The sequence below is a fragment of the Xenorhabdus griffiniae genome (assembly GCF_037265215.1).
GTDB lineage: Bacteria > Pseudomonadota > Gammaproteobacteria > Enterobacterales > Enterobacteriaceae > Xenorhabdus > Xenorhabdus griffiniae.
On record NZ_CP147737.1, the window covers coordinates 2,039,043 to 2,096,713 of the forward strand.

Genomic DNA, 57,671 nt, shown 5'->3' on the forward strand with positions numbered 1-57,671 from the left:
CCGCGCCAGTCGCTGACGGATACGGGCGACAAGCTGGACGGCAAGCAGAGAATGCCCGCCCAGCTCAAAGAAATGATCATGGCGGCCAACCCGTTCCAGCCCCAGCAAGTCCTGCCAGATTTTAGCCAGTGCAGTTTCTATGTCACCGACTGGCGCTTCATAGCGGCGCGTTGCCACGGCCGACGCATCCGGTGCAGGCAGGGCCTGACGGTTAAGTTTGCCATTGGGTGTGAGTGGGAAAGTTTCCAGTATCACAAAAGCACTGGGTAACATATAGTCGGCCAGGTGTCGGGCGAGTTGCTGACGCAGTTCAGCCGGCTTCAGTTTAGCGCCCGCCAGCGGCCGCAGATAGGCCACCAGCCGTTTCTCGCCAGGCTCATCTTCGCGGGCAATCACCACGGCTTCGCGCACCCCGTGACACTGCATCAGCTGTGTTTCGATTTCCCCCAGTTCAATACGGAACCCCCGCAGTTTGACCTGAAAATCATTGCGGCCGAGGTATTCGATATTGCCATCAGGCCGCCAGCGGCCGAGGTCGCCGGTTTTGTACATGCGGTCATTGGGATTTGGGGAAAACGGGTCAACAAGGAAACGTTCAGCGGTCAGTTCCGGCCGGTTTCGATACCCACGGGCCACCCCAGCGCCGGCGATATAGATTTCTCCGGTCACGCCCAAAGGTACGGGCTGGCCGCTGCCATCAAGGATATAAATACGGTTGTTGGCAATCGGGCGACCGATGGGGGGCAGTGTTGGCCATGGTGCCATTGCCTTATCCAATGAATATGCCGTGACAACGTGGCTTTCTGTCGGGCCATAGTGATTATGTAACCGGCAATCAGCCCGTTGCAGGAAACGCGCAATGGCCGGTGTAATACGCAATTGCTCGCCGGCGGTGATGATATGTGCCAGACAGGAAAAATCCTCTTCACTGTCACTGGCGGCTTCAGCCAGATGCTGGAGCGCAATATAGGGCAGAAAAACGCGGCCAATCTGTTGTTGCTGAATCAGCCGGAGAAGCTGTTGCGGCGCCCGCCGTTGGGTTTCATTAACCAGAACCAGACAGCCGCCTTCACTCAGGGTGGTAAAGATTTCTTGAAAAGCGACATCAAATCCCAGCGCGGCAAATTGCAGGGTTTTGCCCGTGCCGGCGGGATGTGAGTGCCATTGCAGTAAGTTTGACAAAGCGGCCAGCGGCATTTCTACGCCCTTGGGTAATCCGGTGGAGCCAGACGTGTAGATAACATAGGCCAGATGGTGGGGTGTCAGCCCCATATTCTGCGTGTCAGGATTGTTAGTTGGTTGTTCTGCGAGAGACATTGCCGGCGCATCAAGCAGCAGGGTGAGATAACCGGTGTCTGTACTGTTCAGGGTGTTAGCTAACGTGCTCTGGGTCAGCAGGACCACAGGCGCCGCATCGTTGAGCATATAGGTTAGCCGTTCAGTCGGGTAGGCCGGATCGAGCGGGACATAGGCGCCGCCAGCTTTAAGAATAGCCAGTAAGCCGACCACCATATCCAGACTGCGCTCGACACAAATCGCCACGCGCTTGTCTGGACGGACGCCTCGCGCAATCAAATAGTGGGCTAGCTGATTAGCGCGCCGGTTCAGTTCGCCATAACTCATCGTTTGTTCTTCAAATACCACGGCAGGCGCATTGGGTTGTTGCGCGGCCAGTGCTTCAAATGGGGAATGGATTAAGGTCTCTGGCGGGAAATCCATCTGTGTGGCATTGAAATCTGCCAGCAATTGTTGCTCTTCTGGCGGTAATAGAGGTAAGCGTCGGATCGGGGTTTGCGGGGACGTCAGGGCGGCTTCAATTAACACCATAAGACGGGAGTGAAGTGCTGTCACTTCAGCACGACTCAGATAATTGGGGGAAAAATTAAACTCAAGTGTGACCGGTTTCTGGGCATCTGCACTGTTAGCAAATGCATATTGGTGCACAGCGATAACAAGCGGGAACGGTGCACCACGTTGTATTTGGCAGTATTTGAGTGTGGCGTCGGGTATATCGGCATTCACATCTATCCACTCAAATGACAGCATGATATCGAATAACTGGGTACGTCCGGTCTGCTGTTGGATTTGTATAAGCCGATTGATTTCTGCGACTGGCAAACGCTGACGTTTGTAGCAACGACGCAATTCCGTTGCAGTTTTGTCCATCACATCAAGAAAAGTATCATGGGGCGAAACCGTGATACCGACAGGGATCACCGACGAAAACATTCCTACCGTGCGTTTTTGTTTGTTGTTCTTACGGTTATGTACGGGAATACCAATAACAATATCTTCATCTTCGGGATGGTTTGTCAGCGAGTAAGCCGTGCGTGAAAAATAGCAGGCCAGCGCGGCATACATAAAATGCAGGACAGATAATCCGTGTGCAGCGACAGTTTCTTCGATTCGCTGGAAGAGCGTTTTATCCAGTGGACAAATTAGCGGTTCGGCATGTTCGTTATCTGTTGTTTTCTCTAAATTTGAAGGTTGAATTAAAGCAGGCGGTAAGTTTTTATAATGCTCTGACCAGAATTGCTGGTCTTGTCGATAGCGCGGTGAGTTTAAATAGGCATGATCCTCATTAATAAAGTCAAGATAAGAGGGCGCCGTTTCAGTAAATTCTTCTTCCCTGCTTAACCTGGTATACGTGTTGGCTATTTCTTCGGGAATAAGCCCTAACGTGTTCCCATCCCCGATGAGATGATGACAGCAGAAATGCCAGTACCAGCGATGATCACTCACCCGTAACAGGGCAAAACGCCAGAGTTCACTGTTTAAATCGAACGGCCGCATGAAGGCAGTACGGATATATTGTTTAGCCTGCTCTTCGGCGTTGTCATGATCTGAGAAATCGTGGATTGTCACGGATACAGGCAAGGTATCGGTGAGCACTTGCAGCGGTAATTCCTGCGTTTTAATGAGTCGTAAACGCAATGCATCATGACGATAAACAACGGTTTCAACAGCGCGTACTAACAGCGCGTCATCCAACTTTCCTTCAACCAGAATCACTGAACCTAAGTTATAGCAGGTGCTATGAGGACGGAAGAATTGGTCGAGCCAGACAACTTGCTGGGGAGAACTGAGTGGGAATTTGTAAGAGGGAGATGCAGAAGCATTCTCTAATGAAAGTTGGTTCTCGTTGTTAATATTATTGCATGACATAGGCATTGCTTAACTCCTGCTCGCAAGACTGGTTAGCTTGGTTGATGAATTAAAAATGATTTGTGTGGCATTACTCCACACTGGAGATGAAGAACTAACTCTTTATGAGCAGGTACTTTATTTTTTAAATTTCAGTTATAAAAGGGACTTAGACCATCTATTTTTGATAGTGGTTTTTAAAAATTCTGATGGTGTACTTGTGTGGAGCGTTTTTGGGCGGGGCTTAACAGAACACTCATGGCGCTCTGGGAAGCTATCACATACTGGCTCTTAAGAATTAAGTTCTTAAAAACCGCTATATAATGTTTTGTTCTTACATAATCTATGGCGGGCATTTCTGACATATACCAATCGTCTTTCAAGATGCGTCTTACTATCTCCGCGTAGCGGGGAGATATAAACAATCACAAGCTGCAACTTGAAGTTGGATTGGCATAAATATCTCTTCGTTAGAAGGAGGATTAACTGGCACGGGAACACTGTGGGAGCAGGAGATTTTAGCAGTTCAGGAAATTAGGATTAAGCTTTCAACGGATAGAACGCTTAAGTTTTATTGATAATGAAGTCAAAGAGGGATGTTTCAGAAACCGGCTCGGCTTTATCCATACCGGCAACTGAAAATATTCTGACATCCCGTCACTCTGCTAACTCAAGCCAGAGGCCGTCTTCGTTGTCGCAGAGGAAGGGATTCAGGGAAGATTTTACGCTGTAGGCACAACGTTTACTGCTGCTGGGCCTTTAGCACCGTTCTCGATGGAGAACTCGACCTTCTGGCCTTCGAACAGAGTGCGGTAGTCGTTACTTTGAATAGCGGAGAAGTGTACGAAGACGTCTTTGCTGCCATCGGCAGGGGAGATAAAACCAAAACCTTTATCCGCATTAAACCATTTTACTAAACCAGTCATTTTATTAGACATGTGATATTTCCTTTGATTGAGCCTTGTTAGGTGAATATGGCTTGTTTTACAGAAACTACTTAGCGCTTAATGGAGAAACTCAAAAAGAAGGGGATATCTGGGATAACGCCTGAGGATGAGAACTGCTTTAATAAACTGCTTTGTATGAGGTCTGTCTTTCAAACCGACCTGACTATTAACGCATGATCCCGAATATTAAGCAAGTTATATTTTTGCTACTTGGTCACTAAAATTGCGGGGAAGTGGGATACGATACTGTTGAAAATCACCGCCTGTAGGCGGTGATTAGAGCTTATAACAATTCAAATGCTCGCTTAATTATCTCATCGGAATAAGGCTGTTGGCCGTTTTCCATTTGAATGATAGCCTTAACCAGTCGGCTCATTGTGGCGACGTTTTCTACATCTACCACCGCACTGCTGGCTATGCCAACTGATTTACATACATAAGCGATATAACTCTCAGTATTATTTTCATTCGGTGGCGCCCAGCGGGAAATAAACTGGCGAATAGTATTGTCCCCGTACCTGCGTTCGTAGTTACGCAGAATTTTTAGCATTGCCCGTATGCCATATTCTGGCGCCACAAATTGGCAAAATGATTTGTCTGTCTGAATATCACGCAAACCTTGCCATTTGTCTCCATGACGGATGTTGCCGGGGTTATGGTTACGAATCCCTCTTGTCATTGTGATCTCCTAAACGTTTATTGATGGCACGAATGGCAAACTCTCGTATTTTCTCTACGCCAATAAAACCAACGGCACCGCCGAGGGCTGGTGAAATACTGTTTGGAATACCAAATAGTTCCAGTCCACTGGAAAATCCCCACGACAGCGCTCCACACAGGAGCGGTTCGACCCAGCGATTTTTCCGCTCCACACCGTCATAAATAAGCCGGCCGTAACAGATCATGACGGCCAAAATAGAACCAGAAATTTGCGGCCAAGCGTTTCTTAGACCGTTTAACAAATCGGCCCATAAATCAGGATGTTCTTTCATTATTGTTCCCATAATTTAGTGATGGGCACCATTAGCCCTGCTTAATGATGTCCCGTACCTTTCCATAGTAACGTTGGTAAAGAAAATCCACATGGTTACGCTATTGTGCTCTGGCTCTTACTAAACCCATAAACGCCAAATCTTAGAGATATACCCATCTCACTTTAAGATGCACATTGTTTCTCCCCGCGAAGCGGGGAGAAACAATGAGTTATGTTGTCTTATAATGAGCAACTTGAGAGGTAATGCGTATAAACAAAAAACAAAGAAATTGCACAAATGCAAATAGACACTATATTAAGTAATGTGATTTTTAATAACAAAACTATATATTAACAAATAATTAACTTGTAAAATTATATTGTTGGTAGTTTTTCCTGTGGCTTATTTAGCATCGTTAAATTTTCCTGATCGTATCAATTATTCGATGGTCATTGCCAAGTAACTCTGAATTTATCCTGTCAGTTCAAGTAGAGATAGAGTAAGGAATAATGTCATGAAAGTATTGATAGCAGAAAATGAAGTGGGTACACGATATCATAGTCACTATGTGGAAAATGCTGTGCACAGATTGGCTGATAAATTAATTGAAAAAGACATTGATGTTGTTATTGCTGAATCCTTTGATGATAGCTATACAATAATTGCAGCCAATGAACCGTTCGATTGTTTAATGATAAGTTGTGCGCTCATAGATGATGATTTATATCTGCAAATACAGAAACTACTCAATAAATTATTTGAGCGACAGGAAAATGTTCCGGTCTTTTTGTTGAGTGATCGGGAAAAAGCGGTATTTTTGCTAAATCATGAATTACTGGAACAGTTAACTGAATTTGCCTGGATATTGGAAGATTCTGCGGATTTTATTGCGGGCCGTGCCATTGCCGCCATGCAGCGTTATCGCCAACAATTATTTCCTCCTTTAATGTCAGCGTTAATGAAATATAGCCAAACTTATGAATATTCCTGGGCGGCACCTGGACATCAAGGGGGAGTCGGCTTTAATAAAACACCGGTTGGCCGCTTTTATCATGACTATTATGGGGAAAATCTTTTCCGTACCGATATGGGAATTGAACGCGCCTCGTTGGGTTCGTTATTAGATCATTCTGGTGCATTTGGTGAAAGTGAAAGAAATGCGGCCAGAGTATTTGGCGCAGAACATTCTTATTCTGTCGTGGTGGGAACGTCAGGCTCTAACCGCACGATTATGCAGGCTTGTATGACTGAAGATGATGTGGTCATCATCGATCGGAATTGCCATAAATCCATTGAGCAGGGGCTGATACTGACCGGCGCTAAACCGGTTTATATGCTGCCGAGCCGTAACCGCTATGGCATCATCGGGCCTATTTATCCACAAGAAATGCAGGCCAAAACATTACAGAAAAAACTGAAACAAAATCCACTGACTCAGGATATAGCGAGTCAGAAACCCGTTTATAGCGTAGTGACAAACTGTACTTATGATGGTGTCTGTTATAACGCCAAACATGTACAGGCGTTATTGGATAAAAGCGTCGATAGAATCCATTTTGATGAAGCATGGTATGGTTATGCGCGGTTTAACCCGATTTATCATGATCATTTTGCCATGCGCGGCGATCCGAAAGACCACTCAGGGCCGACAGTCTTTGCTACCCATTCATCTCATAAGTTGTTGAATGCGCTCTCCCAGGCTTCTTTTATCCATGTACGGGACGGACGCAATCCGGTGGATTTTTCAAGGTTTAATCAAGCTTACATGATGCATGCAACCACCTCTCCTCTGTATGCGATTTGCGCTTCAAACGACATTGCGGTTGCAATGATGGATGGCAATAGCGGTTACTCATTGACTCAGGAAGTCATTGAGGAAGCCGTTGATTTTCGTCAGGCATTAGCGCGTTTAAATCGAGATTTCAATAAGAAGGGGGACTGGTTCTTTAAGCCCTGGAATCAGGAAAAAGTGACCGATCCTGCCACCGGGAAGAAAATGGCTTTTGAGGATGCGCCCAAGGAATTACTGGCGAAAGAACAAAGTTGCTGGGCCATGCGTCCGGGGGACAGTTGGCACGGATTTGAAGATTTACCGGATAACTGGAGTATGCTTGATCCGATTAAAGTCAGCATATTGGCCCCAGGCATGGGAGAAAACGGTAAGTTGAAAAAACAGGGCGTGCCAGCCGCATTAGTCACCGCATGGTTAAGCCAGCACGGTATCGTACCGACCCGTACTACGGATTTCCAAATTATGTTCCTGTTTTCAATGGGGATCACCAAAGGAAAATGGGGGACATTGCTTAACACCTTGTTGTCTTTCAAACACCACTATGATGCCAATACACCCTTGAATAAGGTTTTGCCAGATTTGGTAGATCAGTACCCAGAAGTGTATGAGCAATTAGGATTGAAAGAGTTAGGCGATAAAATGTTCGATTATTTGCGGCAGAATAATCCGGGTGAAAAACTAAATCGGGCATATGCTGGTCTGCCTAAAATGGAAATGACGCCGCGAGCTGCTTACCAGGCCATCGTGACCAATAATGTGGAAATGGTGGCATTGGATGATTTACCCCATCGCATTGCGGCGAACTCTATCATCCCATATCCACCGGGTATTCCCATGCTGCTTTCAGGCGAAAACTTTGGTGATAAAACCAGTCCCCAAATTGGATATTTACACGCATTACAAAAGTGGGATCACGAATTTCCGGGTTTTGAGCATGAAACGGAAGGCACAGAGATTATCAACGGCATTTATCACGTCATGTGTATAAAAAAGTGAAAACGGGAAGATAAATTATGGCTATTGTTTCAGAGGCAAATGTTTCAGAGGCAAAAAAAGTCGGATTGATCCCCGTTACTCTGATGGTTGCGGGTAACATCATGGGATCGGGCGTTTTTCTTTTGCCTGCCAGCCTGGCATCAACAGGCGGTATTGCGATCCTTGGTTGGCTGGTGACTATCATTGGTGCTGTGGGGTTATCAATCGTCTATGCGAAAGTCTCCTCACTGGATGATAGTCCGGGGGGATCTTATGCTTATGCACGACGGGCTTTTGGTCCTTTTTTAGGCTATCAGACCAATATTTTATATTGGCTGGCATGTTGGATCGGCAATATCGCTATGGTTGTGATTGGCGTTGGTTACCTGAGCTATTTTTTCCCCATCCTGAAAGATCCCATTATTTTAACCATCACTTGTACAGTCATACTGTGGATATTTGTCATTTTGAACATTATCGGGCCGCATGTTATTACCCGAGTGCAAGCGGTAGCGACAACCTTAGCATTGATTCCGATTGTAGCAACCGCCGTATTGGGTTGGTTCTGGTTCAACGGTAAGACCTATATGGATGCGTGGAACGTCAGTGGCTTGAATACCTTTGGCGCGATTCAGAGTATCTTAAACGTTACATTATGGTCTTTTATTGGCGTTGAGAGTGCTTCTGTTGCGGCTGGTGTGGTTAAAAATCCCAAGCGTAACGTGCCGATCGCGACTATCGGTGGTGTGCTGATTGCGGCTGTCTGTTATGTGCTGTCCAGCAGCGTGATTATGGGCATGATCCCTAACGCGGCATTGAAAATCTCATCTTCACCTTTTGGTGATGCTGCCCGATTGGCATTGGGAGATACCGCGGGAGCTGTAGTTGCCTTTTGTGCAGCGGCAGGCTGTTTGGGATCATTGGGTGGCTGGACATTGCTTGCAGGGCAAACAGCCAAAGCTGCCGCAGATGATGGGTTATTTCCTTCAATCTTTGCCAAAGTGAACAAAGCAGGAACGCCAGTTGCGGGTTTATTGATATTGGGTGTTTTAATGACGATTTTCCAGCTCAGCAGTATTTCGCCAAATGCAGCGAGAGAATTTGGGTTGGTTTCTTCCGTCTCCGTGATTTTTACCTTGATCCCTTACCTGTATACTTGTGCAGCTTTGCTGTTAATTGGTCATGGTCATCTTGGGCAAGAAAAAACGCGATATATCATTATTACGTTTATTGCCTTTATTTATTGCATCTGGGCAGTTTTGGGAACCGGAGCAAAAGAAGTGGTATGGACGCTAGTTGTCATGATGGTCATAACAGCAATGTATACCTTTAACTACAACACGAAACATCCTGTTCCTTTTCCGTTAGATAAAAAAGATTAACTTCGATTTTGGGTGTCACATATTTTGGTGCTGTTATTTCAGCACCTTTTTTTATGCTGATTTTCTTAACCAATAAGGTTTGTGAGATAAATCATCATTGGATGTAACAAGCCATTCTCTAATGATCCAAAAATCAAGAATAATAGAAAAACAAACAGATGTTGGTTTAATTTTGTGTTTTATGGATCTGATTGTTTTTACAGTTATTATCACAATATAAAACATTATAAGTTCGACTAATTGGCATAAAATATTTTCTTTTGATAAACTTTTACTATTAATATAGTGATTTTTGTCACACTTATCGTGAGTAAACGCTTTTTCATTCGGCTTACGATCACTTTCTCACAATGACAATAAACTGCATAAATAAACTTTACTGTCACGCAGTGATGAAATACAAAGCTGTCATGTTCAAACATGAGTAAGGACATGATATGGCAAATCGAGAAAAACAGATATTGCAGATTATTAGGCGAGATCCTTTTATTCAGCAGCAGGAAATTGCCGACATTCTTGGAATTAGCCGTTCATGTGTCGCGGGGCATATTATGAATCTGACTAAAAAAGGGAATGTTAAAGGAAAGGGTTATATTCTTTCAGAAAATAGTTATGCTGTAACGGTCGGTGCCGCTAACATGGATGTTACCAGTTACGTATTTTCTAAATTAATCTATGAAGATTCTAACCCAGGTAAAAATAAATCTACGGCAGGTGGAGTAGGGCGAAATATTGCGCATAACATTGCTTTGTTGGGTAAAGAAAGTTATCTGATTTCTGTTATTGGCGATGATATTTATGGAAAAACACTATTTGAACAAACAAAATTATCGGGTGTTTATACAGATTATCTTCATCAATTATCAGGTAAAAGTACATCGACTTACCATTCATTGATTGATGAGCGAGGTGAAATGCGAATTGCTGTTAATGATATGGATATACTGGAACAACTTACTCCTGCTTTATTATCTCAATCTCAGTCTTTAATTCAAAACGCGGGTGTATTGATCATTGACTGTAATTTAACGGAAGATGCATTAGAGTGGTTATTCAATCATGCAGGAAATATTCCGATTTTTGTGGATACTGTATCGACATTTAAAGCAAACAAAATCCGTCATTGGTTATCCTACATCCATACCTTAAAACCCAATCGACTCGAAGCTGAAATATTAAGTGGAATAAAAATGACGACCTTGGCAGATGCTACTGATGTGGCAGCTTGGTTTCATCAGCAAGGTGTTCAGCGACTCGCTTTGAGCCTGGGAACAGAAGGAGTGTATTACAGTGAAATGGGCGGAGCGGCAGGGCGTTCGCCAGCCATCCCAACCAATATTGTCAATGCCAATGGGGCGGGTGATGCAATGATGGCTGGCCTGGCATATTGTTGGTTGGAAGGGATGGCATTAGAAGAAAGCATCCGTTTTTCACAAGGCTGTTCTGCGCTAACTTTATCTTCAGAATTAACTAATTACCCAAATCTATCCTGTAGTAGAGTGAAAAAACTGTTGGAATTAACATCATGAATAAGAATATTGCGTTAAATGAGTATTTAGATATTTCTCCAGAGGTGGAGCACGCATTGGCAACTAATTGTCCTGTCGTTGCGTTGGAATCGACAATTATTTCTCACGGTATGCCTTATCCGCGAAACAGAGAAACCGCTTTAAAGGTTGAACAGTGTATTCGGGAAAATGGTGCAGTTCCGGCAACTATCGCGATTATTGAGGGAAGAATAAAAGTTGGGTTATCCCATGATGAAATTGAATTCTTGGCGAAAGAAAGGCATCTGGTTAGCAAAGTTAGCCGTCGTGATTTACCTTTTGTTATTGCGGCGGGCAAACATGGTGCAACGACGGTGGCTTCAACTATGATTATTGCACAAATGGCAGGTATTGCTGTGTTTGCGACAGGAGGTATTGGTGGTGTTCATCGCGGTGCTGAACGTTCCTTTGATATTTCGGCTGATTTACAAGAATTGGCTATGACCAATGTTGCCGTTGTGTGTGCTGGTGCTAAATCCATTCTTGATTTAGGGTTAACGGTGGAATATCTGGAAACTCATGGCGTGCCTCTGGTGGGTTACCAGACAGAAAAACTACCTGCATTCTTCTGCCGTAGCAGTCAATTTCCTGTCAGTGTAAGGCTTGATGATCCTCAACAAATAGCCCAGGCCATGAAAGTAAAATGGCACTCAGGGCTGAAAGGTGGAATTGTGATCGCCAACCCGATTCCTGAGCCATTTGCTATGTCGGAAGAACGGATCAATCGCGCGATTGAACAGGCGGTTCATGAAGCAGAAAATCAGGGTATTGTGGGTAAAGAAAGTACACCTTTCCTGCTGGCGAGAGTCACAGAAATAACTGGCGGAGAAAGTTTACAGGCAAATATTGAATTGGTTTTCAATAATGCTAAATTAGCAGCTGAAATTGCACTTGCTTATCAAGAGATAAATAAAACACAATAAATTCCGTCCAAATTTTTATCCAAAATCATAATAAAATATACGCATTAAACTTCAAGTTGCAATTTATAACACTTGATGTCTCCCCGTTTCGCGGGGAGACAATCACACGCATCTTGCAGTTAGATTGGTATAAATGCCAGCCTGAAAAAACTTAGAAATATATTCGATCTTTTTCGGCTGGCTAAAAAATGGGAATGTCATCATGGATATTTTACGCAGCTTATTGGGTGTGGTGCTATTGCTTTCTCTTGGCTATCTATTCTCAGTCAATAAAAAAAGAATCAATTTACGTACAGTAGGGGCTGCATTATTTCTCCAAATAGCGCTTGGGGCGATTATGCTTTATATTCCTGCGGGAAAATGGTTGATTAATAATGTGGCTAATGGTGTTAATGCGGTTATTGCTTACAGCTCGGCAGGAAGTTCATTCATCTTTGGCAGTTTAGTTGGCCCTAAAATGAATGAGCTGTTTGACGGTGCAGGGTTTATTTTTGCATTTCAAGTATTGCCAGCGATAATTTTTATTACCTCACTAATATCTATCCTTTATTATCTTGGTATCATGAAATGGATCATTAATATCTTGGGATATGCGTTCCAGAAATTGATGAGAATTAGCAAAATAGAAGCTTTTGCGGCAGTAACAACAATATTTTTGGACAAAATGAATTGCCGGCCGTTTTAAAGCCCTTTGTCAACAAAATGAACCGCAATGAGCTTTTCACGGTGATGTGTAGCGGCATGGCGTCGATTGCCGGTTCGATGCTGGTTGGCTATGCCGGATTAGGCGTCCCGATAGAATATCTTCTGGCTGCATCATTGATGGCGATCCCTGGCGGTATTTTATTTGCCCGTTTACTCAGTCCAGCGCTGGAGCCTTCACAAGTCCAATTTGAACACATTTCATTTAGTGAAAAGCGGCCAGCCAGTATTATCGAAGCCGCTGCTGGTGGTGCTATGTTAGGGCTAAAAATCGCGGTTGGCGTAGCAACGGTGGTCATGACCTTTGTTGCCCTGATAGCGTTAATTAATGGCCTTATCGGTGGTTTTGGGGAGATGTTCGGCTGGCAAGGCGTAAGTTTGGAAAAGCTGTTTGGTTATCTTTTTTCACCGTTAGCTTACATCATGGGCGTTAATTGGGAACATGCAGATTTAGCCGGGAGTTTGATTGGGCAAAAACTGGCAATCAATGAATTTGTCGCTTATGTAAACTTTTCTCCCTATTTAAACGATCCGGTGGTGGTTCTGGATGCTAAAACCATTGCTGTTATCTCATTTGCGCTTTGTGGTTTTGCCAACTTTGGCTCGATTGCCGTTGTGGTCGGGGCTTTTATTTCGGTCGTCCCTGAACGGACATCAGATATCGCCAGACTTGGCCTTAGAGCATTGCTGGCCGCGACTTTATCCAATCTTATGAGCGCCACGATTGCAGGGATGTTTATGAGTTTATCGGGCTAATCCCTATCCATTAATCTGAATAGGAGCTAACATGTTTTAGGTGTTAGATAACTCACAGTAAGTTTTCCGCATTTCAATATACTATACCAATCTAACTGCAAGATGCGTGTGATTTTTTCCCACGAAGCGGGGGAGACATCAAGTGTCATAAATTGCAACTTGCAGTTTAATGCGTATAAAAGAAATCAGGATAACTTGGTATTTCGATAAGTAGGAGCGTGCATATGTACAAAACTATTTTAGTACCAGTAGATATTTCAGAAGAAGATCTAACCAACAAGGCCGTTGACTGCGCTCTTAAAATTGCCAGGGAAACAGGGGCCAAATTACATTTTTTACATGTATTACCTATTTCATCGGCGATCATTAATGCTTATGCACTCGGCTATATGGAAATTAAGGACAAGGCGACTATCAAGGCAGAACAGGACTTGAAAAAGCTGGTTGATTCCATTGAATTACCAAATCGTCAGATCTCCTATTCGATTGCATTTGGTTCACCAAGAGACGAAATTACAGCTACGGCGGATGAAATTGGTGCTGATTTGATTGTTATCGGCTCAAGACGACCTAATATCACGACGCATTTGTTAGGCTCCAACTCTGCTGGAGTTGTCAGATATGCAAAAACATCTGTATTAGTAGTGCGATAATTATTGATAGTGAGAATGATAATTTGTTGATTTTACTGCTTTTAACTGATGCTCAATAGCTAGCGGTTATATCCGATTACAGGGGTGTATGTATGTATAACACGATTTTAGTTCCAATTGATATTGTGGAAGATATATTAACTGATAATGCAATCAAACATGCTGAATATTTAGCAAAGATATCTAATGCCAAGGTTCATCTTTTTCACTCTGTGCCAGATATTTCCCGATTTTCTGTGAATTATAGTTACCACTATGATTTATTGAGTGCTTTTGCCAAAAAAGCAATAGCAAATTCTGAAGAGGAACTGAAAAAAGTCGTAGAACGCATTGATATACCTAAAGATAGGGTATCATTCTCTGTTGCCTTCGGCTCTCCGCGGGATAAGGTACTGTCTACAGCGCGTGAGATTAATGCAGATTTGATTATTGTCGGCTCCCGTCGGCCTGATATCTCAACTCACTTATTAGGTTCCAATGCGTCGGGCATTGTAGGATATGCTAATATCTCTGTTTTGGTTGTGAGATAACCGATGGCATCAAAAAACCGTGCTTGGATATATCCCCAATGAATTTCAAGTTATCAATGTGATTGTTTATACCTCCCCGCATAGCGGGGAGGTATAAGACACATCTTGAAAGACGATTGGTATAGCACGGTTTATTTGAGTTATGGCAAACTACAGAGAAAAATTTGGTTAATCAGAAAACGAATTCAGTGTAATATCTAACTGATTCTTACCGGCAATAATAATCTGAATTTGTAAATTGTTTTCTGAACTGTTAGTGGTAATGACGGTCACCTCTTCATTCCCTGAATATTTCTTGACAACGTCCAGTAATTCTTGCTCAAGTTGTTCAGTTTTAGTGCTAATAGTCATTTATCCTACTAAATTCAATTAACTATTTTAGGGATGTCTTAATATTATCCAAATAATTGGAGCTCAATAGTTTAATAAACTTAATATTTTGTCGCTTAATATGCCAATAAAATATGTTAGTCGGTAGATTATACGCATTAAACTTCAAGTTGCAATTTACGACACTATATGAAATTACACGCATCTTGACGTTAGATTGGTATAAATCATCTTATATTATCAATTGCGTTAAATAATGTGTTGATGTTTTCCTAATCGTTAAAGGGGAAATCGACGAATAATATTTGTCATTTTAGGGTATTGTCAGGCAGGATAATATACGCATCAAACTTCAAGTTGTCTATGAAGCCCGATATCTCCCCGCGAAGCGGGGAGATATCATATGCATCTTGAAGCGAGATTGGTATAGATGGATGTTATGCACAATAAATAGGTATTATTTTGAATAGTAAAATAGGCCAGTTGGCACGTTATCTTTTGGTTTTTGGATTAACCCTCTCTTTTCATGCATGGAGTGCACCGACCAGCTTCGAACAAGCTAAAGTTGAATTAAGAAAAAATGTCTATAACGGACAAACAAAATCAGGCATAGGCACACTATATTGTGGCTGTGATTGGCAGTGGGTTGGCAAAAGTGGTGGGCGTGTTGATCTGGCTTCTTGCGGTTACCACGTTAGATCACAGCAAACAAGGGCTGCACGTATTGAATGGGAACATATGGTGCCCGCTTGGGTATTTGGGCATCAGCGGCAATGTTGGCAAAATGGTGGGCGAAAAAACTGCGTTGAAACCGATCCTGTATTTCGCATGATCGAATCAGATATGCACAACCTGGCGCCATCCATCGGTGAAGTTAACGGTGATCGCAGTAATTTTGGTTACGGAATGCTTGCCAAAAATATACCTAATATGTATGGCTCATGTAGCAGTAAGGTGGATTTTAAATCACATTTGTTTGAACCACGCGACAGAGTAAAAGGTATGGTTGCCAGAGTCTATTTCTATATGCATGACCGCTATAATTTGACTATGTCACGCCAACAGCAACAGTTGATGATGGCGTGGGATCGCCAGTATCCAGTGGATGCCTGGGAGCGTGAAAGAGATAACCGAATCGCCAAAATTATGGGGCACCATAACCCCTTTGTGACTGGTAGCAAAAAGTGGGAATTGGGGCAGAGCCGTGCGTCAAAGCAAAATAATTTTCATGCAGGAAATAGCCAGATATCAACCCAAGGGGTGACCCCAAAAACGGCGCAAAATGAGGGCATTAAGGGAAATAAAAATAGCCAGATTTATCATTTTGCACACTGTGCGGGTTATAAAACAGTAGCAGATAAAAACGCAATTTACTTCCACTCAGAAGCCGAAGCTAAAAAAGCGGGATATCGCCTGGCAGGTAATTGTAAAACTTAACCATTGAGCTTGTCTTGACATCCTCCCCGCCCTAAAGGACGGGGATTCCTACAGCGTTCAGACCGAAGCCTGACTCACCTCGGTGGGTTCCTGCTTCAACGGGCGGTCTGACTGCACCATCCCTCCACAGGCAAGCACGGCATGTCCTGCCGCTAAAATATTACGTGCGGCGTTTACATCCGCGTTCGCGCTGTAGCCGCATACCTGACACACGAATTGACTTTGCGTCTGACGGTTTTCTTTCGCCGTATGACCACAGCAGGCACACCGCTGGCTGGTGTATGCCGGAGGTATCGCCACTACCTGACCACCGCGCCAGAGCTGCTTGTACTCAAGCTGACGGCGCATTTCATGCCAGCCTTGATCCCGTATCGAGCGGTTCAAGCCTGATTTGCCTCTGACGTTTCTTCCGTGCTTCTCTGCCGTGCCTTTTGCCGATTTCGACATGTTACTGACCTTCAAGTCTTCAATGACGATCATCGCGTGGTTTTTGCTGATTTCACTGGTGACTTTGTGAAGGTAGTCGCGCCGGATATTGGCAATGTGCGAGTGCAAGCACTGGATTTTCCGTTTTTGTTTCTGCCAGTTTGCGCTGAATTTTACTTTGCGACTCAACTGCCGCTGGAGTGTTGCCAGCTTACGTTGGTTTGCTTTGAAGCTGCTTACTGGCTGATATACCGTGCCATCTGAAAGCGTGGCAAGTTTTGTTACTCCGGCATCCAGTCCGACCATGGATTCTGCATTGTGAGCAGGGTCAGTCACTTCGTATTCAGTCTGGATACTGACGTACCATTTGCCGCATGACTGGCTGACCGTGACGTTTTTCACTTCGCCAATGACTTCACGGCTGTTGCGATAGCGTATCCACCCTAACTTTGGCAACGAGATTCGACTGTTGGGCTGATCGAGCTTCACGCCCTGCGGGTAGCGGAATGAGTCATGTTGACCACGTTTTTTGAAGCGGGGGAATGCAGCCCGCTTCTGGAAGAAATTTTTGTAGCCGCGCTCCAGATCTTTCAGTGACTGCTGCAACGGTTGCGAGGGAGATTCTTTCAGCCATTGTGTTTCAGGTACGGATTTCCACTCAATCAGCCATGAAGCCATTTTGGTGTAGGGGAGATATTTATTCCCTGCTTCATGGTTCTCATTCTGGAGTGCCAGTGCACGGTTAAAAACGAAGCGACAAGCCCCTGCGAAGCGTCGCATATCGCGCTCCTGCTGACCATTTGGTCTTAACTGGAATTTGAAGGCTTGAAGTCGTTTCATGACTATCATTATACTTTGGTCTATGACAAAAGAAACTGATATTCGACGCGGAAGACACGGTGTTTTCCTGATGCACGTCCACTTGGTATTCGTCGCCAAGTATCGACGAAAGATATTCGATCTGGATGCCATCGAAAAGCTACGCAGCTACTTTAGCAGCGTATGTGCTGATTTTGGTGTTGAACTGGTTGAAATGGACGGCGAATACGACCACGTGCATTTGCTGATCAACTACCCGCCAAAGCTCGCAGTATCGAATCTGGTCAACAGTCTTAAAGGCGTTTCCAGCAGGCTGCTTCGGCGTGACCGTCCAGATATTGCTCTACGCTATTACTACAAAGGCGTTCTGTGGACACCGAGCTATTTTGCAAGTAGTTGCGGAGGTGCGCCGATCTCGATCATCCGGCAATACATCGAGCAGCAGAAAACACCAGGTTAGTCGGAAAACCGCGCCTTATATCCCCGCCCTGAAGGACGGGGTTTTACGGCGCACCTGATAACATCGATGTTAAGACACCGTAAAGTGAGGCTAACGATAAGGTGTGCAACTATGGGTAGACAGAAAGCAGTGATGAAATCTCGCCGTGAAGTCAGAAGAATGTTAAAAAGGGAATCACGTTATCGGGATAACGATAATGTCACTTCACTGGTGCAGCTAGGAGGTGTGGAAGCTATCGGAATGGCGCGTGAAAGCAGGGATACTTCAGAAATTATGCCGCGCAGCGAAGCGCAGTATCGTTATATGCGGGCGATCAATAACAAGCAATTGATTATTGCTAATGGTGAAGCGGGTTGTGGCAAAACCTACGTTAGTGCCGTAATGGCGGCCGATGCCTTAATCAATAAAGAGGTTGATAAAATTATTGTGACGCGTCCGGTATTACAGGCAGAAGAAGATCTTGGTTTTCTGCCAGGAGATATGGCAGAGAAATTTGCCCCTTATTTCCGTCCGGTTTATGACGTGTTATTAAAACGTATGGGAACTTCATTTTTGCAATATTGTTTGCGTCCTGAAATTGGCAAAGTAGAAATTGCCCCTTTTGCCTATATGCGAGGAAGAACATTTGAAAATGCATTTGTGATCCTTGACGAAGCGCAAAATGTTACCGTTAATCAAATGAAAATGTTTTTAACGCGGTTAGGAGAAAATGTAACCGTGATTGTAAATGGTGATATTAGCCAGTGTGATTTGCCAACAAATATCGCATCAGGATTGGTGGATGCATTAAAGCGGTTTTCTGATGACGAAGCTATCAGTGTGATCCATTTCTCCCAACAAGATTGTATTCGCTCGAAATTATGTCAGAAAGCATTGATGGCTTATGGTTAATAACCAATAAATTCCAAATTGTATACCAATCTCACTTCAAGATGCATGTAATTTCTCCCCGCTACGCGGGGAGATATAAACAATCACATTGATTTCCAAGCTGGAATTTGAAGTTGGATTGGTATAGACACGTGATAAATAAACAAAACCCCAGTTAATTTTGTGGCTGGGGGATATTATGTTTGATGGTATAGCAAGATTCCCCTATATTCCGCCAAAATCAGGCAAAAATTGGATTTAATTCGTTACATCGTGGCGCGGGCATCCTTGCCCATAGAGACGCAGGATAGATTTAAGCAAGCCCATCAAAGGCTAAAAATCAGTGTTGCAAAAATGGGGTGACCATAGTTTTCCTATTTTATAGCCATAAAATTTATCAAATAAGTTTCACATCTATACGGTGTTACCCTTGACCAGAGATCCTCATTTGTCATATTTATTCAAAAATCAATTTGATTGAAATGGATACCAAACGAAATTGGATAGGAATTTATTTTTATGAAACAAATAAATTGTAAAAAGTGTCAGGGAGAAATGGCACGTAACGATCAAACATGCCCACATTATGGGGAGAAAAACGTAAGCAAATTTAAATCGGATACTGCAACAGTAGGAGCAACTATTTTCGTTCTGTTTTGCATCATTACCTACTTTCTTTTCAGCGATATTGTTACCAACAGCCCTGACAAGCAAACTGCATCCACAGATGATAATCATTTTCCTTTCAAAAAAATGCATGAGCTGGTGACGGGGGATTTCTATAACTGCTTAAGCCAAAACTATTCGACAAAACCGGGGCAGCTAAAACTTGATGAAATTCTTGTGTGTGACAAAGATTTCAGAAAAGATGCAAAAACACCTCATGAATTAATCAACTTGGATAATTTTGTTTCAAACTTTAGCCGCGAGGATAATTCGTACAAACCCTTAGAAAAAGTCATTAAAAGCAATATGTTTGATGTTTCGAGTTATCAACATGTTGCAACAACCTACCGATTAGTCTTCAATCAACACCAGTCTTACGCTATCGTACAAACTACATTCAAAGGTAAAAGCATATTTGAAAGGATAGTAGAAAATTCTCGTGCGGCGAAAGTAGATATAAAAACAGGCGAAATTATAGCGCTAATACCATACGTGACCGTATCAGATGCGGGACTGATTGTCATGGAAATGCTGCCTGAGTAATAAGTTATCAGCTGATAAGTACAGTAAGCCCATACAGCGATCTGAAGCGGGCATTTAACCCGCTTTTTCACACAAAGCTGGCAAACAAAAAAAACAGCTTTACCGGCAACTTCAGCTATTCTGAAAATCTTTGTTACGATCAAGTAGCACCGATAAAAAAGACGTTCTGGCAAGTTTATGTGTGTTGGGTGTCATGGTGTTGATGAGTTGATATCTGGTTAAACAAGATAAAAATCCGCCCGACAGGGCGGGGAGCAGTTACAGCCAGGAGGATGTCAATCAACTCGGTTTAAATGCGACTAAATCAATTAAAGCAGATATACCAGAATGACCAGTCCCTTCTTGGAGTTCAGTATCATATTCATCCAACTTGAATATGTTGAAATCCCCAAACATTTCTTCCAGTAACGCCCGTGTGTAACAATATTCAGGTTCCCTCGGCCCACCAGTTCCATATTCTATCTGCTCTGGTCTATAACCCTGCATCAGTATCACCCCGCCTGGGCGCAGCGTCGTTTTCATTCCTTCGAAGATTCGCCTGCGCATAGCAGGTGGTGCGAACTGAATAAAAATGGCAACAACAATATCAAACTGTTCTGGAATCCAGCGCCAATTTTCTATGTCAGAGAGTTTGAAATTAACCGACACATCCTTAAGCGTAGCTAGTTTTTTCGCTTTTTTCAGACCTTCTGCGGACATATCGAAAGCCGTCACATTCAGCCCCTGCGAAGCGAGCCAGATGCTGTTTCGGCCTTCGCCATCCGCGACAGATAACACTGATTTCCCCGGTGATAGCAGGTGCTTACAAGAGGTAAGAAAGATGTTCGGTTCGGTACCGAAGATGTAATCAGAGCATGAATACCTTTCGTTCCACATCAGTAATTTAACCTTATATTTAAAAATTACTAACAAATAACCCCGCCTCAAGCAGCAAATGATTTAAGTTTATATGTCGCAAGCAACGGGGAATTCAACCCAAAGAGATTAAACACGATATCCGGTAGATTTATTTTTTGTCATACCCCCTATATTTACCATAACGTCCGGTTGAAAAGTTTATACGCATTAAACTTCAAGTTGCAGCTTGCAAATCAATGTGATTGTTTATATCTCCCCCGCGTAGCGGGGAGATATAAGACGCATCAATTCAAATACCGTGTCAGTTATTAAAAAAGTGAGTTATCACTTGACCTTCATCCCCGCCATTGTCATTAGCGCGCGGAATAACGTAGATACGGCGTATAAAGCCAATACGCTGCAAAACCAAATTGTTACCATCCAACCCAAACGCTTCCATAGTGAAGGGCGTTGTGGTGCTGTTTTAATGGTAGCCTTGTTCATGAGTGATTTTTCCTCGAAAGACATAATAACTCCAAAAGGTATAAGTCAAAATGATCGGGATGATGAACAGCGCACCTACCAGCATAAAGCCCAATGATTGAGGCGGGGAGGCAGCCTCTTCATAGCTAATAGAAGGAGGGATAATGTTCGGCCAAATGCTGATCCCCAATCCAGTAAAGCCCATGAAAATCAATAACAGTGCTGTCAAAAATGGGGTGTAATGGCTTGAGCTTGGGTTAGATTTCAATAGTTGCCAGCTCGACCACAATACCAACAGTGGTACGGGCATGAAGAAAAATAGATTCGATAGACTGAACCAACGTTCAGCAATCGTTGAGTGAGCGAGTGGTGTCCAAATACTGATAATGGCAATAATGGCTAGCATCAGCAAGGTCAAGGCGGGCAGAACACGATACATCTGTTGTTGCAGATGACCTTCGGTTTTCATTACCAGCCAGCCACATCCCAATAAGGCATAAGCGATGACGAGGCCAATTCCACAAAACAGAGGAAAAGGAGCCAGCCAGTCAAAATGGCTACCGATATAAACACGATTTTCGACAGGAAAACCGGCAATAACGGCCCCAACGACGATACCTTGCATAAACGTGGCGAGAATTGAACCGGTAATAAATGCCTTATCCCAGAGATGTTGGTGTCTTGGTGTGGCTTTGAACCGAAACTCAAAGGCTACCCCACGAAATATCAAACCTAATAACATAATAGTCAATGGAATTGCCAGTGCATCCAAAACGACGGCATAAGCCAGTGGAAACGCACCAAATAACCCTGCACCTCCCAGCACCAGCCAGGTTTCATTGCCATCCCAGACGGGAGCCACAGAATTCATCATCAAATCACGATCGGATTGCTCCTTAACCGCTGGATATAAAATGCCGATCCCAAGATCAAAACCATCCATCACGATATACATCATGGTACTAAATATAATGATCAGGAACCAAATGAGAGGAAGATCAATACCCATTTACTGACTCCTTATTTGGGACTTGTGGAAGCCCTTTACGGATGAGTTTCATCATATAGGCGTAGCCCACGCCGAATACGGCGCCATAGACGACAAAGAAAATAAGCAGGCTGATGCTCATGTGGATTTCACCGTGTGCTGATACCGCATCTTTGGTACGCATTAAGCCGTAGACGACCCACGGTTGACGGCCAATTTCTGTGGTAAACCAGCCTGCCAGGATCGCGATAAGTCCAGAAGGTGCCATCAAGAGCATAAAGCGGAGAAAGAGCGGGTTTTCATACAGACGCTTTTTATGACGTAACCATAACCCCCAGACGCCGGCAAGGATCATCAAAATGCCTAATCCCACCATGATGCGGAATGACCAAAACACCATAAAAGCATTTGGGCGATCTTCTGGGGGAAATTCTTTCAGTGCTGGAACTTGCTTATCCAGACTGTGTGTCAGAATCAGGCTGGCAAGATAGGGGATCTTGATTGCATAACGTGTCTCTTCCGCTTCCTGATTAGGAATGCCAAATAAAATGAGTGGGGTGGCTTCACCAGGATGGTTTTCCCAATGACCTTCCATGGCAGCGATTTTAGCTGGTTGATGTTTTAATGTATTCAACCCGTGCATATCGCCAATGATGGCTTGCAATGGGGCAATAACCAGTATCATCCACATCGCCATTGACAACATTTTTCGCATAGCGGATGAATCATTGCCTTTCAGCAAATGCCAGGCAGCAGAAGCCGCAATGAAAAATGCTGAAGCCAGGAATGCCGCTGTTCCCATATGCAGTAGACGATAGGGGAAAGAGGGATTGAAAATCACCGCGAGCCAATCAACAGGAATAACCTGATTATCTATAATTTCATGGCCTTGTGGTGTCTGCATCCAGCTATTAGAGGCCAATATCCAGAATGTCGAAATAATCGTGCCGAGCGCCACCATACAGGTTGAGAAAAAGTGTAGTTTTTCTCCGACCCGATGCCAGCCAAACAGCATGACACCAAGGAATCCAGCCTCAAGGAAAAATGCGGTCAGTACCTCATATACCAACAACGGGCCGGTAATAGAGCCGGCAAAATCAGAAAAGAAACTCCAGTTGGTGCCGAACTGATAGGCCATCACCAAGCCGGAAACCACGCCCATACCGAAATTAACCGCGAAAATTTTTGACCAGAAGTGATATAGCGTTTTGTAGTCCGTATTACGTGTTTTAAGCCATAAACCTTCCAATACCGCCAGAAAGCTCGCCAAGCCTATCGTAATGGCTGGAAATATAATGTGGAAAGAAACCGTAAATGCAAATTGTATCCTTGCGAGTTCAAGGGCATTCAACCCTAACATAGTGACCTCTTATTGAAATCTTTGGATAAATAGCCTTTCAAAATGATAGGCGTATTCCTTACCCCGCGCTCCGCGCGGGGTAAGGAACTCCAACATCTGATACTCTCAGTATTATGAAAACCTATTTATATGGATAAACGAAGTTAGAAGGTATAGACAAGTAGAACACAAGGTATTTTGGTATAATAGTGACAATTTTTTGTTTATTGACTATAACAGTTTTGAGTGAAAGTCAGTCATATGATGTGTTGTGAGTAATGAGTGCTATTTGAAAAACAGGTACAGATGGTATTGAGAGTATTTCACTGACATTTTAAAAAATAATAATCTAAACAATCCTATTGGAGTAGGATTTCATCTTATTCTAATAATTTATTGTGACTATATTGACACGTTATCATCACGATGATATGTTAATTTTAAGTTAATTATTTGTGGTTTTTGGTTAGTGTCCGTTTCAGTTGAAATCGATTAATTTTGTAATGATTTTTAAATTCAACAAGTTAAAACTTATTAGTATTATAAGTATTTGTAGTTTTTTATTATTCTAATTTTATATAAGGAAATAATAAAAATGATTTATAAAGATATGAAATCGACGTCAGTCGTATGTAAAGTCAAAATACCTATTGTTTTGGATAACGACATAAATAAGAATGCTATTTTTTATGGTTTTGATAATTTTTCTGATGGAAAGGAACACATTGCTATTGCTTTTGGTAATATTGAAGGAAAAGATAATATTTTAGTGAGAATTCATTCAGAATGTTTGACCGGTGATGTATTTAATTCACAATGCTGTGATTGTGGTCCTCAATTGCGTGAATCATTAAGAATATTATCAAATTACGGTGGCATTTTATTATATTTAAGGCAGGAAGGACGAGGAATTGGCTTACTTAATAAGCTAAGATCTTATGAATTGCAACAACAGGGTATGGACACTTATGCAGCTAATAATAAATTAGGTTTTCCTGATGATTTAAGAGACTATCAACCTGCGGCTGAAATGCTTAAAATATTGAATATAAATAGTATCAGGTTATTGACTAATAATCCTGATAAAGTCACACAAATAAAAAAATATGGAATAAAAGTAACGGAAGTAAAAAATACCGGATGCCATTTAAATGAAAATAATGTTAGTTACTTAAAGGCAAAAAAAGAACATACTTATCATAATATTACCATTAATGGATTAGGAGAGATGTAAATGAATGTTTTATTCATTAATGGAAGTCTAAATAAAAGTTCCAACACAAAGGCACTAATTAATTATTTTTCATCATTGTTTGATGAAAGTAATCATGTTTTTTACTGGTCTTTTGAAGACACGCCTTTGCCTTTTATGGATCCAGAGTATTATGGTTGTGAAATTGAACAGCATCCAAATAAGAATGTACGTCAATTTATTACTGCTATTAATACCTCTGATATTGTGATATTTGCTAGCCCAACTTATCACGGTACGGTCAGCGGTGTATTAAAAAATGCATTTGATCATTTGGAAAAAGGGATATTCGCAGGTAAAGCGATTATTGTGGCCAGTGTTGCCGGTGGAATAAGAAGTAGTACACCGACATGTGATGCTCTTCGCTCTATTGTCAGGGCATTAGGGGAAAATTGTTTAATAGAACATATTTCTGCTGGTGGTCCAGATTTTTCACAGAAAGCAGAAGTTATTGAACTCGTAAATCAAAATGTCCAGGAACGCTGTCGTTCTGCTATCAATGAACTTTTTAGCCAGAAATAAATAGGAAAGACTATGTACAGTGATAGAAAAATAACATCAGTAAATCATCATGGTGCTTTCAAAATGAAGGCTCTCGGCATATTAGATAATTTTTTGCCATTAGTCATTAATACTGATCTTATTCAAGTTCCATCACGTTTTCAGGGCGGTGGCAAAATATTTGTTAAACTAGAAAATCAAAACTATGGCAAGACTATTAAGGCCCGTACCGTATATGCCATGATGTCTAAGGTCATCGCTGAACAATCATCAGATGAAGAATTGCGGAATGCCCATATCCTTGAATATACGGGAGGCACATTAGGTGTTTGTCTGGCTAAGCTTTGTCGGCAGATTGGTATTAAGTTAACATTAGTTCTATTGGATAAAACGGCTGAATCTCTTCAGCAACAAATGGTAGACAGTGGTGCTAATCTGATTAAGGTTCCGGCTCAGTCAGGATTCTATCAGGTAATTGAAGAAGCCAAAATATTGGCTGCAAAAAATCCGATGTTTACTTTTCTTTTTCAGCATGAAAATCCGGCTAATCCTGAATTTCACCGAACACAGACGGCCACAGAAATTATTGACCAGCTGAAAAGTCAAGGGGAGCAGGGAATTTATGCTTGGTGTGCTTCTATGGGTACCGCTGGTACTTTAATGGGAACAGGGCGAGGATTAAAAACAGTCTGGCCACAGTGTAAAATATATGGCATTACTCCTTCAGAACAACCTTATAGTAGTTTTAGTGAACCAAATGGTTTGCCTAAATATTTGGGATCCGGCGGTGTAGGTTATGGTATTAAGCAGAAATTTATCAAAGAGTATGAAGATCTTGTCACAGGGCATTTTCACTACAGCTTTGAACAAGCTATGAATGCCGTAAAACAAATTTATTCCCTGACGGGTTTGAAAGTAGGCTCATCTTCAGGCGCAAACTGGCTGGCTGCCACCTTGTTAGCTCGTGATCTACAAAAGCATGAATGTGTCGTTACTGTTTTTCCTTCTGGAACAAACAATGACGAATGGTCAAAAATCGTCCCGCCACATTAATCATGGGATAGTCTAAGTCTGGGTAATTAATTCGATAGAATTTCTGAAACATCTCTGGCCGGCGCAATCATCATGAAAAAACCATTATTACTCCTCGATCGTGGGGGAATTGGACAATATTTACGTAAAAAAGATTCTAGTTCTACTATAGAACGTTCTCAGTTCTATGTTGTAGTGATTACAAATGCTTCAAAAATATCTCAGTTTTATGAAGCATTTTATGATGAGATTCATCTGTGGGATACCGATAATGATGAAGTCGGCCTCATCGCATTTGCGATGGAACTTCATGCTAAGACACCATTTCATAGAGTTATTGCTTGTTCTGAACGTTTATTGCTGGTTGCAGCTCAATTACGGGAAATGATGGACTGTGAAGGAGATCGCTACCGAGATATTATCGGTGTTCGCGATAAAGCGATTATGCATGATATTGCAAGAAATAGCGGTATCAAAACACCACAACAGTGGCTGGCAAGTGATTATGAACGTTGCGCTTCTGTTTTATCTACAAAAGAGTCATTAATTCTTAAACCGAGAAGAGGTATGGGATCGCGTGGAATATATCACGCAAAAGATGCATCCGCTTTTTTCTTGATCATTGATAAGCTTAAAGCGCACTCCATTGATTTAGACAGTTATTTGATTGAAACTTATATTGAAGGCGGGGTTTTTCACATTGATTCTGTTATTTCCCATGGCAATGTTATTTTTGAAATTGGCTTTGAATATCTCTCCCCACCAATGCAATTCACAGATTCCAAGCCGCGAGCAGCTATCATGTTGTCAGCCCCTGAAGTGGCTGTAGCTATTTATCAAGCTAATCGGCAAGTTATCTCAGCCTTTAATATTCAAGATGGTGTTACACATACTGAATTTTTTTACACGCCATCAGGTGAAGTTGTTTTTGGTGAAGTGGCAAAGCGAGTTGGTGGTGGTGTGATTAGCGAAGCTGTATATCAGCTATCAGGGATTGATCTCAATACGTTCATGATGCAATTCCAGTTAGGTAAACCTATTGATTTTACTGTTACCCAAGAAACCCAATATGGAGGATGGCTGAAATTTCATCCACGTCCGTTGAAGATTTCTAATTTATCTGATGTCAATGAATTTTCTGATGAATGGATTAAGTTTGCTGTTAATAAAAAGCAAATCGGCGATTTACTATCAATCCCTTATATGACAGGAGATTCTATTGCTGACTTTGTTATTGAAGCTCCAAATGAACCCTTGTTACGCGCGAGAATTAATAATGTGATTAATAGATTCAGATGTGAGTAGTCCTATGAAAAAGAAAATAGCATTAATAGGTGGCTGGGATAGTCTTATCAATTTAGTAATTAATCTAGGGCATGAACTTTACCTCTATTATTTTGATGATGATAGTTTCAGTGATATTAATCTTAAGTGCTGCAATTTGGCGATGAAGCTATCACATCAAAATCAATTAGAAGAGATAATTTCTTCTCACTGTCAGCAATATTGTTTTGATGTCATCTATTCGCATAAGGAGATTTATCAGGAAAAAGCCTCTCTTCTGGCTGAAAAACTGGGAGTCAAAGGAGGAAATTTTCATGCTGTACACACTTTCAGAAACAAATTTGCTTTCAGGAGATTATTGAGCCAGTTATTGCCCAAATATTCTACGCCATGGATGGAGGTAAATACACGAGCAGAAGTAAAAGCATTTCTGGCAGAAGCGCAAGGTTCAATTATTCTCAAACCACACGATGGTATGGGAAGCTCCAATATCAAAGAGATCTGTACCGAAAATGAAATCGAGGAGTTAACGACTTTTCCTTTACTAGCAGAACAGTTTATTTATGGTGACGAATATAGTGCGGAATTTATTTCAATAAATCGGCGGCATTATCTTGTAGGTATTACAGAGAAAATGACCTCGGGTAATCCCTATTTTTTTGAAATAAGTCATACATTTCCTGCTGCTTTGTCAGAAAGCAAGCAGAATAATATAGGTAATGTGATTTGTACTATGCTGGATTTGGCAGGTTATCAAAATGGAGCTTCTCATACTGAATTCAAAATACAAAATAAGCAGGTAGTGTTAATCGAATCTCATACCCGAGCAGGAGGTGATAAAATTCCCATTCTGATTAGTAAGATAACAGGTTATGATCTTGTAAAAGAAAACCTGAATAGCATTGTGGGGGACGTAGTATCTCTTCCGACTAAAATAAATAACCAACAACAAATGTCTATTATTTATTTTTTTGGTGATGGAGGAAAGTTGAATAGCATAGAATTTTTAGATAATATTCGAGATAAATGTGGAGATAAGTTGTTTTGGCTGAAATTTAACTACCGGTTAGGTGATTTGTTACCAAAAACAATTAATTCATTTACTCGATATGGTTTTGCTATCATTTCAAAATCTAACAAGCAGTTTATGAATGAAATAAGAGATTTTTTTAATATTAATAAATTTCTCAAAAATAAATCATCAAAAACATAGAATATATCAATCTAATTTCAAGATGCGTGCGATGTCTCCCCCGCGAAATGAGGAGACATCAAGCTTAATATAATGTTGTAAATTGCGACTTGAAGTTTAATGCGTATATACCATTGTGGTAATAATAATGGAAAGGAGTACAGAATTGGATATAAAACTTAAATCTGTGTGTCAAATAGAAATGACAGACCGTGAAGCTGTTGGTTTACCAGATAATTATATTGACAATATTATTTCTAAAAATAACTTTAACCAAATGAATTTAATGACACAAGACATACAAAGTTTAGTCAATATCGTTGAAAGTAAAAAACCAATAGCAGAACGCTATTATGCAGGATTACTTTTATCATTAATAGGTGATCCCCGTATCGATCCCTTAAACCCAACAATGATCCATATTGATGCAACTGAATTTGTGATGGGTATTAGTGAAGAGCAAGCAGATAAAGTTGTTGAACAATATAAAAGATTTGGTGTGATGTCTAAATGGATTTATAAAGAATGTCCAGAGCATAAAGTCAAATGCCAGGCTTTCAGTATTGCTAAATATCCTATTACCAATATTGAATACAGAGTATTTTTATTATAAACCAAGTATACGGGTATTCCTTCTTCATGGCGGTTAGGGCAATTTCCTATTGAAAAAGCTAACCATCCTGTTTATAGCGTTACATTGTTCGATATCGAAAAATATATTGAGTGGTTAAATCAAAAAACACATGAAAATTATCGGTTGCCTACAGAAGTGGAATGGGAGTTAGCAGCATCTGGAGGGAAAAAACGAGAGTTTCCTTGGGGCGACAAATTTAATGCTTTTTTATTAAATACGGTCGAAACAGGAATTTATATGACAACACCTGTTGGTATGTTCTCTGCCGGACAATCTCCTTTTGGTGTCATGGATATGGCGGGAAATGTTGAAGAGTTTGTAGATAACAATTATTACGTCTATCCCGGTGGAAAACTGCAAAAAGATCATTTAAATGGAATGACGGAAACTTATCGAGTGGCACGGGGCGGTAGCTTTGCCCGTTTTTCTGATTTAGCAAGAACGACTCGCCGTCACGGTAAATTTCCGCATTTTGATCGTGAAATATTCGCAATGGGTTTTAGACTTGCTAAATAAAGGATAAATAAAATGATTCACTCAGCACCAATTAGCGGTATTGCTATCTATAAAAATGTTTATGTTGCTACAGCAGGATACGATAATCGTTTAATTCTTTGGGATGCCAAAACACATAAATCGTTAGCAATGGGTATGCATGATCATTTGGTTAATCAATGCGCCTTTTCTCCCTGCGGAACAAAATTAATTTCCGCTAGTAGTGACCATAGTGCCCGAATTTGGCAATTGCCGGAGATGAAACTTCAGCAGGTAATTAATATACACAAAGATGATGTATCAAAAGCTGCTTTCAGTCCTTTTGGTAATTATATTGGAACATGTTCTTATGATTGTACTTTGGCTGTGTCTGATTTGGCGGGTAATTTAATTAGCCGGATGGTCGGACATGAAAATCTTATTGAGAGTTTTGATTGGTCGCAAGATAGCTTAACATTAACATCCGTTGGTATGGATGGCACAATTCGAACTTGGGATGCCAAGACAGGAAAATTACTAGATATTATCTACATTGGTAACACAGATATAGATGCCATTGCTTGTATTTCTGACAAGGATAAGATTATTGGAAATAATGAAGGTTATATCTCTCTAATTAGAGATGGTAAAGAAACAAAAATAAAAGCACATAATTCGTCGATTAAAAAAATTGCTATTAATAATGACGGTCGTTTTTTTGCAACCACCTCTTATGATGGCTATATTATTATGTGGAAACTTACGGATGATCATCAGGTAGAAAAAATTTCTGAAGCTGAGTTGCCTCGAATCGCATGGCCACGTTCTATCGCATTTTTGGATGATAATACCTTAGTTATCGGTACATTTGCCTCTAGTTACCTTGTCTGGAGCCCGTATACTAAACAATGGGTTAATGAAAATCTCATTCCATCAAAAAGTCTTAATTCCATTCATATTGAAGGCAATGATGTTTATACCATTGGTGATGCTGGGCATACCTTGAAAAATGGGCTCATTATAGGTGGCCCTTGCACGTTATGTAATTTTATCACTCGTTTTCAATCCCGTTTGGTTTGTGGTGGGCAGGCTGCGGAATTATACGACGCTATCACTGGTGAATTACTTTATAAACTCGATTCGCCTATTAATTGCGGTATTAGCTTTACATCAAATAATCAGATTTTACTGGCTATTGGAACCTATTCAGGCAATGTTTTTATCTTTTCAGAAAAACAATGTCTCAAACTCCTGACTGTTATATATGCACACCAGAATGCTATTAAAGGTATTTCTTGCAATAGCAAGGAGTTGTTCTGTGGCTGTGCCGATGGTGAATTAAGTATTATTGATCCAGATAATCTTACTATTTTACACATGATACAGAGAGCCCACGAAAGTATATTGAATGACTGTTCACCTTTCGCACATGGTTTTGCGACAGTTTCTCGTGATTTGCATCTCGGTCTTTGGGGGGATGAAGAGCATACCGATAAAATAAAAACGCGCCATACACATTCGATAAAATGTGTTGCTGCTAGTGATGACGGTTTTTTTATTGCCTGTGGCAGTTATAGTGGTGTTGTTGATGTTTACTCTGTTGCTAACAAACAGTGGATAGGCCAGCCTAGGCGCCCGACTCATAGTGGGATTTCGTCTTTAGCTTGGAGTGAGAATAATCACATATTTATTGCTGCTTCTTATGATGGGCAATGTTACGAAATAAGTGTAATAGAATAATTTATATCACAAAATAATAGGAGAAAGAACAGTGCAAATATCACTCGAACAAAACACAATGAATAAAATCCTATTTATTGAAACTCGTGGAATGAACCCGACTGGAATTTTAAAAACAACCATAGAATTGGGATATTACCCTTGGGTTGTAACAGAACAACGTGAAGAATGGCAAACACATTTAAATGAACAGAATATAAACTGTACATTATTATCCGTGAGTCAATTGACAGCTCAGCATATTCTAAATGTATTACCTCATCGCCCAAAAGCTGTCATTACTCTTTCTGATCAATATCTTGAGATTGGCGCTGAAGTTGCCAAATATCTGGATTTACCCCATACTCCATTAGAAGTATTGGCCGATTGTCGTAATAAATATATCACTCGTAAACGAGTTAGTAGGACAACCGTCAAACAGCCCAATTTTGTAAAAGTTGATAATTTAAGACAGTTAAAATCAATTTCACTAGCTGATACTGTAACTTTCCCACTTATCTTCAAGCCTCTTTTAGGGCATAGTTCTCTGGGAATACATATTTTTTTTCATCAGGCAGAAGTGGATCATTTCTTTGAAGAATCATCTGATTGCTTTTATTTTCCCTACATTATCGAACAATTTATTGAAAACGCTGAGTTTGTTAGTGTTGAGGGGTTTGTAGATCGAGAAGGAATTCACTTTTTAGGTTGTAGCAGCCGTCTGCTAGGAGGAGAAAATGGTTGTGTCGAATTAGGTGGTATTTTCCCCTATAAGCTGTTTGAAACGCAGTTGTATGATGCTAGCCGAGCTGTTATTCCCGCGATAAATATGTTATTCGGTGCTTTTCACATTGAATATTTAGTACACGAAGATAATATTTATTTAGTGGAAATCAACCCTCGTTTTCCTAACGGTCCTGCTCCGGCCAACATGTCAAAAGCCTTAGGAATTGATTTAGATAGTTTAATTATTGAATTTTTTATTCAAGGGTTTTCTAAAACTAGACCCATTCCAACCCGTTTTTCAATGGCAAAAGCATTATATTCCACACAAGATGGAATAGTCACAAGCATTGATTTTCCTGATAATTTTGATGCGGATATTTTTTTATCTAAAACATTGCCTTTTACAGTGTCAAGAATTAAAAGCAATACTGATCGGTTTGGGTTTTTAATAGTGGCCTCAGATGATTTATCTCTATTGGATAAAAAAATGAATAATATCATTGCGAAAATGAATGTAGCTATTTTACCATCGCAAGAGTAGGGAGTATAATGTGATTTATAGTTTAAAAGATGTAAAGTTAATTAGACTTGCTTCCATTCCTTGGGGATGTTTATTGTTAAATGGTATCTCTTTTCCATTTTTAACACACAAAGGGTTGTCAGTCAGTGAAGTATTTTTCATTCAAAGCGTTTTAGCATTCTCTATTGTTATTACGCAAGTACCCAGTGGTTTATTCACAGATAAGTTTGGTAATAAAAAGGCTTTGGTTTTAGCGGGAATATTTAAAGGTATTGGTGGTATTATGGCTTGGGCAATGGAAGGCTTTGTCCCAATGATGATTGCTTGGTTTTTTATTGGGTTAGCCAATAGCTTTTACTCTGGAACCAATGTATCGGTAATTTACCGTTCATCTCTAGCTCAAGGAAAAAAAACAGATTTTGTTTCTAACATCTATCAATGGGGTAATTTTAGTTTCTATATTTCTATTTTTTTGGGTTCTTGGATTGCGAAATATTCAATGGAGTTGGCAGCATTGATTAATGGTTTAGTTGCCTGTACACCTGCTTTAATATTTTCATTTGTCTCTAATGATTCGAAATTTAAGGAATTAAATAAAGAAACAAATAAAAAGACAAAAATATTTAACCATTCTATTACGTCTAGTTTAAAAGGTTTTTTTTCTTTCCCGAAGAATAAAGGGCTGGTTTTGTTTTTATTTGCCTTGTCTGCAATGTTTAATATTATTGTTAGTCAATCCTCAAATTTAGCTCAGGTGTTTTTATTGAGTAAAAAATTTGAAATTCAGTACATAGGTTTAATCATTGGTGGATTAGGAGGAGGAGGGATTATTATCACGAAATTATTGTCTAAAAAAAATATTATCACTTTCTATACAACAAACGCTAATATTCATGATTTTATTAACTCTGTGTTCTTTCTTCTTATTCATTAACAATGTGGTTTTTGTCTTTATCATTGGGGTTTTATTATTAGAAGTTGTCAAATATTTAATTGAAGTATATATAGTAGATGCTATCAACCGTTCATATCAAGGTGAAATGATTGCCTCTTTAAATTCAGTATTAAGCCTTATGAAACGTTTTTCTGTTATGATTTTTGCACCACTCATCGGCGTCATGATCGAAAAAAATGGATTTCATATTGCGTTAATCTATTTAGCTTATTTCTATCTTTTTATCTCTGTCGTTGTTATTATGTTTATTTTTCTTTACCGTAATGAATCTAAATAAAATAGATTAAGGTTACTATCTATGAAAAAGAGTGACATCATACAACACCTTCCAGAATTGGAAGAATACGAAAAAACACTTTATTACAGTTTTAAACAATATTATAAAGAAGGGCGTGATAGCTGGTCTGGAGCAGAAGCTAGCCGAAAAACAACATTAAAGCTGTTGTCTTTGTTGAAAAATTCTTCATCAGTATTGGATATTGGTTGCGGTAGAGGGTTAGAATCTAAGGTCATTGCTGATCAAGGTCATAAAGTTTTAGCTCTTGATATCATTGATAGTTTTGAGTTCATTGATTATGATTTTCTCAATATTGAATTCAAGCATGGTAATTTCCTTGATAATAATATTATATTCGAAAAGTTTGATGCCATTCTGGATAATGGCTGTTTTCATCATCAACATCCGTCACTTTATCTGGCTTATTTGGAGAAAGTTTATGGCTGTTTAAAAGATGAGGGTTTTTTTGCTATTAGTATTTTTGCAACGGAAGATGAAAATCAAGATAAAGGGAACGTTTATCTCCATCAGGATGGTAGATTAGGAAAAGAGTTTAGTGCTTCGGAAATTATGGGATTATTTCTTCAGGATAAATTTAGTTTGTATTATCTGGAGCGTTATATTCGGGACAATTTTCCATTACCCAATTATTTATGTATATTCCAGAAAAATAATCACAACATCAATAATATTAAAAATAGATAAAAATTCAGGATAGTTAGATCACTTCGAGAAAAGCAGTGTTCGACTTCAATCAATGTATCTATATGCATTAAACTTCAAGCTGCAATTTACAACACGATATGAAACCTGATTTCTCCCCGCGAAGCGGGGAGAAATCACATGCATTTTGAAGTGAGATTGGTATATCACTTTGTCGTGCATTTCTTCTGATTTGGAATAGCCTATCGTTTTTCTGTTAAGGCGTTTTAAACGGGAGTGAAGTATCAGGGTTGGTTCGAAAAAGGAGAAAAATGGTCATTATTTCATTGGGATACATACAATCTTGTCAGTGGCGTAGATGGTGTCCGTTATCAAGAAAAAACTGCGTTCAATAGGGGATAAAAAACGACAAAAATCGTCGACATCGCAGAAAATTTCAACTAAGTTATTTATAGTTTGTTCCTCCTCGGAGCTGTTTTCGGTATTCACCAAAGTTTTGCTCTCGGAGCAGATTTTTCGTCAATTTCTTATCCAGAATTCGAGTTAAATATCATATTACATATTATGAACATTAACCATCACATAAGAGGTTAACATAAAAAAATAGTTTAAAACTAGTAATTAGCTTTTAGAACTATAAATATCACTTATGTGGAAACTGACAAAACAGTTGTGTTAGCTCTGTTGTAATCGAATATGGAGGCTGCAGGAAATCGTGGAACTCATTATAACATAAAATCTTTAGGCACATTGGTAATGTAGGGATGCATATAATGAATTTAATAGGGCTTGCGCTGAAAAATGATGGCAGCGGAGGATGAATATTTGCAATCCCAAGGTAAACTGCCAAATATAAAAACATTATTTTCAAAAGATCAAAGGAAATTAAATATATGAAATTTTTTTTGAAACGATTACAGACGATATTTCTTCTAAGTTTTACACTGCCTGCTTCAGCGGTGCAAAGCTACGTCACATTTAATGAAAATGATCCAGTCAATAACCGTGCTGCATCTTTTATTCAACAAAACCAAATAAATACACAAAAACAACCTTCTTCTTATTCTGTTCCATATAATTATAATTGCGGAGAGCAGATAAATTATGGCGTATTTGATCCAAATGGCTCCTTTCGTTATCGAATACTAAAAAACGATGCTCAGATAGACTCAGTGACTAACTTCCTTAATCCACCTATTTTTATGCGTTCTAATGCAATACAAGAATTACGAAATATTTATGAATACAGCAATACTAATGATCCTTATGCCAATATCTTTATTGACAGGTACATGATGCGCTTATCTGATGATGAGCGAAGGCCGACTCTAGCTATGGTTGATTATGGGCGTGACCATTCTCCTCCGTTATCGCATACAGAGAAAAATTCCAGTAGTTTACAATGCAATGACTTTATTATTGTCTATCCCCTAGCAGAAAACCTAATGCCAATTATCAATATATTGCTAACTGGCTCTGAACCTAAGATAAAAAAATGCGAGGTTGAGTTAAACACAACAAAAACTTGGGCTTTAAGTTCATGGTATAGTACCTTTACTCGTAAGGATGATTGTCAGGTTAATATTAGGTTAATTTGTGATGGAAATGAAAACGCGTGTTCCCCTTCTACGGGAGATTATTCCACAAGAAATAAATTTCAATTAATTATATATGATGATGAAAAAAATTATAAGCAAGAGTCTATTGAACGTGTTAAAAATACAGGAAAAGTTAATGTACCTTACCGTTCGAGCAATCTAGCGTCAACCGATAATATGAAATTTGAAAATAAAGGCAGCGGCACTGCAAAAATTTCATATGTTACTTCTAGTTGTTACTCTGATACCGGCCCAAGTAAATTTGAAATTAAACCAAACTTAGATCGTGCTTTTACCATAAAAACTAAAAACACGCTTAGTCTGTCCTGGTGGAATTGTTATAACCAAGATAAAAAAATTAGTTGGAAAATTGAATATATTACATATGAATAAATATGTTAAAAAGAGGCGAAATAAGATGAAAAAATTTTCTATACTTGCTTTATTTTTGGGTTTAATTGGCAACGTAGCGGTTGCTGCGACACCTAAAGATACTACAAATAATACACAACCTAAATTAAATATTGTTGATCCAATAAGTAAGCTGAGTTCTGCTCAAGACTGCTCTATCAACCAGGGTTATCTTATTTCTGTATCTGTAGGATATAATGATAATAAAAACTGGACAGCTTATACAATAAAAAATGTAAAAGGCGGTCAAGCTTGGTATTGGGGAGCTGATCATGTTGATACCCCGGCAGGGAAAGCTATGCTTGCAACGGCAATTTATGCTGCAGCTAGTGGACAAAAAGTTCTTATTCAATGTGACAGCAATAATTATATTAAATCTTTATGGGTTGGACCTGATGCTTATTAACTCATTTAGTTACATATTTATTATGTATACGTATTAAACTTCAAGTTGCCATTTACAACACGATATGAAACCCGATTTCTCCCCGCGAAGCGGGGAGAAATCACACACATCTTGAAGTGAGATGGGTATATAATAAATAAAAATTTTCGATTTATTTAGGCTGGAAGAATATGACTGAGCAAAGAAATTATCGGTAGTATTAAAGCAGACCCAGTATCATTGAGTCTGCTTATGCCGATTAAGCAAAACAAATTTTTGCCCAGCGAGCCAGGCCTGTCGTTACTGAACCGAAGTAATTCCCGCCAACCAGCGGGATACCTGGCAATTTTTGTTCAACTTCCTGACGCAGAATAGGGGAGCTGGCTGAGCCTCCGGTCATAAATATCACATCAGGTTGAGTTCCACTTTGTGCCACGGCTTCACTCACCAATTTTGCCATTTTCTCTTTAGTGGATTCGATTGCCGCAATCATCTGATCACGCTGAATATTAACTTCAATAACCTCTGTTAATAAATTAAGTTTAACACCATACTCAGACAGCTCTGAAAGCGCAATTTTGGCTTCCTCTGCGCTGCGAACCAGGCTGTATCCTAACGTCTCTTGGTGCACTTTCAATAAACGGGCGAGTTTTTCGGGCTCTTGGGCATCTCTGTGCAAGGATTTTAATGTCGTTAAATTCTGACGAGAGTAGAATGCTTTTTGGGCCTGTATATCATTGATGGCAATCGGGTTCCAGAACTGCGTCAAGGGCATATCAATACCTGAAGAAACTTTGCTGCCTAATCCAAAAGGGTGCATAAGTTGTTTAAAGGTGAGATTAATATCTAAATCATTTCCCCCGATGCGTTGACCTGTGTGCGCCAGTAAGCTGTCATTGCGCTCAGATAGGTTTTTCCAGCTTGGTCCCATTTGGATAACTGAGCAATCTGTTGTTCCGCCACCAATATCGACAACTAATACCGTTTTATCTTTTGTTAATGTGGCTTCATATTCTAAGCCCGCTGCCACGGGTTCAAATTGGAATTCAACGTTGCGGAAACCTGCTCGTTTGGCTGCATTAAGTAAGATTTCTTCAGCTTGCTGATTCGATTTATCACCACCACGCCCATGAAAATTGATTGGGCGCCCAATGACGACATCTGTGATAACTTGCTGTTTATTGGCTTCTACTTGTTGTTTGATATTCGCCATCATGGCACAAACCAGATCCTCAAGAAAACTGATTTGAGTATCTCTTAATCCCATTGCACCCAGAAAAGATTTTGGCGATTTAACGTAATAAACCTCTTGAGGATCTTCCAAATATTGAGCAAGTGCCTTTTGCCCAAATACGAGATCATCCGGCAAAAGTTCAATACCTTCCTCTCGGTTTGCCGTGATCGCGTTGCGAAGTAATTGCTCACCTGTTTGATTACTGGGTTTAATATTCCAGTGGCGAAATAAGTGCTCAGAAACAGACTCTCTGGTCGGTGCCGCCAGAGCTGAAGGCATGTAGAAGCTATCATTCTCAATAGCAATAAGCTGTGGCGTATCTCCGATCATTTCTGCTACTGCGCAATTTGATGTGCCATAGTCAAAACCGATGAACATAGGTTTCCTCATATTTAATCGTAGAAAATTTTAAAAAGGGCACAGATGCTATCCTAAATTAGTGCTGAATAATAGATAGAGCAATCATAAAGACTGAAATAATCCATTATTTTTCTTTTAGCATGTATTATGCCAAAACTAGGGAGAAGTATTGTATTATACCAATCGCCTTTCAAGATGTGTTGTAAGCTGCGACTTGAAGTCGGATTGGTATAATAATAAATGTATTCTTAATTTTATTGAAAATATCATTAATTAATACACATTGTTTATACCTATCGTCTTTTAAGATGCGTCTTAATATCTTCCCCGCTACTGCAACTTGAAGTTGGATTGGTATATTAGGCAATTTCTAATCGTGGGTATAAGGGAATTATCTTTTCCAGGCGAATTGATTAACGCTTATCATAGCGTGATTTTTGTTTCAGAAAATATCAAGTATGATATTGAAAATTATTCACTTTATACCAATCTAACTTCAAGATGTGTGCGATTTCTCCCCGCGAAGCGGAGAGAAATCAGGTTTCATATAATGTTGTCAATTGCAACTTGAAGCTTAATGCGTATATAACTATAACAGATTAGACGAAGGCCAAGCATATGACGCGTTACGAACAATTGGCTGGTGTGATCCGCCAACAAATAGAAGACGATATTTGGCAAGTGGGTGATAGGTTACCTTCATTACGGGAATCGGTGAAATCGTCAGGTTTGAGCTTGATGACGGTATTACAAGCTTATCAATTGCTGGAAAGCCAGGGATGGATCATGGCGCGTCCACAATCAGGGTATTACGTTGCTACTCGATTAAAACCCTTTGCGGCGGCAAAAGGGGGAAAGGGACTTAATTTAAGTGAAAATGTGGAGATCAGTGCGTCTATATTTGATGTCTTGCAGGCATGTAAAGATCCGCAAATTATTCCTTTCGGTTCGGCATTTCCTGATCCTTCTTTATTGGTCGAACCTAAATTGTCAAAAATACTGGCTTCAGTCGCCCGTCGTTTCGTGCCACACAATTCGCTGGCAAATTTGCCTCCAGGCAATGAAAAGTTACGGCGTAACATTTCTCGTCGCTATGCTTCCCACGGTATCCATGTTTCCCCTGATGAAATTGTAATTACTGCCGGAGCAATGGAATCATTAAGTTTCAGTTTACAATCCGTCACTTCGCCAGGGGATTGGGTCGTGATTGAATCTCCCGCTTTTTATGGCGCGTTGCAGGCGATAGAGCGGTTACGTTTGAAAGCGATTGCCATTAAGACAGATCCCCATACGGGCATTGATTTGGATACTTTGAAAGAGGTTGTGCAGAGATATCCAATAAAAGCTTGCTGGCTGATGTCGCGTTTTCAAAACCCACTGTGCAGCACGATGCCGCCTGAAAATAAACAACGATTGGTCGAGATTTTGAACCAAAAACAGATCGCCCTGATTGAAGATGATGTATATGGTGAATTGTATTTTGAGCAGGAACCTCCGGCACCCATAAAAGCTTGGGATACTGAAAATAATTTCATGCACTGTTCGTCATTTTCAAAATGTCTGGCGCCCGGTTATCGGGTGGGTTGGGTTGCAGCAGGCAAACATGCGAAGAAAATTCAGCAATTACAGATGATGAGTACGGTGTCTGCCAGCACGCCAATCCAGTTAGCGATTGCGGACTATTTGGCGCAGGGAGGATATGATAATCACTTGCGCCGATTGCGGCGGCAGTTGGAACAACGGCAAAATCGGATGCTATGGGCAATCAGTGAATACTTTCCCCAATCGGTGAAAGTAAACAGTGCGCGTGGTGGTTATTTTCTCTGGCTGGAATTTGACCCTCCTTTTAATACCAACCGGCTCTATCAACTGGCATTGGCAAAGAATATCAGTATCGCACCAGGTAGCATGTTTTCCACTAGTAACCAGTTTGATCATGCCTTTCGCTTGAATGCGTCATTTGCCTGGAATGAAACACAGGCTTTGGCAATGAAAACATTGGGGAATATATGCCATATGCTCTTAAAAGAATGCGGGTAATCAATCACACTTCAACTATCTCAATATTGTCGTAAGGGAAATTATTTGCCAATGTTTCTGTTAACAAGTTGACACTGGTTATCTTTTAGCTCTGTAAACAAAATTTAAAAGTGGTGAGGGAGTGGCATGAAAATGAAATGCTTCGATTATGCAACATTACCAAGGGTGCAATGGTCTGGAGGGGAAGGCGAAACCAGGGATATTGTTTGCTGGCCTGTGTCTGATGATTTCGCCTGGCGAGCTTGTTTTACGACTGTCCATCAAAGCGGGATATTAGGGCAATTCCCTGATGTTGAATGTTCAATCATTTTATTAAAAGGAAAGGGTATCCGCTTGACCAGTCCGGGTTTTTTGGAACACGAATTGGTGAAAAAGATGACGCCATTTAATTTTTCAGGCGATATTTTGGCCCATGCGGAATTATTGGATGGTCCTGTTCAGTGTTTCAATATCATGACTCGCCGTTCATGTTGGGCTTCTGAGGTTTCTGTTATTTCTGATGAACGTTTACTACCAACATCACACAGTGGTGTACTTTATGTTTTAAAAGGGCGTTGGGAAATGACTGGAGCGAATTGTGTCCAGCTTGCTTTTGGTCAAGGTGCATGGTGGTTACCGGATATACGGGAAGGGGTAATTAAGCCATTGATTGCAGACAGCAAGCTGTTGTGGGTTGATTTACGCCCGATTGGGTGAATGGGATAATCATTGAAAATTAATACAATAAGCGGCCTGCTTTATAGCGGGCCGCTGAGTTTTATCAGGTGCGCCGTAAAACCCCGTTCTTCAGAGGGTGTCGTAAAAGCTCATGTTATCTATTAAGATCGGCGCTCTTCCTTTAGGCGCCGATCTTTTATGACCTTATTCACCCGAAAACTGGAATCGTCTGTTCACACCCAACGTCAATTTGTCAAAGCGCAGCATTTACCTGTATTGGATGGCTCTCTTTCCCTTGGGGATTATCTCAAGCAAATGGGAGAACACAGTGCACTTATTGTCGCGGAGATCCTGGATGAACAAGACTGGGGACCTTTCGAACGTCATTATGCTTCAACAGGCAGGGCTCCTTATTCTCCCCGCTCCATGATGGGGATCCTGCTTTATGGGATCATGAAAGGACAGCGTTCGCTCAGAGCACTTGAACGCTTGGCGCGTTTAGATTTGGGCTGTATTTGGGTCAGTCAGGGAATTACCCCTGATCATGCCAGTCTTGGACGTTTCATTTATCAGCATCAAACTGTCCTGACGGGGATGTTTTTTAAAGAGCTGACCTTATCTGTTTTGCGCCGCAGTCAATCCGGTATTTCGTGTCTGGCGGGTGACGGGACAGTGATTGAGGCCATGTGTTCTCATTATCATCTTTTGACTCAGGCAGCCATTTCCCGCGAAAAAAAGACCCTCAGTGCAGCGCCTGCCACGGGGCAGACAGAGAAACGTCTTCAGCAATTGGAACAGGGCACAGAAGTATTACGACGCCGGCAAGAAAACCGGGCAAAAAAGGGGAAAGATGGTAGCCAGTTACGTATTAATCCCACAGAGCCAGACGCTGTCGTCCAGAAACTCAAGCGGGGAAAGGGATTTTCAACAGCCTATAAACCGTCTGTTTTAGTCAACACAGGACGTATTATCGTCGCCCAAACCGTAGATCCATCCAGTGAGACACGGGTAATGGCGGATTTATTGGTGCAGAATTTCAATTTATCGGGATATCATCCGGACAAATTGTTGTTGGATGCCGGTTATTTCCATGACGCGGTGATGGCTGAGGCACAAAAATATCAGATCCCGCTGTTTTGCTCTGAAAATTCAACCCGGCAGAGCCCCCGAACAATCTCCCCCAAATCGTTATTTATCTATGAGGCTGAGAAAGACACTTATCTCTGCCCGGCCCATCATTCATTATCGTTGAAAAGCACCGTGGCCGCGTCAGAAAAAGCGCGAGGCTATCGGGTCTATGGCAGTGCCAATGGCACTCAATGCCGGCAAAAAACCCAATGTACACGGGCCAAAGGTGGAAGAAAAATAAAACGCTATCGGGAAGATGAAAAGCGGGATGAACTGCGTTTGCATATGGCTAACCCTGAGTCAAAACGGATATTGAGTCAACGAAAGAGCAGAGTAGAACCGGTATTTTCAGCTTTGCGGGGAATTCAGGGACTGGAGCGCTTTCGGCGTAGAGGATTATCAGCGGTAAAGCTGGAATTTACCCTGCATGCGATGGCCTATAACTTATCAAGAGCAGTGGCTCTGATATTATGGATAATTTTCAGCCTGTTATTGGTTCAAATAACAGGCACTGAAAAATGGGAGAGGATCTCAACTTAACGCGTTGCAAAAATGACCTCCCCCCTTTTACGACACCCTCTTCAGGGCGGGGATATAAGGCGCGGTTTTCCGACTAACCTGGTGTTTTCTGCTGCTCGATGTATTGCCGGATGATCGAGATCGGCGCACCTCCGCAACTACTTGCAAAATAGCTCGGTGTCCACAGAACGCCTTTGTAGTAATAGCGTAGAGCAATATCTGGACGGTCACGCCGAAGCAGCCTGCTGGAAACGCCTTTAAGACTGTTGACCAGATTCGATACTGCGAGCTTTGGCGGGTAGTTGATCAGCAAATGCACGTGGTCGTATTCGCCGTCCATTTCAACCAGTTCAACACCAAAATCAGCACATACGCTGCTAAAGTAGCTGCGTAGCTTTTCGATGGCATCCAGATCGAATATCTTTCGTCGATACTTGGCGACGAATACCAAGTGGACGTGCATCAGGAAAACACCGTGTCTTCCGCGTCGAATATCAGTTTCTTTTGTCATAGACCAAAGTATAATGATAGTCATGAAACGACTTCAAGCCTTCAAATTCCAGTTAAGACCAAATGGTCAGCAGGAGCGCGATATGCGACGCTTCGCAGGGGCTTGTCGCTTCGTTTTTAACCGTGCACTGGCACTCCAGAATGAGAACCATGCAGCAGGGAATAAATATCTCCCCTACACCAAAATGGCTTCATGGCTGATTGAGTGGAAATCCGTACCTGAAACACAATGGCTGAAAGAATCTCCCTCGCAACCGTTGCAGCAGTCACTGAAAGATCTGGAGCGCGGCTACAAAAATTTCTTCCAGAAGCGGGCTGCATTCCCCCGCTTCAAAAAACGTGGTCAACATGACTCATTCCGCTACCCGCAGGGCGTGAAGCTCGATCAGCCCAACAGTCGAATCTCGTTGCCAAAGTTAGGGTGGATACGCTATCGCAACAGCCGTGAAGTCATTGGCGAAGTGAAAAACGTCACGGTCAGCCAGTCATGCGGCAAATGGTACGTCAGTATCCAGACTGAATACGAAGTGACTGACCCTGCTCACAATGCAGAATCCATGGTCGGACTGGATGCCGGAGTAACAAAACTTGCCACGCTTTCAGATGGCACGGTATATCAGCCAGTAAGCAGCTTCAAAGCAAACCAACGTAAGCTGGCAACACTCCAGCGGCAGTTGAGTCGCAAAGTAAAATTCAGCGCAAACTGGCAGAAACAAAAACGGAAAATCCAGTGCTTGCACTCGCACATTGCCAATATCCGGCGCGACTACCTTCACAAAGTCACCAGTGAAATCAGCAAAAACCACGCGATGATCGTCATTGAAGACTTGAAGGTCAGTAACATGTCGAAATCGGCAAAAGGCACGGCAGAGAAGCACGGAAGAAACGTCAGAGGCAAATCAGGCTTGAACCGCTCGATACGGGATCAAGGCTGGCATGAAATGCGCCGTCAGCTTGAGTACAAGCAGCTCTGGCGCGGTGGTCAGGTAGTGGCGATACCGCCGGCATACACCAGCCAGCGGTGTGCCTGCTGTGGTCATACGGCGAAAGAAAACCGTCAGACGCAAAGTCAATTCGTGTGTCAGGTATGCGGCTACAGCGCGAACGCGGATGTAAACGCCGCACGTAATATTTTAGCGGCAGGACATGCCGTGCTTGCCTGTGGAGGGATGGTGCAGTCAGACCGCCCGTTGAAGCAGGAATCCACCGAGGTGAGTCAGGCTTCGGTCTGAACGCTGTAGGAATCCCCGTCCTTTAGGGCGGGGAGGATGTCAAGCGATCAAAATCAATTATTTCAAGTTTTAGTTAAAAAAATTTAACCTAAAAAATGAAAAATAGCTAAAAGCGTATAATCTTAAACTATAAGCATATAACGATAAAACTAATATACCAAAGATATTATTGTTTCTGTTATTTATAGTTAGACAAATTATCTCCGCTAGTTTTGGATTGCTATCAAAATAACAGAAGTAGTGAAAACTTAATTTATACGCTGGTAAGGTTATTAATAATTATGAAAAAAATCTTGATAGTAACGCCATTATTGGCTTTTTCTTTTGGCGTCATGGCAGAACCTGATTTATCACAATTAGATTGGTACGATGGTAATGTATCTTTTGCGTTTGGGCTTGGTTGGCTAAAAGGAGAATCTAACGAAAATCTTTATGGATATGCTAAAGATCCACAATACAAAAGTAGCCAATTGAATTGGAAAATTGGCGATGCTCTGATTGCCAGAGGTAAAGTTTCCTGGGATCTCCTTGACAGGCTAACCATGAATGTGGGTGGTTGGGTCAGGTTATCGTCACGCGATAGCAAAATGGTGGATTACGACTGGCTGGATGTCAACCAGAGTCATTGGACTCATTGGTCATCCAGCCCGGATACTTCTCTAAACGATGCCAATGAATTTGATTTAAATGCCGCAGGTTGGTTGATTAAACAATCTAATTATAAATTGGGGGCGGTAGTCGGTTATCAGGAAACACGTTTCAGTTGGACGGCTTATGGCGGTAATTATATCTATAATAATGGCGCTGATATCGGAGAACTTCCTGCGGGGATGGCCGGCGTTGGCTATAAACAAAAATATAGCCTGCCCTATATTGGATTAACTGGACAGTACCGCTATCAGGATTTTGAATTTAATCTTTTATTAAAATATAGTCCGTGGGTAAAAGCCTGGGGTAACGACGAGCACTATATGCGTCGTTTAACGCTTCCTCAGCGATCTGATAAGGTGCGTTATTTTGGGGCCAGTATAGATGCCGGTTATTATTTAAATCAAAATACGAAAGTATATACGGCGTTTACCTGGAATAAATATCGCGAAGGTAAAGGTCAAACGAAGCTCATCTATTACGATGTTGGCTACACCGAAGATTTAGGTGACAATTCTGTCGGAATTGAAAACCGAAACTATAGTATCGATCTTGGATTACAGTACCATTTTTAGTTTTCTTATATACGCATTAAACTTCAAGATGCACATTGTTTCTCCCCGCGAAGCGGGGGAAACAATGAGTTATGTTGTCTTATAATGAGCAACTTGAAGTTAGATTGGTATAATGATATCACTGACAGTTACCATTTTTTCGGTATCTGTCAGTTAAAAAAACATACCAATTCTTACAGTTCAGTGAAATAGCGTCTCACAATCTCTCTGCCAATCTCTATCGAAGCCGTGGCAGCCGGTGAAGGTGCATTGCAGACATGCAGTGAACGGCGGCCTTTCACAAAGTGAAAATCATCCACTAATTTACCATCAGCCGTGAGTGCTTGCGCCCGCACACCGGCTGGACCTGGAGTGATATCTTCCGGCTGCAAATCAGGAATAAGCTGGCGGGCATTTTCGGTAAAAAGTTGACGAGAAAAAGAACGCCGCATTTCTGCCATGCCTTCACAGAAATAACGTGTGGCGATGTTCCAAAACCCTTTGTAAGTCAGTACTTCTGCTAAATCCCGTAAATTAAAATCTGTTTTGTTATATCCCTCACGCTTAAATGCTAATACTGCATTCGGGCCAACATCGCGTTTGCCATTGTGCATCCGCGTAAAGTGAACGCCGAGGAAAGGAAAATCAGGGTTAGGTACGGGATAAATCAGATGATTAACCAGATAATTTTTACTACTGTCCAGCACATAATATTCACCGCGGAAAGGAACGATCTTCATACCTGTCTTATAGCCAGCTAAGCTGGCGATCCTGTCACTGTGCAGCCCAGCACAATTCACCAACCATTTTGCCTGATAATGGGTTTGCTGAGTTTGTACCTCAACATAATCACCATGTTCATGAATACCCTGGACTTGCTGTTGATAATAAATATCACCCCCTCTGGTTTGAATGATTTCAGCCAGCTTGGCTGCAATTTCTGGGTAATTCACAATCCCTGCATCCGGCACCAATATCGCCTCAAGGCCGTTGACATAAGGTTCGCGCTCTTTCAATTGGGTTTGCGAAAGATGGCTGACGTCAAGGCCATTTTTCAAACCTCGCTGGTAGATATTTTCCAGCAAGGAAAGCTCCTTGAGTTGTGTGGCGACAATCACCTTACCGCAACGGTCGTAATATAATCCATGCTGCTGACAGAGCTCATATATCGTACGGTTGCCTTGTTTCGCCAGTCGAGCTTTTAAACTGCCGGGCGTGTAATAAATGCCGGAGTGCACAACGTTACTATTATGGCCGCTTTGGTGTACAGCTACGCCATTTTCTTTATCTAATATCAGCAAGCGTAAGTGTGGATGCTGTTCCTGTAAGGCATTAGCGGTGCCAAGTCCGACCAATCCCGCACCAATAACAATCACATCATACATTTTTAGGGGGTTCCTCATTATGCTTGTTTTTTACACGTTCCAATTTATTGCGTAAGAAATGCAGGGTTCCTGCCACGATAATCAGTGCTATTCCGGCCAGATCTGTGAGCATTCCTGGTTTGATTAACAGGATTGCGGCAATGGCGAAGAGAATTCTTTCTAGCCAATGGGTTTTGTACATCCAGAAATTAGCACTGGCAACAGAAAGTGAATAGATGCCAATCAGTGCAGTCAGGATCATATAACTAATGGACAGGACGTTTAAATCATCACCCTGCATCAATAAGGCCGGGTTGTACACCAAAATAAAGGGAATGATAAAACCGGGCAGAGCCAGATAAACCGCGTTCCATGAAGTCTGTATTGGATCAGCACGGGCAATACTGGCAGCCGTGTAACTGGCGAGTGCGACAGGCGGCGTAATATTGGAAAGTGCACCAAACCAGAAAACAAAGAAGTGAGCCGCTAAGGGTAAAACGCCTGCTTTGATTAATATAGGTGACACCGTCACGGCAACAACAATATACAAGGCAGTTGAAGGCAACCCCATACTGAGGACGATACAAACTATCATGACAACCAGCAGGATCATCCACAGGGTATTGTTGGTCAGAGAGACGATATTGAAAGCGAGGGTGGAGCCAATACCTGTCATGGTGACAACACAGATAATAACGCCAATAGCTGCACAGGCGACAGTGACCTGAATAGCCCCGCGGGCCGCTTCATTCAGGGCCGCCGCGATTTTCTTGGGAGTCATACGAACGGAAGTATCGGGTGTGCTCCAACTTGCGATAATAATCGCGATAATACCGAGGAAACCGGCATAAATCGGTGTTTTCCCGCTCAATAGGGTTCCAATCACAATAAAGAGTGGCAGTAATAATAGGCCACGGGCTTTGAGTACCGCTTTGACCTGGGGAATATTTTCCTTGCTGACGCCTTTCAATCCTTGTTTTTTGGCTTCCAGATCAATGGCAATAATCAGGGCGGCATAATAGAGCAGTGCCGGAATAATGGCGGCAACGACAATTGTGGTGTAAGAAATGCCTAGAAAACCTGCCATGATAAATGCGGCTGCTCCCATAATGGGTGGCATGATCATGCCGCCTGTTGATGCCGCGGCTTCGACAGCGCCGGCAAAACGGGGAGACAAGCCGATATTTTTCATCAGGGGAATGGTGAAGGTTCCGGTTGTGGCAACGTTGGCGACAGCACTGCCACTCAGTGAACCCGTCAGGGCAGAGGAGATGACCGCAACCTGGGCAGGGCCACCACGACGACGTCCAGCCATTGCCATAGCGAGATCATTGAACAATGCCGTCGCGCCGCTGGCACTTAAGAATGCGCCAAACAGGATAAAAACAATAATGGCTGTTGATGCTGTAGATAGGGTAATGCCGAAAATGCCTTCACTGGTCATAAATAAGCGGAATAACAGACGTTCAAGTGAAAATCCGGCATGACCGAAAATACCCATGAAATAATTGCCGAATAAGGCGTAGATGATGGCAAAAAGGGAGATAGCCGGTATGAAATAGCCGGTTGTACGCCTTGCTGCTTCAAAGAGTACAGCGATGCCAATGACGGACATCACATAATCTGTGGTATTAGGAATGCTGTTGCGTACAACATGCAAGTCAGTGTAAGTAAAATAAAAGTACCCATAGCTGACTAATGTGAGCAGAATAAACAGGTAATCCCAATAATTAAATTTGGCTGTTGCATGACGTTTGGAAATCGGAAACAGAATAAAGCCCAATACCAGAATGCCAGCGAGAAATGTTGCATTACGATAAAATTCCTGCGTATTGGATAACGCATTGGAATAGATAGCATAAAGGGAAATAGCGATGGCAAGTATTATCGTGATCTTCGAATAGAAACCGCTTAATTGGCGGCTGCCTGATCCTGCTTCTTTATCCAGCTCCATTGTGGATGGCGTTACATTATCAGTGTTCATAGCGACTCCATAATATTATGGTCAATAACATGCTGGGAAAATTAAGTTAGGCCTTATGATTTCTGGTTAAAAATCAGTGTTGGTTGTTTGTCGATTTAAGTTCTGGTGGCACAAGATAGTCAGGAATATTCAGGCCAATTTCGCGATAATACCGGTATGCCCCAAGATGTAATGGTACGGAAACACCTTTCAATGCGTTTTCAGGCAGAATGTATTTTGCGGAGCTATGGATCTGATGGACTTCCTTCTGATTTTCAAACATCACTTTTGTTAATTCATAGATGGTTTTTTCATCTATCTTGCGGGTTGTCATCAGAATATTGGGTTGCGCAATCGTGTGGATAGGCTGTTTTTGGCGTGGATAAGTTTCTGGTTTTATGATGAAGCGAAACCATGAGTTAGCAATAGCGTTAATCTTTTTCAGTTGTTCATCCGTCACATTGAGAATGCGGGCAGGAACACCACTGGCATACATATCGGTAACTGCTGAAGCGGGGACACCCGCAGGCAAGGCGCCGCCATCAAGACGACCGTCCCGCATGGCTGAAACGGTATCGCCATAGCCAAGATATTCTGGGTGAATCTTTTGTTTGCTGAGATTGACACCTTGCAGAATAATCAGGGTAGATTGTTCAGTACCACTGGCTTGAGGTCCTACAGAAAAACGTGTTCCGGCAATATCGTTTAACGTGCCATCCTTGACCTTATCGTCGATTAAAACAAAGTGTTCAACATTTGGCCAAAGAACAGAGATAGAACGCAGATCCTGATAAGGATGGTTTTTGAAACTTCGGACACCTTGATAGGCTTCGACGGCAATTAAACTTTGTAAAATCGCGAGTTGGGCTTCATTTTTCTGGAGTAGATCAATATTTTCAATCGAACCGGCTGAAGATTGCCCTGTAACCTGAATATTTTCCTGTTTCAGATGGTGACTCCAGACATTGGCCAGGCCGACTCCCATTGGATAGTAAGTGCCGCCTGTGGAAGCCGTTGCGACGGAGAGAAAACGTTTATTGGCATTTTCTATTTTGCCTGTTATGGCCATGATGACCAGAGCAATGACAGCAATAGCTGTCAATAGGCGCTTTACTTTTGTGGAAGCCATATTCTTTATCGTCATAATGTGGTTACCAGATGATGTTGTGCAATAAATGTTAAATATTTGTATTCACTTGTAACTTGTATACGCATTAAACTTCAAGTTGCCATTTACAACACGATATGAAACCTGATTTCTCTCCGCGAAGCGGGGAGAAATCACACGCATCTTGAAGTTAGATTGGTATATACAACATTACTTATCTGGTTCAGAGTTTGATGTTGAAAATTTGTGATAGGTGTTTTGTATACCTAAAAAATAGGCAAAAAATATACAATCACTGATAGATTTTAAGTGAGAGAAGTGCACTATATATATTGCAGAGAATAAAGAAATCAGGTTTTATAAATAAAATTTATATTAACGTTAAGGTAATCTCAATTCAGTCGAACAGTCGAAATTTCTAATATTTATTTAAACCAATTTGTTATTGACTATTAAGGAGATAAATAATGGTTACTCCACATCAGCATATTCATCACCATAATATCCGAACCCGTTATGCCAATATATCGGTAATAGATACTGGTGGCAGTGGATTACCCGTTCTATTAATTCATGGTAATTCAAGTTGTAAAGAAATATTTCGTCACCAAATTAACCAGTTAAAAGGGAAGTATCGGGTTTTGGTGTTAGATTTGCCAGGGCATGGTTCATCATCTAATGCCAGTGATCCGCGTCAGGCATATTCAATGCCTGGTTATGCACATACGGTCATTGAGGTATTAGAAAAAATAGGTATTAACAGAGTGGTGGTGTTTGGTTGGTCATTAGGTGGTCATATTGGGTTAGAAATGTTGGCGTTGTTTCCTAAGATGATTGGCTTAATGATTTGCGGTACGCCGCCAGTATCCGTCGGTGCAGATAATGTAGCACTTGGCTTCCGTCCTGGTTTGGGGCTCGCCGGCAAGGCGGAATTTACTGAGGAGGATATCAAAATTTTTGTATCTGATACCTATGGTGTTAATACCCCTCATGAGCCTTTTATGATTGAAGCCGTGATAAGAACCGAGGGATTGGCACGGCAGTATATGTTTGAAGCTTTTCTTTCCCCTCAAGCAACAGATCAAAAATTATTGGCCGAAACCAGCCAAATCCCGTTAGCGATTGTTAATGGGGCAGATGATCCCTATATTAATTTTGACTATATTAATGGTCTAAGTTATCGAAATCTTTGGAAAGGGAAAGTAGTTAATTTAGCGGGAGTCGGTCATGCCCCGTTCTGGGAAGCACCGGAATTATTTAATTCTATCTTGATTGAATTTCTTGAGGATTTTCAATAAAACCAAATGTGGCAACCCATTGATTATGATAAATAATGGCGGGAATCTTTTATTAAATAAATCACCAAGAAGAGCTCCCGCCATTATTTTTTAAAGATTCACTATGTGAAGAGTGCTAACAACGTTCAGCACTTTATACGCACTGAGGAATAATAGGAGAGAATTGACAGCACCAAGGATTATAATACTTGCATGGGAGCTCAGCACTTGCGTTAGCTGCAATAAAGGTTCCTATAAATAATGACAACACACAAGCCACTAATTTTCTTTTCATAATTTGTACCTCGTAAAGTTAAATATTAACCTGAATAAAGTTATAAAAACTAATTAGTTATGTGTATACCAATCCAACTCCAAGTTGCAGCTTGAAAATCAATGTGATTGTTTATATCTCCCCGCTACGCGGAGTATAAGACTTATTTTGAAAGGCGATTGGTATATAATGCTAACGTCAACATGCTCATTTTTACAAATAGCCTGTGTTCTTGGCAATTGATTTTCTAATTTTGTTGTCTTTTTGTTAATGTTATTTTAACGTTTGCTTTTTCATTATCTTATAGGAAAAATTACATGCATCTTGAAGTTGGATTGGTATATTTTGGAGGGGTTTATTTCCTGTGTGATAATTAATCGCGTTATTTTTGGATTTTGTATTTAGTTTGCATGATACTGTATCCCATACATGGTTATACACAGATGGTCATTAAGGTATTGGAAAAAGGTATTAGTAAAGTGTTAGTGTTTGATTGGTAATTAGGAAAGGTCATATTGGATTTGAAATGTTAGTCATGTTACCTAAGGTTATTGGTTCTTGATTTTTTAAAGATTATCAATGTAAACATTTATAATAATCAATTGATTATTATAAATAATAGCGGGAGGTTTTTATTGCATGTTTATTTAATAAAACACTTAAAAGCACTCCCACTATTATATTTTAAGGTAACATATCTTCACTGTTATCTCTATTCTAGCTTACAGTTTTTTACTGTAACAGCAAAATTCAGGCTAGAATATGATTAAATAAAGACAAGAATATCTTTGTTTTTTACAGTGTTATATTAAGTTATAGTTACAAGCAAATTGCTTTAACAACTGTAAGGCCAAAATTAGTATCAGGTATTCTATTACATAAAGCATCGCAGCCTTGCTTTATTTTATCATTAAATGCCTGACACACGAATGCATTTGCGTTAGTTGTAATGATTGTTCCTAAGAGTAATGAAAGCATACAAGAAGCTAATTTTCTTTTCATGATTTGTACCTCATAGAGTTAGGAATTAACATGAATAAAAGTATAACGGTAAATTATGTATAAACAGAGTTGACATTAGAACTGGTATTGATGTCAACATGCTCATTTTTACAAGTGTTCAGTGTTTTTTACTATTGATTTTTTTATTGTATTGATATTTTGTTTACAGTGTTTTAATAATTTGTTTTTATTGTTTTATAGAAAAAATGAATATAAAAAAATAAGAAAATTATTTTGGATGAATTTATTTATTAAATAACGTTAAGGGAATGTTTTATTTCTTTGGTGATAATTTATGATGTTACTTTTTCATTTTGATTAAATGATTTTGGAAGGAATAATAATCCACTTGGTATACACCCAATGAATTTTAAGTTGTAGCTTGTAAGTCAATGTAATTGTTTATATCTCCCCGCGTAGCGAGGAGATATAAGGCGCATCTTGAAAGGCGATTGGTATAGAAAATAAATCAACAGTTAGAAAAATGCGGATAAATGTTTTTTCAGTCGTTGAATGTCTTGAGAAATTTGTGGGTTTTTTATCACATCATAACAAGCAAATGTGGGTATTGGAGACATACCTAAAAATTGGTTTGCCTTATGGAAAGGGTGGTAAACACTGTCAATGCCTTTTCCTTCAAAAAATTGTTTGGGATCTTCAAATGACTCCAGTGGCGCATTCCAGGTTACCGAAAACATATAAGCCTTGCCTTGTATCAGGCCACCTGAACCATATTTTTTGGTAGGATCATCACGGGTTCGCCCATCATTCTTATACAAAGTACCGCGGCCAGTCTGGAAAACCTCATCGACATATTTCTTTAAAATCCAAGGTGCTTCCATCCACCAACCTGGCATTTGGTAAATAATACGATCCGCCCAAAGAAATTTATCCACCTCTGCGGGAATGTCATAACCTTTATCCACATGTGTTACCTGAACTTTATGACCGATCTCCGTCAGGTGATCTTTAATAACTGCGGTTAAGGCATTATTCAGCTCTCCTTTCGATTCCTCAAAAATTTTTGCTGAATTGATAACTAAAATATGGCCCATAATAATCCTCTGTTTTATTCCTTTGATAAACTGAGGATTATCTTAGAACTGGTTTTGATTGAATGTATGCCTATTTATTGTCAATTATTGCCCAATGCTCCGGCAATATCTATTTTCTTCTCCTGGTGGGTTAGCCGAAACCGTTTCATATCTCGGCAGGGAGATTCACCAAAAAGACGGCTATATTCACGATTGAATTGGGAAGTGCTTTCATAGCCAACCTGAAAGGCGGTCGTTGTCACATTGTGGCGTTGGGTCAGTAATATGCGCCTTGCTTCGTGTAAACGCAGCCATTTTTGGTATTGTAATGGACTCATAGAAGTGACAGCCTTAAAGTGATGATGAAAAGAAGAAAGACTCATTTTGGCGATTTTGGCCAGTTGTTCGACTTTAACCGGATCAGCAAAGTGTTCTTTTAGCCATTGAATCGCATGGCTGATTTGATGGCTTGGGCTTTCCTGAGTAGCCATTTGTTGTAAACGTCCTCCCAATTCACTTTTCAGTAACCGATAGATGATTTCTTTATATATTAGAGGAAAAAGGGCGGGAATATCTTCCGGTGTGTTTAATATAGCCAATAGACGATTAAAACAGAGCAAAAGATCTGTTGTAGCAGAAGTCACGGCCAATCCACATGTATCCTGAGTTTGCTGTTTTATCGTGACCTTATTTTCAACCATTAATCTTGATGCTTCCTGAATATTCAGTTTTAACATCAAAGCAAAAAAGGGTTTTTCTTTGGATGCGGTGCAAATCTGGGTAATGGTGGGGATATTTGTCGAAGTCACTAAGAGTTGTTGGGGATCGCAACAATATGAGCGATCACCAATCGTTACCCGCTTCGTCCCTTGGGCAATAACCATAATACTGGGATCATAGAGCCAACTAACGGGTTCGATTGGCTGTTCCAAATAGCAGAGTGTCAATTGAGGAATTGCTGTTTTTGCAGCGTGTGAATTGGGGGACGCTAACTTGGCTACTTTGCCAGCCAGTTGCTGTAGCTGGATTTCAATTTCTGTTCTATCGGGTTGTTGATTCGAGACACTCATTGTTCATTCCCTTACTTATACATACCAATTTAACTTCAAGATACCTATGATTTCTCCCGCGAAGCGGGGAGAAATCAGGTTTCATATCGTGTTGTCAATGGCAACTTGAAGTTTAATGCGTATCAAAGCCATGATTATTAGTGTGTTATGCAGCATATCCCTGAAAGGCAAATTATAAAAATAAAAAAATCCACGCCATTGCGTGGATTTTAATGAGTTTGTCAGCCTTCACGAGTCATCCTGAGAGACTGTGAAACAACAAAAGCAAATTAGACGTTAAACAAGAAGTTCATCACATCGCCGTCTTTAACGATATAATCTTTCCCTTCAGCTCGCATCTTGCCCGCTTCTTTCGCCCCTTGTTCACCTTTGTAAGTGATGAAATCCTCAAACGAAATAGTTTGAGCACGGATAAAGCCCTTTTCAAAATCAGTATGGATTTTACCCGCCGCTTGTGGTGCGGTTGCACCCACAGGGATCGTCCAGGCACGAACTTCTTTCACGCCCGCAGTAAAGTAGGTTTGCAGGTTCAGCAATTGGTAGCCTGCACGAATGACACGGTTCAAACCTGGCTCTTCCAGACCTAATTCCGCCATAAATTCTTCGCGGTCAGCGTCTTCCAACTCTGCGATATCGGCTTCAATCGCTGCACAAACGGGAACAACAACGGAGCCTTCTTTTTCAGCAATGGCGCGAACGGTATCAAGGTGTGGGTTATTTTCGAAACCGTCTTCATTGACGTTGGCAATATACATGGTTGGTTTCAAGGTCAGGAAGCTCAGATAACGAATAATCGCTTTCTCTTCCGCACTCAGGTTTAAAGCGCGCAGCATACCCGCTTGTTCAAGGTGTGGAAGGCATTTTTCTAAGACTTCCAGCTCCGCTTTAGCGTCCTTATCACCACCTTTGGCTTTCTTCTGTATACGATGGATAGCGCGCTCGCAGGTATCCAGATCCGATAGCGCCAGTTCTGTATTGATAACTTCAATATCAGAGGCAGGATCAACCTGACCAGAAACGTGGACAATGTTGTCATTTTCAAAGCAGCGTACTACATGGCCGATAGCTTCTGTTTCACGGATGTTGGTCAGGAATTGGTTACCTAAGCCTTCACCCTTTGAAGCACCTTTTACCAGACCGGCAATATCGACGAACTCCATAGTGGTTGGCAGGGTGCGTTGTGGTTTAACAATCTCAGCCAACTGTTCGAGACGTGGATCTGGCATCGGCACAACACCTGTATTTGGCTCGATAGTGCAGAACGGGAAGTTTGCTGCTTCGATACCTGCTTTGGTCAGCGCATTGAATAATGTAGATTTCCCAACGTTAGGCAGGCCAACGATACCGCATTTGAATCCCATATATTTATCACCTTAAATCACTTATATACGTATTAAACTTCAAGTTGCCATTTACAACATTCTATGAAACTTAATTTCTCCCCGCTCCTCGGGGAGAGATTACTCGCATCTTGAAGCTAGATTGGTATAAACCAACAAGAATAGGCTTGCCGGTCAGTTTACAAAATTGACGCTATTATACACGCAATAGCCCGATGCGCCATGCACTGCCAGTTAAGCGCTGGCTTTAAAGGCATGTAGGCGATTAATTGCCTTGCTCATGCCATCTTGTATCAGGATGTCAGTACAGCGCAGCGCTTCATCTATGGCATCGTCAATCAGTTTTTGTTCGCTGGCAGGTGGCTTGCCAAGGACGAAGCCTACGACTTTGTTTTTATCACCTGGATGACCAATACCGATACGCAGACGGTGGAAGTTAGGATTATTTCCGAGTTTATTTTGAATGTCTTTTAGGCCATTATGACCGCCATTGCTGCCACCGAGTTTCATTTTTGCCATGCCCGGCGGCAGATCCAGCTCGTCATGTGCAACCAAGATTTCATCCGGCTGGATACGATAAAATCCAGCCAGGGCAAGAACGGATTTACCACTAAGGTTCATAAAAGTGGTGGGTACCAGTAAACGAATATCTTGCCCATTCATGTTAATACGGGCGGTATAGCCAAAAAATTTACTCTCTTCTTTTAGGGATTGGTTATGGCGTTGCGCTAACAAATCAACAAACCATGCTCCGGCGTTATGTCTGGTCTGTGCATATTCGGCTCCAGGGTTTGCCAGGCCAACGATTAATTTTATGTTACTCACGGTTTAATTTCGCTTATTAGCAATAGAACAAAAGGAGATTAGTTTACCTATCTCACGGCTTGAGTACAAAACTCATTTAACAAAGATTATTCTGATGGAATGTAAAAAATTAGGTTTAAATTTGTACAGCTTGTGATCGCCACCGCAATAACCTTTCATATGATAAGTCTATAATTAATTTTGAAGAAGATATCTGCTTTCGTGCTTTTGCGTTCGTTGTATTTGCAAATTAGCGTTCACAAAAAGTATTGGAGGTTGGTTATGAAACGTAAAAGGGCTTTTATTTTTGGCAATATTCTTATGGGAGCAGGAATGGCGGCAATGTTCATTAGCTTAGCTTATGTATTGCTTAGCCATATCTTTAATTTTGATCTTTCGGAGTTTTT

At 41.1% G+C, this 57,671-nt stretch carries 51 protein-coding genes and 3 pseudogenes (2 of these 54 cut by a window edge); 32 read left to right on the forward strand and 22 right to left on the reverse strand.

The window, feature by feature from the left end; translation table 11 throughout:
- The 4 genes from WDV75_RS08850 to WDV75_RS08865 form a co-directional block, all read right to left on the reverse strand.
- Positions 1-3,165, reverse strand: the start of a protein-coding gene (locus WDV75_RS08850; RefSeq protein ID WP_422399068.1) for a non-ribosomal peptide synthase/polyketide synthase. It extends 19,596 nt beyond the left edge of the window; the window shows 3,165 of its 22,761 coding nt (coding positions 1-3,165); it begins with the start codon at positions 3,163-3,165; the stop codon falls past the left edge of the window.
- A 701-nt stretch (positions 3,166-3,866) separates the two neighbouring features.
- Positions 3,867-4,082: a transcription antiterminator/RNA stability regulator CspE gene (gene cspE, locus WDV75_RS08855; protein WP_189761048.1), complete on the reverse strand. Its 216-nt coding sequence runs from the start codon at positions 4,080-4,082 to the stop codon at positions 3,867-3,869.
- Positions 4,083-4,374: 292 nt separating this feature from the next.
- A complete protein-coding gene (locus WDV75_RS08860) occupies positions 4,375-4,770 on the reverse strand; it encodes a structural protein (RefSeq protein ID WP_273571850.1) in 396 nt (131 codons plus the stop codon).
- Positions 4,751-5,083 carry a phage holin, lambda family gene (locus WDV75_RS08865; protein ID WP_273571851.1) on the reverse strand — a complete coding sequence of 111 codons (333 nt, stop codon included), beginning with the start codon at positions 5,081-5,083 and terminating at the stop codon, positions 4,751-4,753. The genes WDV75_RS08860 and WDV75_RS08865 overlap by 20 nt, the downstream gene beginning before the upstream one ends.
- A 496-nt stretch (positions 5,084-5,579) precedes the next feature.
- Here WDV75_RS08865 and adiA point away from each other — a divergent pair, with 496 nt between their 5' ends.
- From adiA to WDV75_RS08900, 7 genes and pseudogenes are all read left to right on the forward strand, one after another.
- A complete protein-coding gene (adiA, locus tag WDV75_RS08870) occupies positions 5,580-7,853 on the forward strand; it encodes an arginine decarboxylase (protein ID WP_273571852.1) in 2,274 nt (757 codons plus the stop codon).
- Between the two features lie 17 nt (positions 7,854-7,870).
- Positions 7,871-9,214 carry an arginine/agmatine antiporter gene (adiC, locus tag WDV75_RS08875; protein ID WP_273571853.1) on the forward strand — a complete coding sequence of 448 codons (1,344 nt, stop codon included), beginning with the start codon at positions 7,871-7,873 and terminating at the stop codon, positions 9,212-9,214.
- Between the two features lie 437 nt (positions 9,215-9,651).
- Positions 9,652-10,743 carry a PfkB family carbohydrate kinase gene (locus WDV75_RS08880; RefSeq protein ID WP_273571854.1) on the forward strand — a complete coding sequence of 364 codons (1,092 nt, stop codon included), beginning with the start codon at positions 9,652-9,654 and terminating at the stop codon, positions 10,741-10,743.
- Positions 10,740-11,684 carry a pseudouridine-5'-phosphate glycosidase gene (locus WDV75_RS08885; RefSeq protein ID WP_273571855.1) on the forward strand — a complete coding sequence of 315 codons (945 nt, stop codon included), beginning with the start codon at positions 10,740-10,742 and terminating at the stop codon, positions 11,682-11,684. The genes WDV75_RS08880 and WDV75_RS08885 overlap by 4 nt, the downstream gene beginning before the upstream one ends.
- A 202-nt stretch (positions 11,685-11,886) precedes the next feature.
- Positions 11,887-13,142: pseudogene (locus WDV75_RS08890) on the forward strand (NupC/NupG family nucleoside CNT transporter).
- A gap of 224 nt (positions 13,143-13,366) precedes the next feature.
- On the forward strand, positions 13,367-13,795 hold the full coding sequence (locus tag WDV75_RS08895; protein WP_189759747.1) for a universal stress protein: 429 nt from the start codon (positions 13,367-13,369) through the stop codon (positions 13,793-13,795).
- Positions 13,796-13,887: 92 nt separating this feature from the next.
- Positions 13,888-14,325, forward strand: a complete 438-nt coding sequence (locus tag WDV75_RS08900; protein WP_189759746.1) for a universal stress protein — start codon at positions 13,888-13,890, stop codon at positions 14,323-14,325.
- 168 nt (positions 14,326-14,493) lie between these two features.
- Here the strand turns inward: WDV75_RS08900 and WDV75_RS08905 are convergent, their stop codons facing one another.
- Positions 14,494-14,676, reverse strand: coding sequence for a hypothetical protein (locus WDV75_RS08905; RefSeq protein ID WP_189759745.1), 183 nt, complete (start codon positions 14,674-14,676; stop codon positions 14,494-14,496).
- A gap of 441 nt (positions 14,677-15,117) precedes the next feature.
- Here WDV75_RS08905 and WDV75_RS08910 point away from each other — a divergent pair, with 441 nt between their 5' ends.
- Positions 15,118-16,092, forward strand: coding sequence for an endonuclease (locus tag WDV75_RS08910; protein ID WP_273571856.1), 975 nt, complete (start codon positions 15,118-15,120; stop codon positions 16,090-16,092).
- Between the two features lie 57 nt (positions 16,093-16,149).
- Here the strand turns inward: WDV75_RS08910 and WDV75_RS08915 are convergent, their stop codons facing one another.
- Positions 16,150-17,358 (reverse strand): transposase, encoded by a 1,209-nt coding sequence (locus WDV75_RS08915; protein WP_338860734.1) that lies wholly within the window; start codon positions 17,356-17,358, stop codon positions 16,150-16,152.
- A gap of 22 nt (positions 17,359-17,380) precedes the next feature.
- On the opposite strand from WDV75_RS08915, the gene tnpA (WDV75_RS08920) reads away from it, so the two are divergent.
- From tnpA (WDV75_RS08920) to WDV75_RS08930, 3 genes are all read left to right on the forward strand, one after another.
- Entirely contained in the window at positions 17,381-17,797 is a 417-nt protein-coding gene (tnpA, locus tag WDV75_RS08920) for an IS200/IS605 family transposase (protein WP_338861193.1), read from the forward strand.
- A 111-nt stretch (positions 17,798-17,908) separates the two neighbouring features.
- Positions 17,909-18,688, forward strand: coding sequence for a phosphate starvation-inducible protein PhoH (phoH, locus tag WDV75_RS08925; protein WP_273571551.1), 780 nt, complete (start codon positions 17,909-17,911; stop codon positions 18,686-18,688).
- Positions 18,689-19,186: 498 nt separating this feature from the next.
- The gene (locus WDV75_RS08930; RefSeq protein ID WP_273571553.1) at positions 19,187-19,876 is read left to right on the forward strand and encodes a hypothetical protein; all 690 of its coding nucleotides are present in this window, start codon (positions 19,187-19,189) and stop codon (positions 19,874-19,876) included.
- 279 nt (positions 19,877-20,155) lie between these two features.
- On the opposite strand, the gene WDV75_RS08935 is transcribed toward WDV75_RS08930, so the two are convergent.
- From WDV75_RS08935 to WDV75_RS08950, 4 genes are all read right to left on the reverse strand, one after another.
- A complete protein-coding gene (locus tag WDV75_RS08935; protein WP_338803012.1) occupies positions 20,156-20,653 on the reverse strand; it encodes a class I SAM-dependent methyltransferase in 498 nt (165 codons plus the stop codon).
- A 405-nt stretch (positions 20,654-21,058) separates the two neighbouring features.
- Positions 21,059-21,241 carry a DUF2474 domain-containing protein gene (locus WDV75_RS08940; protein ID WP_420497551.1) on the reverse strand — a complete coding sequence of 61 codons (183 nt, stop codon included), beginning with the start codon at positions 21,239-21,241 and terminating at the stop codon, positions 21,059-21,061.
- Positions 21,198-22,205 carry a cytochrome d ubiquinol oxidase subunit II gene (cydB, locus tag WDV75_RS08945; protein WP_273571558.1) on the reverse strand — a complete coding sequence of 336 codons (1,008 nt, stop codon included), beginning with the start codon at positions 22,203-22,205 and terminating at the stop codon, positions 21,198-21,200. The genes WDV75_RS08940 and cydB overlap by 44 nt, the downstream gene beginning before the upstream one ends.
- Positions 22,195-23,544, reverse strand: a complete 1,350-nt coding sequence (locus WDV75_RS08950) for a cytochrome ubiquinol oxidase subunit I (protein ID WP_273571560.1) — start codon at positions 23,542-23,544, stop codon at positions 22,195-22,197. Before WDV75_RS08950 ends, cydB begins: the two co-directional genes overlap by 11 nt.
- Positions 23,545-24,118: 574 nt before the next feature.
- Here WDV75_RS08950 and ribA point away from each other — a divergent pair.
- The 12 genes from ribA (at position 24,119) to WDV75_RS09010 (ending at position 34,794) form a co-directional block, all read left to right on the forward strand.
- The gene (gene ribA, locus WDV75_RS08955; protein ID WP_273571562.1) at positions 24,119-24,757 is read left to right on the forward strand and encodes a GTP cyclohydrolase II; all 639 of its coding nucleotides are present in this window, start codon (positions 24,119-24,121) and stop codon (positions 24,755-24,757) included.
- Positions 24,758-25,297 carry an NADPH-dependent FMN reductase gene (locus WDV75_RS08960; RefSeq protein WP_273571564.1) on the forward strand — a complete coding sequence of 180 codons (540 nt, stop codon included), beginning with the start codon at positions 24,758-24,760 and terminating at the stop codon, positions 25,295-25,297.
- A 12-nt stretch (positions 25,298-25,309) separates the two neighbouring features.
- The gene (locus tag WDV75_RS08965) at positions 25,310-26,329 is read left to right on the forward strand and encodes a pyridoxal-phosphate dependent enzyme (protein ID WP_273571566.1); all 1,020 of its coding nucleotides are present in this window, start codon (positions 25,310-25,312) and stop codon (positions 26,327-26,329) included.
- 72 nt (positions 26,330-26,401) lie between these two features.
- Complete coding sequence (locus tag WDV75_RS08970; RefSeq protein WP_273571568.1) at positions 26,402-27,613, forward strand: ATP-grasp domain-containing protein; 1,212 nt, start codon at positions 26,402-26,404, stop codon at positions 27,611-27,613.
- Between the two features lie 4 nt (positions 27,614-27,617).
- The gene (locus WDV75_RS08975) at positions 27,618-28,805 is read left to right on the forward strand and encodes an ATP-grasp domain-containing protein (RefSeq protein WP_273571570.1); all 1,188 of its coding nucleotides are present in this window, start codon (positions 27,618-27,620) and stop codon (positions 28,803-28,805) included.
- A gap of 145 nt (positions 28,806-28,950) precedes the next feature.
- A complete protein-coding gene (locus tag WDV75_RS08980) occupies positions 28,951-29,397 on the forward strand; it encodes an SUMF1/EgtB/PvdO family nonheme iron enzyme (RefSeq protein ID WP_273571572.1) in 447 nt (148 codons plus the stop codon).
- Positions 29,398-29,481: 84 nt separating this feature from the next.
- A complete protein-coding gene (locus WDV75_RS08985) occupies positions 29,482-29,934 on the forward strand; it encodes a formylglycine-generating enzyme family protein (protein WP_338861080.1) in 453 nt (150 codons plus the stop codon).
- Between the two features lie 12 nt (positions 29,935-29,946).
- Positions 29,947-31,632 carry a WD40 repeat domain-containing protein gene (locus WDV75_RS08990; protein ID WP_273571574.1) on the forward strand — a complete coding sequence of 562 codons (1,686 nt, stop codon included), beginning with the start codon at positions 29,947-29,949 and terminating at the stop codon, positions 31,630-31,632.
- Positions 31,633-31,663: 31 nt separating this feature from the next.
- A complete protein-coding gene (locus WDV75_RS08995) occupies positions 31,664-32,878 on the forward strand; it encodes an ATP-grasp domain-containing protein (protein WP_273571576.1) in 1,215 nt (404 codons plus the stop codon).
- 10 nt (positions 32,879-32,888) lie between these two features.
- On the forward strand, positions 32,889-33,791 hold the full coding sequence (locus WDV75_RS09000; protein WP_273571578.1) for an MFS transporter: 903 nt from the start codon (positions 32,889-32,891) through the stop codon (positions 33,789-33,791).
- Complete coding sequence (locus WDV75_RS09005; protein WP_273571580.1) at positions 33,751-34,089, forward strand: hypothetical protein; 339 nt, start codon at positions 33,751-33,753, stop codon at positions 34,087-34,089. Before WDV75_RS09000 ends, WDV75_RS09005 begins: the two co-directional genes overlap by 41 nt.
- Before the next feature lie 21 nt (positions 34,090-34,110).
- Positions 34,111-34,794 carry a class I SAM-dependent methyltransferase gene (locus tag WDV75_RS09010; protein WP_273571582.1) on the forward strand — a complete coding sequence of 228 codons (684 nt, stop codon included), beginning with the start codon at positions 34,111-34,113 and terminating at the stop codon, positions 34,792-34,794.
- Between the two features lie 162 nt (positions 34,795-34,956).
- Here the strand turns inward: WDV75_RS09010 and WDV75_RS09015 are convergent.
- Positions 34,957-35,040: pseudogene (locus WDV75_RS09015) on the reverse strand (IS1 family transposase); the annotation flags it as partial.
- Positions 35,041-35,101: 61 nt separating this feature from the next.
- Positions 35,102-35,205 (reverse strand): annotated as a pseudogene (locus tag WDV75_RS09020) (IS982 family transposase); the annotation flags it as partial.
- Between the two features lie 440 nt (positions 35,206-35,645).
- On the opposite strand from WDV75_RS09020, the gene WDV75_RS09025 reads away from it, so the two are divergent.
- Together WDV75_RS09025 and WDV75_RS09030 are read left to right on the forward strand one after the other, a co-directional pair.
- The gene (locus tag WDV75_RS09025; protein WP_273571584.1) at positions 35,646-36,743 is read left to right on the forward strand and encodes a hypothetical protein; all 1,098 of its coding nucleotides are present in this window, start codon (positions 35,646-35,648) and stop codon (positions 36,741-36,743) included.
- Positions 36,744-36,768: 25 nt separating this feature from the next.
- The gene (locus WDV75_RS09030; RefSeq protein ID WP_273571586.1) at positions 36,769-37,167 is read left to right on the forward strand and encodes a hypothetical protein; all 399 of its coding nucleotides are present in this window, start codon (positions 36,769-36,771) and stop codon (positions 37,165-37,167) included.
- Between the two features lie 238 nt (positions 37,168-37,405).
- On the opposite strand, the gene yegD is transcribed toward WDV75_RS09030, so the two are convergent.
- Complete coding sequence (gene yegD / locus WDV75_RS09035) at positions 37,406-38,758, reverse strand: molecular chaperone (RefSeq protein ID WP_273571587.1); 1,353 nt, start codon at positions 38,756-38,758, stop codon at positions 37,406-37,408.
- Positions 38,759-39,358: 600 nt separating this feature from the next.
- On the opposite strand from yegD, the gene WDV75_RS09040 reads away from it, so the two are divergent.
- The 3 genes from WDV75_RS09040 to WDV75_RS09050 all read left to right on the forward strand — a co-directional run bounded on the left by WDV75_RS09040 (position 39,359) and on the right by WDV75_RS09050 (position 43,105).
- Positions 39,359-40,780: a PLP-dependent aminotransferase family protein gene (locus tag WDV75_RS09040; RefSeq protein ID WP_273571588.1), complete on the forward strand. Its 1,422-nt coding sequence runs from the start codon at positions 39,359-39,361 to the stop codon at positions 40,778-40,780.
- 126 nt (positions 40,781-40,906) lie between these two features.
- Positions 40,907-41,476: a HutD family protein gene (locus WDV75_RS09045; protein ID WP_273571590.1), complete on the forward strand. Its 570-nt coding sequence runs from the start codon at positions 40,907-40,909 to the stop codon at positions 41,474-41,476.
- 159 nt (positions 41,477-41,635) lie between these two features.
- Positions 41,636-43,105 (forward strand): transposase, encoded by a 1,470-nt coding sequence (locus WDV75_RS09050; protein ID WP_338861088.1) that lies wholly within the window; start codon positions 41,636-41,638, stop codon positions 43,103-43,105.
- Positions 43,106-43,178: 73 nt separating this feature from the next.
- Here the strand turns inward: WDV75_RS09050 and tnpA (WDV75_RS09055) are convergent, their stop codons facing one another.
- On the reverse strand, positions 43,179-43,595 hold the full coding sequence (gene tnpA / locus WDV75_RS09055) for an IS200/IS605 family transposase (protein ID WP_338861193.1): 417 nt from the start codon (positions 43,593-43,595) through the stop codon (positions 43,179-43,181).
- 22 nt (positions 43,596-43,617) lie between these two features.
- On the opposite strand from tnpA (WDV75_RS09055), the gene WDV75_RS09060 reads away from it, so the two are divergent.
- Both WDV75_RS09060 and WDV75_RS09065 read left to right on the forward strand, forming a co-directional pair.
- Complete coding sequence (locus WDV75_RS09060) at positions 43,618-44,826, forward strand: transposase (protein ID WP_338861090.1); 1,209 nt, start codon at positions 43,618-43,620, stop codon at positions 44,824-44,826.
- Positions 44,827-45,107: 281 nt separating this feature from the next.
- Positions 45,108-46,049: an omptin family outer membrane protease gene (locus WDV75_RS09065; protein WP_273570916.1), complete on the forward strand. Its 942-nt coding sequence runs from the start codon at positions 45,108-45,110 to the stop codon at positions 46,047-46,049.
- A gap of 173 nt (positions 46,050-46,222) precedes the next feature.
- Here WDV75_RS09065 and lhgO read toward each other — a convergent pair whose 3' ends face one another.
- The 3 genes from lhgO to WDV75_RS09080 all read right to left on the reverse strand — a co-directional run bounded on the left by lhgO (position 46,223) and on the right by WDV75_RS09080 (position 50,484).
- Positions 46,223-47,413 carry an L-2-hydroxyglutarate oxidase gene (gene lhgO, locus WDV75_RS09070; protein WP_273570915.1) on the reverse strand — a complete coding sequence of 397 codons (1,191 nt, stop codon included), beginning with the start codon at positions 47,411-47,413 and terminating at the stop codon, positions 46,223-46,225.
- Positions 47,406-49,376, reverse strand: a complete 1,971-nt coding sequence (locus WDV75_RS09075) for a TRAP transporter permease (RefSeq protein WP_273570913.1) — start codon at positions 49,374-49,376, stop codon at positions 47,406-47,408. Before WDV75_RS09075 ends, lhgO begins: the two co-directional genes overlap by 8 nt.
- Positions 49,377-49,449: 73 nt before the next feature.
- Positions 49,450-50,484: a TAXI family TRAP transporter solute-binding subunit gene (locus WDV75_RS09080; RefSeq protein ID WP_337927179.1), complete on the reverse strand. Its 1,035-nt coding sequence runs from the start codon at positions 50,482-50,484 to the stop codon at positions 49,450-49,452.
- A 446-nt stretch (positions 50,485-50,930) separates the two neighbouring features.
- Between WDV75_RS09080 and WDV75_RS09085 the strand changes: the two genes are divergently transcribed.
- Positions 50,931-51,761 (forward strand): alpha/beta fold hydrolase, encoded by an 831-nt coding sequence (locus WDV75_RS09085; RefSeq protein ID WP_273570909.1) that lies wholly within the window; start codon positions 50,931-50,933, stop codon positions 51,759-51,761.
- Positions 51,762-52,833: 1,072 nt separating this feature from the next.
- Here the strand turns inward: WDV75_RS09085 and WDV75_RS09090 are convergent.
- The 5 genes from WDV75_RS09090 to pth all read right to left on the reverse strand — a co-directional run bounded on the left by WDV75_RS09090 (position 52,834) and on the right by pth (position 57,285).
- Entirely contained in the window at positions 52,834-53,016 is a 183-nt protein-coding gene (locus WDV75_RS09090; protein ID WP_273570907.1) for a hypothetical protein, read from the reverse strand.
- Between the two features lie 476 nt (positions 53,017-53,492).
- Positions 53,493-54,071: an NAD(P)H-dependent oxidoreductase gene (locus WDV75_RS09095; RefSeq protein ID WP_273570905.1), complete on the reverse strand. Its 579-nt coding sequence runs from the start codon at positions 54,069-54,071 to the stop codon at positions 53,493-53,495.
- Between the two features lie 80 nt (positions 54,072-54,151).
- Positions 54,152-55,120, reverse strand: coding sequence for an AraC family transcriptional regulator (locus tag WDV75_RS09100; protein WP_273570903.1), 969 nt, complete (start codon positions 55,118-55,120; stop codon positions 54,152-54,154).
- Positions 55,121-55,389: 269 nt separating this feature from the next.
- A complete protein-coding gene (gene ychF, locus WDV75_RS09105; protein WP_099132307.1) occupies positions 55,390-56,481 on the reverse strand; it encodes a redox-regulated ATPase YchF in 1,092 nt (363 codons plus the stop codon).
- A gap of 213 nt (positions 56,482-56,694) precedes the next feature.
- Positions 56,695-57,285 (reverse strand): aminoacyl-tRNA hydrolase, encoded by a 591-nt coding sequence (gene pth, locus WDV75_RS09110; protein ID WP_273570900.1) that lies wholly within the window; start codon positions 57,283-57,285, stop codon positions 56,695-56,697.
- 261 nt (positions 57,286-57,546) lie between these two features.
- Between pth and ychH the strand changes: the two genes are divergently transcribed.
- On the forward strand, positions 57,547-57,671 hold the start of the coding sequence (gene ychH / locus WDV75_RS09115; protein ID WP_273570898.1) for a stress-induced protein YchH. The gene runs 151 nt beyond the window's last position; the window shows 125 of its 276 coding nt (coding positions 1-125); the start codon lies at positions 57,547-57,549; its stop codon lies off the right edge, out of view.

Bases quoted from the DNA above. Each gene is read 5' to 3' on its own strand.
- WDV75_RS09030 (WP_273571586.1), top strand. From the start codon at position 36,769: ATGAAAAAATTTTCTATACTTGCTTTATTTTTGGGTTTAATTGGCAAC.
- WDV75_RS08940 (WP_420497551.1), bottom strand. From the start codon at position 21,241: ATGTCTTTCGAGGAAAAATCACTCATGAACAAGGCTACCATTAAAACA.
- WDV75_RS08960 (WP_273571564.1), top strand. From the start codon at position 24,758: ATGAATGTTTTATTCATTAATGGAAGTCTAAATAAAAGTTCCAACACA.
- tnpA (WP_338861193.1), bottom strand. From the start codon at position 43,595: ATGACAAAAGAAACTGATATTCGACGCGGAAGACACGGTGTTTTCCTG.
- WDV75_RS09040 (WP_273571588.1), top strand. From the start codon at position 39,359: ATGACGCGTTACGAACAATTGGCTGGTGTGATCCGCCAACAAATAGAA.
- WDV75_RS09080 (WP_337927179.1), bottom strand. From the start codon at position 50,484: ATGGCTTCCACAAAAGTAAAGCGCCTATTGACAGCTATTGCTGTCATT.
- WDV75_RS08880 (WP_273571854.1), top strand. From the start codon at position 9,652: ATGGCAAATCGAGAAAAACAGATATTGCAGATTATTAGGCGAGATCCT.
- WDV75_RS09100 (WP_273570903.1), bottom strand. From the start codon at position 55,120: ATGAGTGTCTCGAATCAACAACCCGATAGAACAGAAATTGAAATCCAG.
- WDV75_RS09065 (WP_273570916.1), top strand. From the start codon at position 45,108: ATGAAAAAAATCTTGATAGTAACGCCATTATTGGCTTTTTCTTTTGGC.
- adiA (WP_273571852.1), top strand. From the start codon at position 5,580: ATGAAAGTATTGATAGCAGAAAATGAAGTGGGTACACGATATCATAGT.
- WDV75_RS09045 (WP_273571590.1), top strand. From the start codon at position 40,907: ATGAAAATGAAATGCTTCGATTATGCAACATTACCAAGGGTGCAATGG.
- tnpA (WP_338861193.1), top strand. From the start codon at position 17,381: ATGACAAAAGAAACTGATATTCGACGCGGAAGACACGGTGTTTTCCTG.
- WDV75_RS08950 (WP_273571560.1), bottom strand. From the start codon at position 23,544: ATGTTAGGGTTGAATGCCCTTGAACTCGCAAGGATACAATTTGCATTT.
- WDV75_RS09090 (WP_273570907.1), bottom strand. From the start codon at position 53,016: ATGAAAAGAAAATTAGCTTCTTGTATGCTTTCATTACTCTTAGGAACA.
- WDV75_RS08970 (WP_273571568.1), top strand. From the start codon at position 26,402: ATGAAAAAACCATTATTACTCCTCGATCGTGGGGGAATTGGACAATAT.
- WDV75_RS09075 (WP_273570913.1), bottom strand. From the start codon at position 49,376: ATGAACACTGATAATGTAACGCCATCCACAATGGAGCTGGATAAAGAA.
- cspE (WP_189761048.1), bottom strand. From the start codon at position 4,082: ATGTCTAATAAAATGACTGGTTTAGTAAAATGGTTTAATGCGGATAAA.
- adiC (WP_273571853.1), top strand. From the start codon at position 7,871: ATGGCTATTGTTTCAGAGGCAAATGTTTCAGAGGCAAAAAAAGTCGGA.
- WDV75_RS08975 (WP_273571570.1), top strand. From the start codon at position 27,618: ATGAAAAAGAAAATAGCATTAATAGGTGGCTGGGATAGTCTTATCAAT.
- ribA (WP_273571562.1), top strand. From the start codon at position 24,119: ATGATTTATAAAGATATGAAATCGACGTCAGTCGTATGTAAAGTCAAA.
- WDV75_RS08860 (WP_273571850.1), bottom strand. From the start codon at position 4,770: ATGACAAGAGGGATTCGTAACCATAACCCCGGCAACATCCGTCATGGA.
- WDV75_RS08915 (WP_338860734.1), bottom strand. From the start codon at position 17,358: ATGAAACGACTTCAAGCCTTCAAATTCCAGTTAAGACCAAATGGTCAG.
- yegD (WP_273571587.1), bottom strand. From the start codon at position 38,758: ATGTTCATCGGTTTTGACTATGGCACATCAAATTGCGCAGTAGCAGAA.
- WDV75_RS09010 (WP_273571582.1), top strand. From the start codon at position 34,111: ATGAAAAAGAGTGACATCATACAACACCTTCCAGAATTGGAAGAATAC.
- lhgO (WP_273570915.1), bottom strand. From the start codon at position 47,413: ATGTATGATGTGATTGTTATTGGTGCGGGATTGGTCGGACTTGGCACC.
- WDV75_RS08990 (WP_273571574.1), top strand. From the start codon at position 29,947: ATGATTCACTCAGCACCAATTAGCGGTATTGCTATCTATAAAAATGTT.
- cydB (WP_273571558.1), bottom strand. From the start codon at position 22,205: ATGGGTATTGATCTTCCTCTCATTTGGTTCCTGATCATTATATTTAGT.
- WDV75_RS09005 (WP_273571580.1), top strand. From the start codon at position 33,751: ATGATTTTATTAACTCTGTGTTCTTTCTTCTTATTCATTAACAATGTG.
- WDV75_RS08865 (WP_273571851.1), bottom strand. From the start codon at position 5,083: ATGAAAGAACATCCTGATTTATGGGCCGATTTGTTAAACGGTCTAAGA.
- WDV75_RS09095 (WP_273570905.1), bottom strand. From the start codon at position 54,071: ATGGGCCATATTTTAGTTATCAATTCAGCAAAAATTTTTGAGGAATCG.
- ychF (WP_099132307.1), bottom strand. From the start codon at position 56,481: ATGGGATTCAAATGCGGTATCGTTGGCCTGCCTAACGTTGGGAAATCT.
- WDV75_RS09025 (WP_273571584.1), top strand. From the start codon at position 35,646: ATGAAATTTTTTTTGAAACGATTACAGACGATATTTCTTCTAAGTTTT.
- WDV75_RS09085 (WP_273570909.1), top strand. From the start codon at position 50,931: ATGGTTACTCCACATCAGCATATTCATCACCATAATATCCGAACCCGT.
- WDV75_RS09050 (WP_338861088.1), top strand. From the start codon at position 41,636: ATGACCTTATTCACCCGAAAACTGGAATCGTCTGTTCACACCCAACGT.
- WDV75_RS08930 (WP_273571553.1), top strand. From the start codon at position 19,187: ATGAAACAAATAAATTGTAAAAAGTGTCAGGGAGAAATGGCACGTAAC.
- WDV75_RS08885 (WP_273571855.1), top strand. From the start codon at position 10,740: ATGAATAAGAATATTGCGTTAAATGAGTATTTAGATATTTCTCCAGAG.
- WDV75_RS08905 (WP_189759745.1), bottom strand. From the start codon at position 14,676: ATGACTATTAGCACTAAAACTGAACAACTTGAGCAAGAATTACTGGAC.
- WDV75_RS08900 (WP_189759746.1), top strand. From the start codon at position 13,888: ATGTATAACACGATTTTAGTTCCAATTGATATTGTGGAAGATATATTA.
- phoH (WP_273571551.1), top strand. From the start codon at position 17,909: ATGGGTAGACAGAAAGCAGTGATGAAATCTCGCCGTGAAGTCAGAAGA.
- WDV75_RS08965 (WP_273571566.1), top strand. From the start codon at position 25,310: ATGTACAGTGATAGAAAAATAACATCAGTAAATCATCATGGTGCTTTC.
- WDV75_RS08895 (WP_189759747.1), top strand. From the start codon at position 13,367: ATGTACAAAACTATTTTAGTACCAGTAGATATTTCAGAAGAAGATCTA.
- WDV75_RS09060 (WP_338861090.1), top strand. From the start codon at position 43,618: ATGAAACGACTTCAAGCCTTCAAATTCCAGTTAAGACCAAATGGTCAG.